This is a genomic window from Duganella callida, assembly GCF_004614165.1.
GTDB lineage: Bacteria > Pseudomonadota > Gammaproteobacteria > Burkholderiales > Burkholderiaceae_D > Rugamonas > Rugamonas callida.
In genome coordinates this window covers 1-57,638 of the sequence record NZ_SPVG01000117.1, presented here as the reverse complement: position 1 = coordinate 57,638, position 57,638 = coordinate 1, and the positions used below count along the sequence as shown (strand labels likewise).

46 protein-coding genes and 1 pseudogene are annotated in these 57,638 nt (G+C 63.8%); 14 read left to right on the top strand and 33 right to left on the bottom strand.

The features are described 5' to 3' along the window. Both E4L98_RS11875 and E4L98_RS11870 read right to left on the bottom strand, forming a co-directional pair. Nucleotides 1-392: penicillin acylase family protein (locus tag E4L98_RS11875; protein ID WP_167761320.1), on the bottom strand; the 392-nt coding region annotated here is incomplete at its 3' end. Nucleotides 393-469: 77 nt separating this feature from the next. Continuing rightward, nucleotides 470-1,414, bottom strand: coding sequence for a bifunctional helix-turn-helix transcriptional regulator/GNAT family N-acetyltransferase (locus E4L98_RS11870; protein ID WP_229257363.1), 945 nt, complete (start codon nucleotides 1,412-1,414; stop codon nucleotides 470-472). 153 nt (nucleotides 1,415-1,567) lie between these two features. Between E4L98_RS11870 and E4L98_RS11865 the strand changes: the two genes are divergently transcribed. From E4L98_RS11865 to E4L98_RS11855, 3 genes are all read left to right on the top strand, one after another. Further along, entirely contained in the window at nucleotides 1,568-2,071 is a 504-nt protein-coding gene (locus E4L98_RS11865) for a GAF domain-containing protein (RefSeq protein WP_135201766.1), read from the top strand. After that, nucleotides 2,064-2,456: a DNA-binding transcriptional response regulator gene (locus tag E4L98_RS11860; RefSeq protein ID WP_135201765.1), complete on the top strand. Its 393-nt coding sequence runs from the start codon at nucleotides 2,064-2,066 to the stop codon at nucleotides 2,454-2,456. Before E4L98_RS11865 ends, E4L98_RS11860 begins: the two co-directional genes overlap by 8 nt. 61 nt (nucleotides 2,457-2,517) lie before the next feature. Next, a complete protein-coding gene (locus tag E4L98_RS11855; protein ID WP_135201764.1) occupies nucleotides 2,518-2,847 on the top strand; it encodes a four-helix bundle copper-binding protein in 330 nt (109 codons plus the stop codon). On the opposite strand, the gene E4L98_RS11850 is transcribed toward E4L98_RS11855, so the two are convergent. The 24 genes from E4L98_RS11850 to E4L98_RS11735 form a co-directional block, all read right to left on the bottom strand. After that, nucleotides 2,844-3,782 (bottom strand): LysR family transcriptional regulator, encoded by a 939-nt coding sequence (locus E4L98_RS11850; RefSeq protein WP_135201763.1) that lies wholly within the window; start codon nucleotides 3,780-3,782, stop codon nucleotides 2,844-2,846. The two genes, E4L98_RS11855 and E4L98_RS11850, sit on opposite strands and share 4 nt — an antisense overlap. Nucleotides 3,783-3,838: 56 nt before the next feature. After that, nucleotides 3,839-4,795: a glycoside hydrolase family 43 protein gene (locus E4L98_RS11845; RefSeq protein WP_135201762.1), complete on the bottom strand. Its 957-nt coding sequence runs from the start codon at nucleotides 4,793-4,795 to the stop codon at nucleotides 3,839-3,841. Nucleotides 4,796-4,818: 23 nt separating this feature from the next. Next, nucleotides 4,819-5,817, bottom strand: a complete 999-nt coding sequence (gene yjfF / locus E4L98_RS11840; protein ID WP_135201761.1) for a galactofuranose ABC transporter, permease protein YjfF — start codon at nucleotides 5,815-5,817, stop codon at nucleotides 4,819-4,821. Further along, entirely contained in the window at nucleotides 5,814-6,848 is a 1,035-nt protein-coding gene (locus E4L98_RS11835) for an ABC transporter permease (RefSeq protein WP_205746709.1), read from the bottom strand. The genes yjfF and E4L98_RS11835 overlap by 4 nt, the downstream gene beginning before the upstream one ends. Nucleotides 6,849-6,891: 43 nt before the next feature. Next, on the bottom strand, nucleotides 6,892-8,502 hold the full coding sequence (locus E4L98_RS11830) for a sugar ABC transporter ATP-binding protein (RefSeq protein ID WP_205746708.1): 1,611 nt from the start codon (nucleotides 8,500-8,502) through the stop codon (nucleotides 6,892-6,894). A gap of 5 nt (nucleotides 8,503-8,507) precedes the next feature. Continuing rightward, nucleotides 8,508-9,470: an ABC transporter substrate-binding protein gene (locus tag E4L98_RS11825; RefSeq protein ID WP_135201758.1), complete on the bottom strand. Its 963-nt coding sequence runs from the start codon at nucleotides 9,468-9,470 to the stop codon at nucleotides 8,508-8,510. 107 nt (nucleotides 9,471-9,577) lie between these two features. After that, a complete protein-coding gene (locus E4L98_RS11820) occupies nucleotides 9,578-11,962 on the bottom strand; it encodes a glycoside hydrolase family 127 protein (RefSeq protein ID WP_307722111.1) in 2,385 nt (794 codons plus the stop codon). A gap of 29 nt (nucleotides 11,963-11,991) precedes the next feature. Beyond that, nucleotides 11,992-13,005, bottom strand: coding sequence for an arabinan endo-1,5-alpha-L-arabinosidase (locus tag E4L98_RS11815; protein ID WP_135201756.1), 1,014 nt, complete (start codon nucleotides 13,003-13,005; stop codon nucleotides 11,992-11,994). An 11-nt stretch (nucleotides 13,006-13,016) separates the two neighbouring features. Next, complete coding sequence (locus E4L98_RS11810) at nucleotides 13,017-14,582, bottom strand: glycoside hydrolase family 43 protein (RefSeq protein ID WP_135201755.1); 1,566 nt, start codon at nucleotides 14,580-14,582, stop codon at nucleotides 13,017-13,019. Between the two features lie 14 nt (nucleotides 14,583-14,596). Continuing rightward, nucleotides 14,597-16,147, bottom strand: coding sequence for an alpha-N-arabinofuranosidase (locus E4L98_RS11805; protein ID WP_135201754.1), 1,551 nt, complete (start codon nucleotides 16,145-16,147; stop codon nucleotides 14,597-14,599). A gap of 16 nt (nucleotides 16,148-16,163) precedes the next feature. After that, nucleotides 16,164-18,152, bottom strand: a complete 1,989-nt coding sequence (locus E4L98_RS11800; protein ID WP_135201753.1) for a glycoside hydrolase family 97 protein — start codon at nucleotides 18,150-18,152, stop codon at nucleotides 16,164-16,166. Between the two features lie 85 nt (nucleotides 18,153-18,237). Further along, the gene (locus tag E4L98_RS11795) at nucleotides 18,238-19,005 is read right to left on the bottom strand and encodes an SDR family NAD(P)-dependent oxidoreductase (RefSeq protein WP_135201752.1); all 768 of its coding nucleotides are present in this window, start codon (nucleotides 19,003-19,005) and stop codon (nucleotides 18,238-18,240) included. A gap of 61 nt (nucleotides 19,006-19,066) precedes the next feature. Beyond that, nucleotides 19,067-20,638 carry an aldehyde dehydrogenase (NADP(+)) gene (locus E4L98_RS11790; protein ID WP_135201751.1) on the bottom strand — a complete coding sequence of 524 codons (1,572 nt, stop codon included), beginning with the start codon at nucleotides 20,636-20,638 and terminating at the stop codon, nucleotides 19,067-19,069. Then, complete coding sequence (gene araD1, locus E4L98_RS11785; RefSeq protein WP_135201750.1) at nucleotides 20,635-21,627, bottom strand: AraD1 family protein; 993 nt, start codon at nucleotides 21,625-21,627, stop codon at nucleotides 20,635-20,637. The genes E4L98_RS11790 and araD1 overlap by 4 nt, the downstream gene beginning before the upstream one ends. 16 nt (nucleotides 21,628-21,643) lie before the next feature. After that, nucleotides 21,644-23,386, bottom strand: coding sequence for an IlvD/Edd family dehydratase (locus E4L98_RS11780; RefSeq protein ID WP_135201749.1), 1,743 nt, complete (start codon nucleotides 23,384-23,386; stop codon nucleotides 21,644-21,646). A 131-nt stretch (nucleotides 23,387-23,517) separates the two neighbouring features. Next, nucleotides 23,518-24,582 carry an aldose epimerase family protein gene (locus tag E4L98_RS11775; protein WP_135201748.1) on the bottom strand — a complete coding sequence of 355 codons (1,065 nt, stop codon included), beginning with the start codon at nucleotides 24,580-24,582 and terminating at the stop codon, nucleotides 23,518-23,520. A 77-nt stretch (nucleotides 24,583-24,659) separates the two neighbouring features. Continuing rightward, the gene (locus E4L98_RS11770; protein ID WP_135201747.1) at nucleotides 24,660-25,607 is read right to left on the bottom strand and encodes a glycoside hydrolase family 43 protein; all 948 of its coding nucleotides are present in this window, start codon (nucleotides 25,605-25,607) and stop codon (nucleotides 24,660-24,662) included. 16 nt (nucleotides 25,608-25,623) lie between these two features. After that, nucleotides 25,624-26,976: an MFS transporter gene (locus tag E4L98_RS11765; protein WP_135201746.1), complete on the bottom strand. Its 1,353-nt coding sequence runs from the start codon at nucleotides 26,974-26,976 to the stop codon at nucleotides 25,624-25,626. A gap of 71 nt (nucleotides 26,977-27,047) precedes the next feature. Beyond that, nucleotides 27,048-29,678, bottom strand: coding sequence for a TonB-dependent receptor (locus tag E4L98_RS11760; RefSeq protein WP_135201745.1), 2,631 nt, complete (start codon nucleotides 29,676-29,678; stop codon nucleotides 27,048-27,050). 311 nt (nucleotides 29,679-29,989) lie between these two features. Further along, a complete protein-coding gene (locus E4L98_RS11755; protein ID WP_135201744.1) occupies nucleotides 29,990-30,298 on the bottom strand; it encodes a hypothetical protein in 309 nt (102 codons plus the stop codon). Between the two features lie 149 nt (nucleotides 30,299-30,447). After that, nucleotides 30,448-31,485 carry a T6SS immunity protein Tli4 family protein gene (locus E4L98_RS11750; RefSeq protein WP_135201743.1) on the bottom strand — a complete coding sequence of 346 codons (1,038 nt, stop codon included), beginning with the start codon at nucleotides 31,483-31,485 and terminating at the stop codon, nucleotides 30,448-30,450. After that, nucleotides 31,482-33,122: an esterase/lipase family protein gene (locus E4L98_RS11745; RefSeq protein ID WP_135201742.1), complete on the bottom strand. Its 1,641-nt coding sequence runs from the start codon at nucleotides 33,120-33,122 to the stop codon at nucleotides 31,482-31,484. The genes E4L98_RS11750 and E4L98_RS11745 overlap by 4 nt, the downstream gene beginning before the upstream one ends. 15 nt (nucleotides 33,123-33,137) lie before the next feature. Next, nucleotides 33,138-35,876: a type VI secretion system Vgr family protein gene (locus E4L98_RS11740; protein ID WP_307722110.1), complete on the bottom strand. Its 2,739-nt coding sequence runs from the start codon at nucleotides 35,874-35,876 to the stop codon at nucleotides 33,138-33,140. Between the two features lie 97 nt (nucleotides 35,877-35,973). Continuing rightward, complete coding sequence (locus tag E4L98_RS11735; RefSeq protein ID WP_135201741.1) at nucleotides 35,974-37,476, bottom strand: AMP nucleosidase; 1,503 nt, start codon at nucleotides 37,474-37,476, stop codon at nucleotides 35,974-35,976. A 125-nt stretch (nucleotides 37,477-37,601) separates the two neighbouring features. Between E4L98_RS11735 and E4L98_RS11730 the strand changes: the two genes are divergently transcribed. The 4 genes from E4L98_RS11730 to E4L98_RS11715 are packed head-to-tail and all read left to right on the top strand — an operon-like array spanning nucleotide 37,602 to nucleotide 43,730. Next, nucleotides 37,602-41,735 carry a Pls/PosA family non-ribosomal peptide synthetase gene (locus E4L98_RS11730; protein ID WP_135201740.1) on the top strand — a complete coding sequence of 1,378 codons (4,134 nt, stop codon included), beginning with the start codon at nucleotides 37,602-37,604 and terminating at the stop codon, nucleotides 41,733-41,735. After that, entirely contained in the window at nucleotides 41,732-42,421 is a 690-nt protein-coding gene (locus tag E4L98_RS11725) for a 4'-phosphopantetheinyl transferase family protein (RefSeq protein WP_135201739.1), read from the top strand. The genes E4L98_RS11730 and E4L98_RS11725 overlap by 4 nt, the downstream gene beginning before the upstream one ends. Beyond that, nucleotides 42,418-43,155 carry a polysaccharide deacetylase family protein gene (locus E4L98_RS11720; protein ID WP_167761319.1) on the top strand — a complete coding sequence of 246 codons (738 nt, stop codon included), beginning with the start codon at nucleotides 42,418-42,420 and terminating at the stop codon, nucleotides 43,153-43,155. Before E4L98_RS11725 ends, E4L98_RS11720 begins: the two co-directional genes overlap by 4 nt. Then, nucleotides 43,152-43,730 carry a YdeI/OmpD-associated family protein gene (locus E4L98_RS11715; protein WP_229257362.1) on the top strand — a complete coding sequence of 193 codons (579 nt, stop codon included), beginning with the start codon at nucleotides 43,152-43,154 and terminating at the stop codon, nucleotides 43,728-43,730. Before E4L98_RS11720 ends, E4L98_RS11715 begins: the two co-directional genes overlap by 4 nt. A gap of 27 nt (nucleotides 43,731-43,757) precedes the next feature. On the opposite strand, the gene E4L98_RS11710 is transcribed toward E4L98_RS11715, so the two are convergent. Together E4L98_RS11710 and bla are read right to left on the bottom strand one after the other, a co-directional pair. Next, on the bottom strand, nucleotides 43,758-44,276 hold the full coding sequence (locus E4L98_RS11710) for a GNAT family N-acetyltransferase (protein WP_229257361.1): 519 nt from the start codon (nucleotides 44,274-44,276) through the stop codon (nucleotides 43,758-43,760). Beyond that, complete coding sequence (gene bla / locus E4L98_RS11705; protein WP_135201736.1) at nucleotides 44,273-45,154, bottom strand: class A beta-lactamase; 882 nt, start codon at nucleotides 45,152-45,154, stop codon at nucleotides 44,273-44,275. The genes E4L98_RS11710 and bla overlap by 4 nt, the downstream gene beginning before the upstream one ends. 116 nt (nucleotides 45,155-45,270) lie before the next feature. Between bla and E4L98_RS11700 the strand changes: the two genes are divergently transcribed. From E4L98_RS11700 to E4L98_RS11685, 4 genes are all read left to right on the top strand, one after another. Then, nucleotides 45,271-46,785: an FAD-dependent oxidoreductase gene (locus tag E4L98_RS11700; protein ID WP_135201735.1), complete on the top strand. Its 1,515-nt coding sequence runs from the start codon at nucleotides 45,271-45,273 to the stop codon at nucleotides 46,783-46,785. An 80-nt stretch (nucleotides 46,786-46,865) separates the two neighbouring features. After that, entirely contained in the window at nucleotides 46,866-48,716 is a 1,851-nt protein-coding gene (locus E4L98_RS11695; protein WP_135201734.1) for a DUF885 domain-containing protein, read from the top strand. 46 nt (nucleotides 48,717-48,762) lie between these two features. Continuing rightward, nucleotides 48,763-50,022, top strand: a complete 1,260-nt coding sequence (locus E4L98_RS11690) for a D-amino acid dehydrogenase (RefSeq protein WP_135201733.1) — start codon at nucleotides 48,763-48,765, stop codon at nucleotides 50,020-50,022. A gap of 41 nt (nucleotides 50,023-50,063) precedes the next feature. Then, a complete protein-coding gene (locus E4L98_RS11685; RefSeq protein ID WP_135201732.1) occupies nucleotides 50,064-50,990 on the top strand; it encodes a tetratricopeptide repeat protein in 927 nt (308 codons plus the stop codon). Nucleotides 50,991-51,012: 22 nt separating this feature from the next. Here E4L98_RS11685 and E4L98_RS11680 read toward each other — a convergent pair whose 3' ends face one another. After that, nucleotides 51,013-51,984: a LysR family transcriptional regulator gene (locus E4L98_RS11680; protein WP_135201731.1), complete on the bottom strand. Its 972-nt coding sequence runs from the start codon at nucleotides 51,982-51,984 to the stop codon at nucleotides 51,013-51,015. A gap of 123 nt (nucleotides 51,985-52,107) precedes the next feature. Between E4L98_RS11680 and E4L98_RS11675 the strand changes: the two genes are divergently transcribed. Next, a complete protein-coding gene (locus E4L98_RS11675) occupies nucleotides 52,108-53,049 on the top strand; it encodes an MBL fold metallo-hydrolase (protein ID WP_135201730.1) in 942 nt (313 codons plus the stop codon). A gap of 75 nt (nucleotides 53,050-53,124) precedes the next feature. Then, nucleotides 53,125-53,757: a response regulator gene (locus E4L98_RS11670; protein ID WP_307722109.1), complete on the top strand. Its 633-nt coding sequence runs from the start codon at nucleotides 53,125-53,127 to the stop codon at nucleotides 53,755-53,757. A 12-nt stretch (nucleotides 53,758-53,769) separates the two neighbouring features. On the opposite strand, the gene E4L98_RS11665 is transcribed toward E4L98_RS11670, so the two are convergent. Genes E4L98_RS11665 through E4L98_RS11650 form a run of 4 tightly spaced genes read right to left on the bottom strand, consistent with a single transcriptional unit; the run spans nucleotide 53,770 to nucleotide 57,038 of the window. Continuing rightward, complete coding sequence (locus tag E4L98_RS11665) at nucleotides 53,770-54,426, bottom strand: YoaK family protein (RefSeq protein WP_135201728.1); 657 nt, start codon at nucleotides 54,424-54,426, stop codon at nucleotides 53,770-53,772. Next, complete coding sequence (locus tag E4L98_RS11660; RefSeq protein ID WP_205746707.1) at nucleotides 54,413-54,841, bottom strand: DoxX family protein; 429 nt, start codon at nucleotides 54,839-54,841, stop codon at nucleotides 54,413-54,415. The genes E4L98_RS11665 and E4L98_RS11660 overlap by 14 nt, the downstream gene beginning before the upstream one ends. Then, nucleotides 54,841-56,769, bottom strand: a complete 1,929-nt coding sequence (locus E4L98_RS11655) for an amidohydrolase (RefSeq protein WP_205746706.1) — start codon at nucleotides 56,767-56,769, stop codon at nucleotides 54,841-54,843. The genes E4L98_RS11660 and E4L98_RS11655 overlap by 1 nt, the downstream gene beginning before the upstream one ends. Then, on the bottom strand, nucleotides 56,769-57,038 hold the full coding sequence (locus tag E4L98_RS11650; protein WP_135201727.1) for a DUF1427 family protein: 270 nt from the start codon (nucleotides 57,036-57,038) through the stop codon (nucleotides 56,769-56,771). The genes E4L98_RS11655 and E4L98_RS11650 overlap by 1 nt, the downstream gene beginning before the upstream one ends. 162 nt (nucleotides 57,039-57,200) lie before the next feature. On the opposite strand from E4L98_RS11650, the pseudogene E4L98_RS11645 reads away from it, so the two are divergent. Further along, nucleotides 57,201-57,638, top strand: a pseudogene (locus E4L98_RS11645) (hypothetical protein); the annotation flags it as partial.

Here is a 57,638-nt window from a genome sequence, read left to right as displayed (position 1 = left end):
AGCGCGCTCAGCGCCAGTTCGGCGCGGGCGCGCAGGCGGTGCAGCCGGTGCGACTTATCCAGCGGCAGCGCGCGCTCGCCGAACATCTCGGCCAGCTCGCCGGCCGCCACGCGGCGCAGCAGGTCCATCTGGAAGAAGCGCTCCTGCGCGTGCACGAAGCCGGTGGCGTAGGCGACGTCGTTGCGGCTGCCGCCGCTGATCACCGGCACGCCATGGGCGTCGCGCGCGATACTGGCGGACGTTTCCAGTCCGGCGGCGCGGCGCGTCCCCTCCAGCTGCGCCAGACTGCCGCGCAAATACAGCCAGGCGCCGGCAACCGCCAGCACCAGCAAAACCAGTACGATCAACAGCAGTCGTTTGGACCAAACCAGCAGCCGGTTGTTCTTTTGCATACCATCCCCGTGGTGTCGACATTGTCAGGATGGCATAGTGCCAGAGAGCCCGCCGCGCGGCAATCGGCCAGCTGCCGTCAGAGCGTCAGCTCCCAGGTTTCGTTGACCATGTCCTGGCCGAAGGCGTGCACCGGCTCCTCGGCCACCAGCACATAGCCCTTGCCGCGGTAGATGTGGCGCGCCTGGCGCTGCTGGTCGGTGGTCCATAGCCGCACCTTGCGGTAACCGGCGGCGTGGGCGAAACGGTGGCACTCGTCGACCAGCCGCGAACCGAGGCCGTAACCGCGCGCCTGCTGCTCCACCAGCAGCAGGCGCAGTTTGGCCACGCCCTCCTCGCCGCTGCGCGCCAGCGCGACCGAGCCGACGCGCCGGCCCTTCATCTCGGCGATCCAGCAGTGCTCGCGGCGCGGATCGAAATCGCGTTCGAAGTCGGCGCAGATGCGCGCCACCAGCGCCTCGAAACTGCGATCCCAGCCCTGCTGGCGCTGATACAGCTCGCCGTGGCGGCGCGCGATCCAGGCCATGTCGCCGGCGCGGTGCGCGCGCAGCACGAAGGGCTGGGCGTACTTCATGCCTTCCTGCCGTTCCAGCAGCGTGCGGATGGTGTCCATCGCCGCCAGCATGCGCAGCTGGTCCGGCTCGTCCAGGCGCGCCAGCAGCTCGCCCACCTCCTCGCGCGAGCGGCGGTCCAGCGGTTCGTACACGGCGCGGCCGTGCCCGGTCAGCCGCAGCAGCTTGGCCCGGCCGTCGGTGGCCGACGGCACCTTGCCGACCAGGCCGGCCCGCTCGAATTTGCTGATGATGCGGCTCAGATAACCGCGGTCCAGCCCGAGGTCGCGGCACAGCGCCGCCGACGGCTGGTCGCCGTGGTTGGCCAGCTCGTACAGCACGCGCATTTCGGTCAGGGTGAAGTCGCTGTGCAGCAGGCTTTCGCGCAGCACGCCGATCTGGCGCGTGAAAAAACGGTTGAACGAACGGACCGCGGCAACGCGGTCGCGTTCGGGCATGGCGGCAACGGGCATGGCGGCTCCGGGCATTCAGATGGCCGGATTGTGCGACAGATCGCTGACTGCGTCAACATTCTGTGGCGCCCCCGCCGCGCAGTGCGCCGCTGGCCGCGGGTTGGTGTTAAAGTCGTAGCAACACGACTCCGCGGCCGCCGCGCCGTCCCCGCCATGCTAGCAGCGCCGATTCCCGACTACGACAGCGAGCGCCTGACCATCTTGCGCGAGATGCTGATCCTGGACACGCCGCCGGAACAGCGTTTCGACCGCATCGTCCAGTTCGCGTCGCGCGAGTTCCTGATGCCGACCGTGCTGATTTCGCTGGTCGACCAGAACCGCCAGTGGTTCAAGGCGCGCGTCGGCCTGGACGTGTGCGAGACCGCGCGCGACATCTCGTTCTGCGGCCATGCGATCGTCCAGCCGGACATCTTCGTGGTCGAGGACGCGCGCGCCGATGCGCGCTTCGCCGACAACCCGCTGGTGACGCAACCGCCCTACATCGTGTTCTATGCCGGCGCGCCGCTGGCCATGCCGTCCGGCTTCGTCATCGGCACGCTGTGCCTGATCGATTACAAGCCGCGCACGCTGGACGCCACCGAGCTGGCGATCCTGGTTTCGCTGCGCGACCTGCTGGTGGAGGAGCTGCTGGCGCCGCCGGAGGGCGCGGATGCCTGAGTCGTTGCACATGCTGCTGGTCGAACCACAACCGCTGCTGCGCAAGACCGTGTCGATGACGGCGCGCTCGCTGGGCCTGGGCACGGTGCACGAGGCGGCCAGCGTGCAGGCGGCCGAGCGCCTGCTGCGCGAACGCGGCTTCGACGGCGCGGTCATCTCGATCGACTGCGCCGACGGCGTCGACCTGGCCCTGCTGGACCGGGTGCGCGCCGGCCAGTCGGCCAGCGACGCCGCCATGCCGATCGCCGTCATGGTCGAGCAGGCGACCACGGAGCTGATGCACGCGCTGCGCGAGCGCAAGGTCAGCCGCGTGATCCTCAAGCCGTTCCGCGCCAAAATCCTGCTGGAAGCGTTCGCGGCCTTGGGCGCCGGCCCGCAAAGATAGTCAACGCACAGTCCCGGCGCCGGCGCCGGCCTAGCATGGGGTTTTCTGAAAGGAGGCCGCCATGGATGCCTTACCCGACATGCAGGACTGTATCGACGCCTGCACCAACTGCCACCAGGCCTGTCTGCAAACCGCCCTCACCCACTGCCTGCGCGTGGGCGGCCGCCACGTCGAACCCGACCATTTCCGGCTGATGATGGATTGCGCCGCCATCTGCGAACTGTCGGCCAATCTGCAGCTGAGCGGCTCGCCGTACGCGCCGCGCCTGTGCGCGCTGTGCGCCGACATCTGCCACGATTGCGCCGTCAGCTGCGCCGAGCTGGACGGCATGGAGGAATGCGCGCGCGCCTGCGAGGCGTGCGAGCACAGCTGCCGCAGGATGGCGGCCTAGCGCATCGCGCGCGCCACTTCGCGCACCGCCTGCAGCAGCAGGCTGGCGCCGGGCGACAGGATGTGGCCGTCCACGGTGATGATGCCGTAGGCGTCCATGCGACACGGCAGTTCGATCGGCAGGATGTTCAGTACCCCCTGCGATTGGTAGTATTGCGCCACCGCGATCGGCATGACGTTCAGCGCGTCGGTCTGTTGCAGCAGCGGCTTGATCAGCAGCACCGCGGTGGTGTCGACCACGTTGACCGGCACCTCCAGGCCGGCGCGGCGGAACATCAGCTCGCAGCGCGCGCGCAGGATGCTGCCCTGGGGCGGCAGGATCCACGGCTGGCTGGCGATGTCACGCAGCTGCAGATTCCTGGCCTGCAGCAGTGGATGGCCGGGCCGCACCACCGCGCACGCCGGCTCGTCGCCTAGTTCCTCGTAGCTCAGCCCCGCGGCGCTTTCGCGCTCGGGGATGCGGCCGATCATGAAATCCAGGCGGCCGCGCTGCAGCTGCTCCAGCAGCACGTTGGACTGCTCCATCTCGACGCCGATGCGCAGCTTGGGCGCCTGCTGCTTGGTACGCGTGATCGCCTGCGGCAGCAGCGCGATCCCCGGCGTCATGATGGTGCCGATGTCGACCTGTCCGGTCAGCCCGGCCTTGATGGCGACGATGTCCTCGTGCGCCAGCGACAGGCTGGTCAGCGCCATGCGCGCGTGCCGTATCATGGTCTCGCCGTAGATGGTCGGCTCCATGCCGCGCGGCAGCCGCTCGAACAGCTGCACGCCCAGCATCTCCTCCAGGTCCTTGAGCTGCTTGGACGCGGCCGGCTGCGTCATGTGCAGTTCCTCGGAGGCGCGGTGGATGTTGCGTTGCTCGTCCAGCGCGATCAGCAGCAGCAGCTGGCGCGTTTTCAGGCGCGCGCGCAGGAACCAATTGGGATTAGTGTCCATGGTCGAATGATATCACGTTCGATATTAATAATTGCACATTACCGGAAAATCGGATATCACTTGCATGCCGCGCCAGGGTTGGCCGCCGGCCCTTCCCTGGTCTGCTGGATGAACGGGATGGTGCCGTCGGCGTTGTACGCGAACTCCTCCACCGCCACCGAGCGCCGGTACTCGCCGCCGCCGGGCAACCTGGCGTTGTGGTAAAAGATGTAGTTCTTGCCGTTGAAGGCGATGATGGCCTGGTGGATGGTCTTCACCTTGGCGTTCTTCGCCATGATCACGCCCTGGTACTTCCACGGGCCGGTGGCGCTGGGACCGGTCATGTACGCGGTCTCCTCGGGGAATTCGCGCGAGTAGGACAGGTAATAGGTGCCGTTATGCTTGTGCAGGTAGGGCGCCTCGGTGTAGCGCTCGACGCCCACCGTGTGGATGGGGCCATCCAGTTCGGTCATGTCGGGTTTCAGCCTGGCCCATTTCAGCACCGAGTTGCCCCAGTAGAGATAGGCCTGGCCGTCGTCGTCCTGGAAGACGGCGGGATCGATGTCGTCCCAGGCGATATTGCTCTCCAGCGTCATGTCGTTGGTGATCAGCGCCGAGCCGCGCGCGTCGACGAACGGGCCTTCCGGCTTGTCCGCCACCGCCACGCCGATGGCGCGGCCGGGAATGCTGGCGTGATCGACGGTGGCGTAGAAGTAGTATTTGCCGTCACGCTTGGCGATGTCGGCGGCCCAGGCGTCCACCTTGCCCTTGGCCCACTTGAAGGCGGACGGCGCGATCGGCACGCCGCGGTCGGTCCAGTGCTGCATGTCGCAGCTGCTGTACAACCGCCATTCCTTCATCACGTAATCCTTGTCCTGCGGCGTGGCCTGGTCGTGGCCGACGTACAGGTAGACCGTGCCGTTGTCGACGAAGGCCGCCGGGTCGGCCGTGAACCTGTTGGGGAACAGCGGGTTGGCCGCTTGCGCGGCGCAAGCCAGCAGGCCGGCCGCGGCGGCGATCAGACGCGTTTTCAAGATACTCTCCAGTGTTTATCGATTTATTTTTTATTACCGCGCATGGTCATCACGCGCTGGACCACGCAGAAGATGAACAGCAGCGCGCCGATGACGATCTTGGTCCACCAGGAGCTCAGGGTGCCGTCGAAGGCGATCAGCGTCTGGATCGCGCCCAGCACCAGCACGCCGGTCAGCGCGCCCGCGACGTAGCCGTAGCCGCCGCTCAGCAGCGTGCCGCCGATGACCACCGCGGCGATCGCATCGAGCTCGGTGCCCTGCGCGTGCAGGCCGTAACCGGACAGCATGTAAAACGAGAACAGCACGCCGGCCAGCGCGGCGCAGAAGCCGCTGAAGGCGTAGATCAGCACCTTGGTGCGCGCCACCCGCAGGCCCATCATCAGCGCCGACTGCTCGTTGCCGCCGATGGCGTAGATGGCGCGGCCGAAGGGCGTGCAGTGCGCCACGTAAATGGCGATGACCAGCGTGACCAGCGCGATCAGCGCGCCGGGCGAGATGAAGCAATCGCCGATCGGCAGCTGCGTCTGCGACAGGGCGACGAAGAACGGATCTTCGATGGTGATCGAGTTGATGCTGATCAGGTAGCACAGGCCGCGCGCCAGGAACATGCCGGCCAGCGTGACGATGAAGGGCTGCAGCTTGAAGTAGTGGATCATCGCGCCCATGGCGGCGCCGAACAGCGCGCCCACTGCCAGCGCGATGCCGATCACCAGCAGCGGGGGCAGATGCCAGGTCTGCAGCATGTAGGCGCAGATCATGGTGGTCAGCGCCAGCACCGAACCGACCGACAGGTCGATGCCGCCGGACAGGATCACGAAACTCATGCCGACCGCGATCACCAGCAGGAAGGCGTTGTCGATCAACAGGTTGAACATCACCTGCAGCGACAGGAAACCGGGATAGGCCGCGCCGCCCGCGCCCAGCAGCATCGCCAGCAGCAGCACGGTGATCAGCGGAGTAAAGTATGGCGACGAGGTGATCGGACGCGCCGGCAGGCCGCTGGTGTTCACTACGGTACTCATGATGCGTTTCCCTTGGGGCGGGCCGGGAAGGCGCGGCGCCACATGTTCTTGAACTCCGGCGACTGCGACACACAGACCAGGAAGACGACCACCGATTTCACCACCATGTTCACTTCCGGCGGCAGGCCGATGGAATAGATGGTGTAGGTCAGGGTCTGGATGATCAGCGCGCCGACCACGCTCCCGGCCAGGCTGAATTTGCCGCCGGCCAGCGAGGTGCCGCCCAGCGTCACGGCGAGGATGGCGTCCAGTTCCAGCAGCAAACCGGCGTTGTTGGCGTCGGCGCTCTTGATATTGGAGGTGATCATCAGGCCGGCCACACCGGCGCAGGCGCTGCAGAACACGTAGACCAGGAAGATCAGCACCGCCGTCCTGATGCCGGCCAGCCGCGCCGCCACCGGGTTGATGCCGACCGACTGGATGAACAGGCCCAGCGCGGTCCTGCGCAGCATCAGCGCGGTGACGATGAACACTGCGGCCACAATGAACAGCGAGAACGGCAGGCCAAGCAGGTAGCCGCTGCCGATGAAGAAGAACGGCTGATAGTAGACGGTGATGATCTGGCCGTCGGTCAGCAGCTGCGCCAGGCCGCGTCCCGCCACCATCAGGATCAGGGTGGCGACGATCGGTTGCAGGCCCAGGCCCGCCACCAGCGCGCCGTTCCAGGCGCCGCACACCAGCGCCGCGCCCATGGCGGCGGCCAGCGCGAGCCACATCGGCGTATTGGCGACGTATGCGGGTGTCCCGTTCTGCATCACCATGGTGCCGCCGATCAGCATCGCCGCGACGGTGCCGCTGATGGCCACCGTGGCGCCGACCGAAATGTCGATGCCGCGCGTGGCGATCACCAGCGTCATGCCGATGGCCGCCAGGATCAGTGGAGCGGCGCGGTTGGCGATGTCGATCAGGGCGCCGTACAGATGGCCGTCCTTGAGTTCGAGGTGGAAGAAACCGGGAATCATGAACAGGTCGATCAGCAGCAGGATCGCCAGCGCCGCCAGTGGACGGAATAAGGAATGTTGCACAAGCATGGGCAGATTGGTTCCGGTTGGCGCCGCGACGCGCGCGGACGGGCTATGCATGCTGGTCTCCCGCCGCGATCACGTGCAGCACGGTGGTGTCGTCCAGCGCGCCGCGCGGGTATTCGCCGCAGGCCTTGCGGTCGCGCATGACGACGATGCGGTCGCTCACGCGCAGCACTTCCGGCAGCTCCGACGAGATAAACAGGATGGACATCCCCTTGCGGCACAACGCCGCCACGTAATCCATGATCTCCTGCTTGGCGCGCACGTCGATGCCGCGCGTCGGTTCGTCGAGGATCAGCAGCTTGGGATCGGTCACCAGCCAGCGCGCCAGCAGCACCTTCTGCTGGTTGCCGCCGGAGAGCGAGCCGATGGGCGTCTCGATGCTGGCGGTCTTGATGCCCAGCGCCTTGACGTATTCCTGCGCCAGTTGCTGCTGGCGTTTCATGGGGATGGCCTGCATGATGCCGCCGCGGGCCTGCAAGGCCAGGATCAGGTTTTCGCGCACCGAAAGGTCGAGAATCGCGCCTTCGTGCTTGCGGTCTTCCGAGCAGAAGCCGATGCCGGCGGCGATGGCGTCGCGCGGCGAGGTGAAGGAGCGCTCCTTGCCGTCCACCGTGATCTTGCCGCCATCCGCCTTGTCCGCGCCGAACAGCAGGCGCGCCGCCTCGGTGCGGCCGGAGCCCAGCAGGCCGGCAAGGCCCAGCAGCTCGCCCTGGCGGATCTCCAGATCCAGCGGCTGCAAGGCGCCCTTGCGGCTCAGACCCACGGCGCGCAGGAAGGTCTGGAAGCGCGATGGCGCGGCCGATGCCTCCGCAGTGCCATCGCCGGCGGAAACCGCAGTCGCCGGTTCGGTGGCAGCCGTCGCCTCCTGGGCCGCGACGGCGTCCGGCGCTGCGCCCGTGGCCGCACCGGCGCCACTGATGGCCGGCGCGCCGACCATCTTGTTGACGAGGTCAACGCGCGACAGTTCGCTGGCCAGGTACTCGCCTTCGCGCTCGCCGTTGCGCATCACGGTGATGCGGTCCGAGATCGCGTACGTCTGATCCAGGAAGTGGGTCACAAACAGGATCGCCATGCCCTGCTCGCGCAGACCGCGCAGGACGCTGAACAGCAGATCGACTTCCTTCTCATCCAACGACGACGTCGGCTCGTCGAGGATCAGGACCTTGGCCGACACCAGCAGCGAGCGCGAAATCGCCACCATCTGCTGGATCGCCAGCGGATACTGCGCCAGCGGCGCGCCGACGTCGATGCGGACCTGCATGCGCTCCAGCAGCCCGGCCGCCTGCCGCCGCATGGCACTCCAGTCGATGCGGCCGAACTTGCGCGGATAGCGACCGATGAAGATATTCTCCGCCACCGACAGGTTCGGGCACAGGTTCACTTCCTGATACACCGTGCTGATCCCGTGATGCTGCGCCTCCAGCGTCGATTGCGGCTGGATCGGCTGACCGGCCAGCAGAATCTGGCCGCTGTCCGGCATATGGACGCCGGTCAGCACCTTGATCAGCGTCGACTTGCCGGCGCCGTTCTGGCCCATCAGCGTATGCACCTCGCCCGGGTACAGATCGAGCGACACGCTGTTCAAGGCCTGGACCCCGGTGAACGCCTTGCTGATCCCGCGCAGCTCCAGCACAGGACTGGAAGAAGTCGTCGTCATCGTGATCAGTATTTACGGTTCGGGAATTCCTTGGCCGCGACTTCGGCCGGGAACACGCTTTCCTGCGTCACCACGCGCTTGGGCACGGGCTTGCCGGCGGCGACATCCCTGGCGATCTGCATCAGCTGGGGACCGAGCAGCGGATTGCACTCCACGGTCACGTTCAGCTTCCCGGCGATCATGGCTTCAAACGCGCCCTTCACACCGTCGATCGAAATCACCAGGATATCCTTGCCCGGTTTCAGGCCGGCTTCCTCGATGGCCTGGATCGCGCCGATGGCCATGTCGTCATTGTGCGCGTACAGCACGTTGATCTTCTTGCCTTCCGCTTTGAGGAAAGCCTCCATCACTTCCTTGCCCTTGGCGCGGGTGAAGTCGCCGGTCTGCGAGCGCAGCATCTTCAGCTTCGAATTGCCGGCGATGACTTCCTCGAAGCCCTTCTTGCGGTCCAGCGCCGGGGCCGAGCCGACCGTCCCTTGCAACTCAACGATATTCAAAACGGCATCGGGGGTTTTCTTCTGGCGCTCCACCAGCCAGCGGCCGGCGCGGCGGCCCTCTTCCACGAAGTCCGAGCCGAGGAAGCTGACGTACAGCGACGGATCGCTGACATTGACGGCGCGGTCGGTCAGGATCACCGGAATGTTGGCGCGCTTGGCTTCGCGCAGCACGGTGTCCCAGCCCGATTCCACCACCGGCGAAAACGCGATCACGTCTACACGCTGGGCGATGAAGGAGCGGATCGCCTTGACCTGGCTTTCCTGCTTCTGCTGGGCGTCGGCGAATTTCAGCGTGATGCCTTCCTTTTTGGCCGCGTCCTTGATCGACACGGTGTTCGCGGTGCGCCACTCGCTCTCGGCGCCGACCTGCGAAAAGCCGATCACCAGCGGCTTGGCGGCGAAGGCGGGAAGATTCAGGGTGAAAGCGGCGGCGAATGCGGCCGCCAGGAAGGTTCTGCGATTGCAATTCATAGCAAGTCTCCGTGGAATTTTGTAGTATTTGCTATCGCCCAGTCTATGAGAAATAGAAATATCTAACCAATGATATTTTTGATTAATGCGATATCGTTTTTAGTATGTCATCGTAGCAGACGCAGGCCGTACAGGCCGCCCGCCACCGAGCCATCGCGCGCGATAAACTTGACCACCAGCTTGCCATCCGGGGCGGCGCCCGCGGGAATCGGGTAATCGCGGGTGTACAGCTCCGACGGCGCGCCGGCGTCCAGACGCACTTCGGCCAGCAGCCGGCCATTGATCAGGATATCGAAACGCCGTCCGGCATCGCGTTTCGAATATGTCAGGCGCAGGGCTCGTCCTTCGCCATTCTTGTCGGTCAGGTCGTAGCTGAACCACCCGGTGGCATGGCGCCAACGCTTGCCCTTGTTGATGCCGGCGTCCGCGCCCTCCGCCTTGAAGAAGTGGTCGGACTCGGGCTGCTGCTCGCCCGGCGCGACCTGGTCGATGGTGCGGGCGTCCAGTGCCAGGCGCTCGGCTTCCTCGTGCGCGGCGCGGGCGCGGCGCTCGGCCAAGCCCTGCGGCGTCGCATACGGCCAGTAGACCACATAGCGTGCGTCGTGGACGCGGAAGAACGGCACAAAAGTCGTAGGCCCGGCACTTGGCGCCTGCACCAGTCCCGGCGCGGTGAACGTCAGCGGCATGCCGGGCACCGGCCGGAAACGGTCGGCAAAGGCGGTGCTCGCGCTGACCAGCACCGGCGCCTGCTCCAGTGGACATACCGGGCCGCTGGCGATATGGCCCATGCGCGAGTCGTCGGCAAAGTAGTTGAGCTTTTCGCCTGCGAAAGGATTGGTCTTTGCCGCCAGCACGACAGGGCCATGCAGGACAGCGTAATAGTCCGATTTGTCGGGCATCTGCTCCAGACGGGTGGTCATCGGCAAACGGATTTCCACCTGGTCGCCGTCGCGCCACTGACGACGCACGCTGACGTAGCGATCGGCGCCGATGGCCGCCGAAACCCGTCTGCCGTTGACGGCGATGCGCAGAGCGCCCTGCTTCACCCATTCCGGATAGCGGATTTTCAGCGTGAAGGTCTTGTTGCCCTTGATGGTCAGCGTGCTGCGGTCTTCGTCAGGGAAGCGGTTGGACTGGCGTATCTGCACGCCCTGCTCGCGCCACTCCAGGGTGGACGGGATGAACAGATTGACATACAGCTGGTCGCCGCGATGGGCATAGATGAATTCCCCGTACCTGGCGTGGTTCTCCAGGCCGGAGCCGACGCAGCACCACATCGCCTGCTGCGGCTGCGAATAGACGCGGTAGTGATTCGGCCGCATCGGCGTGAAGTAGACGAAGCCGCCGCTGCCCGGCCGCTGCGAGGACAGTATGTGGTTGTACAGCGCGCGCTCGTAGTAGTCGGCGTAGCTGCCCTTCGCCTCGCCTAGGAACAGCAGCGCGGTGAGCTTGAGCATGTTGTAGGTGTTGCAGGTCTCCGGGCCTTCCACCTCCTCGATCATGGACGAAAAATCCTTATCGTCATGGAAGTGCTCCTTGACGCTGTTGCCGCCGATGGCCACGGTGCGGTGGTCGTGGACGGTCTGCCAGAAGAACTGCGCCGCCCTCTGCCAGTCGGCGCGCGCGGTCAGGTCGCCGATGCGCCTGAAGCCGATCACCTTGGGAATCTGGGTATTGGCGTGCAGGCCGGTGAGCTGGTCCTTGCCGTCCTCCAGCGGGCGCAGCAGGGCCTGGTGCGAGAAGCGTATCGCCAGGTCCATGTATTTCCGCTGCCCCGTCATTTGCGAGACGTCGGCCAGAACTTCGTTCATGCCGCCCTGCTCGCAGCGCAGCATGGATTGCATCTGTTCTTCGCTCAGGTGCGAGGTCAGTTGCAGGGTCCAGTCGCACAGCGCGATCAGCATGGTGCGGGCATCCTGGCTGCCGGCATGGACGTAGGCGTCGCGCAGGCCGGCGAAGGTCTTGTGCAGGTTGTACCACGGCACCCATTTGCCGTTGACCGAGAAGTTATCGGCTTGCAGTCTGCCCTGGGCGATGTCGCGCCAGGCGGCAGCGCCGCCGGGAACGCCGCCGATGTAGCCGTCGCCGTTGGCCTGCTGGCAGCGCTTCAATTCCGCCACGTAGTAATTCAGGCGCTGGAAGACTTCCGCGTCGCCGGTGGCGGCATGCATCAGGGCCAGCGCCGACAGGTAGTGGCCGCCCATGTGGCCATCGAGGCCGGTCGATTCCCAGTTGCCGTAACCGGGCTGCTTCGGTGGCAGGCCGGCTTCGCGCAGGAATGGCGACAACAGCCGGTCGGCGTCCAGCGACAGGATGTAGCGCAGGTCGGTCTGCTGGGCTTCCAGAAAGGGGCTCGGGCCGAGACGAACCGCGTTTAATGGGAACAGCGCAAGCGCGCCCCCGGCGGCCGGGGCGGTGCCCGCGTCGGCAGCGGCACGCGCTGTGCCAGGCAGAGCCGTTGCCGCCGCCGCGCCGGCCGCCAGTTTCAGCACCCGTCTCCTTGCTACCGCCGGCGCGGCCATTATTTCGCCGGCAGCTGATAGCTGCGGTATTTGTTCAGGTCTGCCTGCTCCACCGTCGGCCAGCCGGCGGCGTCGAATTTCATGTCCATGATCTTCAGCTTCTGCAAATAATTGTCGGCCGTCTCATAAGCGTGCAGCACCAGGTAGTCCTTGCCATCGATGGTGTAGGCGCTGTTATGGCCCAGGCCTTTCCAGTCCATGTCGCCGGCGATCACTAGCGAGCCACCGCCCTTCATCATGTCGACGCCATTCTTGTCGAGATACGGCCCGGTCACCCCCTTCGCGCGGCCGACTACCACGTGATAGGTGCTGTCGCCCTTGCGGCAGCACAGCCCGAACGACGCGAACAGGTAATAATAGTCGCCTTTTTTGAAGATGAAAGGCGCTTCGATCTCGCCAGGCCCCGCCTTCTCGCCCGCGCCGGAGGCGCCGTTGGTGCGGCTGGCGATCGCATGCCACTCCTGCGGCTCGGCCAGGCCGGTCCAGTCTTTATTCAGCTTGACCAGTTTCAGCCCGCTCCAGAAGGAGCCAAAGGCCATCCATGCGTTGCCCTTGCCGTCTTCGATCACATTCGGATCGATGGCATTCCAGTCGTCGCGGTTGGGCACCGACTGCAGCACCATGCCCTGGTCTTCCCACTTGTAGTCGGGCGAATGCGGATTCAGGGTCTTATTGACGGTGACGCCGATGCCGGAGGTGTTCTTGCCGAAGTCCGACACGGAATAATACAAATAGTATTTACCGTTATGGAACTGCACGTCCGGCGCCCATATATGGTCGTCGAAGGTGGGCGCCGCCTTCCTCGCCCACACCGGCTGGCCCGCGAACACGCGGCCTTCCGGCGTCCAGTTCCGCATGTCCTTCGAACTGTAGAAGGTGATGCCCGGCCCCGTGCTGAACACGTACCAGGTATCGCCTTCCTTGGCCATCACAGGATCGTGCACACTGACTTCCCTGGCCGACGCACCGGCAACCGCCAGCGCCAGCATCACCGCCGATAAAACATGCTTCATTTGAACCTCGCTTAATTACCTGTCCGTGCGCCCCAGATGGACACGCCGTCCACCGACTGCGCCGTCCATGTCACCACGAATGCGCTGGCGTTGGTATTCCATTGGCGCGACAGCACGCCGCTGAAGGTGCCGGTACTGCCCAGCGTCAGCGTGATCCTGTTGTTGCCGTCGTGCTTCCAGACGCCGCTGGCCGCGCCCGACACCGTGCCATCGGCCGCAAGCACCACATTGGCGGACGCCTTGATGGTGGTCGAAATATCCTTGCCATGGTTGATCATCTTGTACGTACCCGCCGCATCGGCCGCCGTCACCTCGGCCGCCAAGGCGGTCGCGTTCCTGCTGAGCGGCGCGTAACGGAACGGCGACACCACCGGCCAGCCATCGGCATTGATGAAGAATTCATGCACGCGGAGCTGATGCAGCTCGCCCTGATTCGGGAAACGGGTATGGAAGATCAGGAAGTGCTGCCCCGTCGCCGCGTCGTAGTACGCCGAATTGTGGCCCGGCGAAACGTAGCCAAGCGGCGTGCCGCTCTCGCCGGCAGCCAGCGCGAACTGGTGATTCCCCATCAGCTTCTGCCCATATGGCGCGATCGAGGCATCGTCGAATAGCGGCAGCGCCGGATTGGCCTTCACGTTCGCCATCTCGTTGCCCTTGGCGTCCAGGTACGGACCATCCGGATTCAGCGAACGCGAAACGCGGATGTTGTAGCCGCCGGTCGAATCCAGCCCGCCGAACGAGACGAACATGTAGTAGTACCTGGACACTGGGCTGTACAGCACATACGAGCCTTCGATGCGCGCGTGATTGCCGCCCATCAGATGCTTGCCGTAACCCTGACCCGGCTTCTGCACGCCCGTGGACGGGTCCATCTCCAGGATGAAGACGCCGCCCGAATAAGAGCCATAAATCATCCACAGCTTGCCGCTCTGGTCGAAAAACGTGTTCGGATCGACCACGTTCGGCATGGTCAGCGCATCGTAGACGTGCACGCCGTCTTCGCTGGTCTGGCCCCACATGCCGGACTTGAGCAGGATCTGCTTGTTGACGTAAGGGCCTTCCACCTTGTCCGCCACCGCCACGCCCAGCGCCGATACCGGCGAGTCGCCCTTGCAGGCGCAATAGTAATGATAGAACTTGCCGTCCGCGAGCTTGACCACGTCCGGCGCCCACAAGTCCGTTACCTGCGCCCAGGCGAAGGTATCGGCCAACGCGGTGACGACGTTGTTGAACAGCGGGTTGGACGGGTTGACGCCATCGGCAATCCTGGTCCAGTTCATCAGGTCCGTCGACTTGGCGGCGGCCAGGTGCGAGCCGAACACGTAGAACGTGCCGTCCACCTTGATCACCGACGGATCGTGTACCGACGCATCGGTGAAGGTGATGCTGGTCGGCGCCGGCGTCGGCGTCGGGGCTGGCGTTGGGGTTGGAGTCGGCGCGGGCGTCGGGGTCGGTGTCGGCGACGGCGTCGGCGTGGTGCTGACGACGGCCGTGCCGCCGCCACCACCACCACCACCACCGCAGCCGGCGAACAGCAAAGCGACGCCACCCGCAATGGCCTTGCGGCGTGAAGTCATGACGTCGTCCACGCTTACTCCACTGCGACCACGATCACGGCCTTGGCCGGCACCTTGACGCTCAACTTGCCATCCGCACCGGCGGCTGCGGTGAATGGCGCCGGTTTGATCGCATTCGGCGCCTGGAACGTGTTATGCGTATCCATCGCCGCCGCGGTCAGCACATTCCCCTTCAGCGACCTGACGGTCTGGCCCGGGATATTCAGCGCCACATCGGCTTCCTTGTTCGGGTTGGTGTTGACCAGCGCCAAATACAGCTTGCCATCGGCGCCGCGTGCGGCCGACGCGCTGATCTCCGGGATCTTGAATTCTCCCGCGGTGTAGTCCGGGTTGTTCTGCAGCGTCACCGGCAGCGAGGTGGCGTTCTGGAATGGCACATACATCTGGTAAGCATAATAGGTCGGCGTCAGCACCATCTTGTCCTTGTCGGTAATGATCATGGACTGCAGCACGTTGACCATTTGCGCGATGTTCGTCATGCGCACGCGGTCCGCATGAGCGTGGAAGATATTGAAGTTAAGTGCCGCCACCACCGCGTCGCGCAGGGTATTCTGCTGGAACAGGAAGCCCGGATTGGTACCCTTCTCGACGTCGTACCAGGTGCCCCACTCGTCAACCAGCAGGCCCAGTTTTTTCTCCGGGTCGTTCTTGTCCATGGCTGCGCTGTTACGCCTGATGTGGTCCTCCATGCGCAGCGTACGGGCCATGGTCGAAATCCACTCGTTTTCAGCAAAACCGGTCGAGGCGCCCTTGCCCTCCCATTTGCCGGTCGGGATGGTGTAATAGTGGAAGCTGATACCGTAAGTCTGCTTCTTCAGTTCCTTGCTCAGCACCTCGGACCAGGCGACATCGTTGTCGTTGCCGCCGCTGGCGATGATCTTGGGGCGATACTGTTTGGGCGCGCGCAGGAAGGTTTCGACCTGGCGATACAGGTCCGAGTAGTACTGCGGACTCATATTGCCGCCACAGCCCCAGGCCTCGTTACCGACCGCGAAGTAAGCCACCTTGAACGGCTTGTCGCGGCCATTCTTGCGGCGCAGGTTGGCCAGCGTCGATTTGCTGTCGGATGTCATGTACTCGATCCACTCCGACATCTCCTGCGCGCTGCCGGTGCCCAGATTGCCGTTGACGTAGGCGTCGGCGCCCAGCTGCTCGACCAGGTCGAAAAATTCATGCGTGCCGACGGCGTTCGGCTCATCGACGCCGCCCCAGTTGGTGTTGACCTTGACGGGACGCTTCTCGCGCGGGCCGACGCCGTCCTTCCAGTGGTATTCATCGGCGAAGCAGCCGCCTGGCCAGCGCACCAACGGCACGTGGATATCCTTCAGCGCGCCGACCACGTCGTTGCGCCAGCCGCGCGTATTCGGAATCTTCGACTTCGGCCCGACCCACATGCCTTCGTAGATGCCGGTGCCCAGGTGTTCGGCGAACTGGCCGTAGATATCCTTGTTGATCACCGCGCCGGGTTTGGCGGTATCGATGGTCAGGCTGATCGCGTCAGCGGCAAAGGCGCCGCCGGAAGCCAGCAGGCACAGTGCGAGTACGCCGCGTTTGATTGGGTTCATATCTTCAGTCTCCTTTTTATAGTTGGATTACAAAGCCGCCGTGCGGCTTGACGGTTACTGCGGTTTTTTTGCCTGCGGCGACGCCGCGCTGGATGAAGCTGCGCGCGCTGTCGCCATCGGTGATGATCACGCCCTGCTTGTTGCCGGCGAAGGACAGGTCCAGCATCAGCGTCTTGTCGCTTTCGGTGGCGTTGATGCCGGCGATGTACCAGGTGTCGCCGGCGCGGCGGGCGATGACGGCGTACCGTCCCGGATAGCCATCGACGTAGCGGCTGTCATCCCAGCTGCGCGGCAGCTCTTGCAGGAAGTGTTTGACGTAGTCCGGCGCGGTGGCCATGCCTTGCGGCGTTTCGGCGAAGTGCTGGATGCCGGACAGGTACAGCACCGAGGTCGCCAGTTCGAAACCATTGGTGCTGGCGCGCTTGATATTGGGGATGTCGCCGAACACCATCGGCGTGAAGTCCATCGGGTCGAACAGGTTGCGCGTGAACGGCAGCATGGCGGCGTGGGTCGGCATCGCGTCCTGGTCCTTCTGCTCGAAGGTGGTGAACTCGAAGCCGCGTATCGCTTCCATCGTCATCAGGTTGGGCCAGGTGCGTGCCCAGCCGCGCGGCAGCGTGGCGCCGTGGAAGTTGATCAGCAGGCCGGCATCGGCGGCATCGCGCAGAATGTCGTTGTAGTAGGCGATGAACGACTGGCCGTCGCCGCCGAAAAAGTCGATCTTCAGGCCCTTGACGCCGATGTCGCTCAGGCGTTTGAATTCCTGTGCGCGCTGCTCATGCGTCAGCAGTTTGCTCTTCGGCGTGTACTCGGTCTTGTTCCAGTCGCCGGATGAGTTGTACCAGAGGATAAGGCCGACGTTTTTCTTCGCCGCGTAGTCGGCCAGCTCCCTGATCTTGTCGTAGCCGATGTTGCGGTCCCAGTTGACGTCGATCAGGGTGTAATCCCAGTGCATGTCGGCCGCGTAGTCGATGAACCGCTTCTGCACATCGTAGACGATGGAATCGTCTTTCAGGATGGCCCAGCTCCAGGATGCGTGACCGGGCTTGATCTTGTCCTGATCGAAGGCGATGGCCGGCGCGGCCAGGTCGGTGCCCAGCGTCGAGTTGGTGACGGTGGCCAGCGAGCCCAACGCGATCAGGCGCCACGGCGTGGTCAGGGTGCCGTCGGTCTCGGCCAGCAGTTTGCCGTTGGTGTAGACCTCGGCCGGCATCGGATTGCCGATGCGGTATCTGCCGCCGCTGGAGTCCGGCGCCAGGCGCGACGCCTGGTAGCTGCCGTTCATGTCCGCTTCCGAGATGGCCAGCCAGTCGGCGCCGGTCTTGAACAGGGCCGGGAATACCCATCCGGCTTCGGTCGGCGACTTGGTGCCGACCGGGATGGCCATCCGGTAGTGTTCTTCATAGGATGGGTTGGTGTTGGACCAGCCGGTCTGCGCGACTGACATCGGCTGCAACCACGCCAGCGCGCCGGACGGCATGGCGAAGCTGGTGGTTTCCTGTATCAGCTTCTTGTGCGGCAGCGAGGGGTCGGCGATGATGTAGCGGAAGGCGACACCGTCGTCCGATACGCGGAACACGATATCCATCTTTTGCCGGCGCGGGTTCTGCACGGTCCAGCTTTGCTCGTTGGCGCGGTAAGTGATGTCGCGGCGTTTGCCGACCGCCATCCGGTAGTGGTCCTCGATGGCGCGCGGCGCACTGGATGTCAGCACGGACAAACCGCTGCTGAGGTCCGCGCCTTCCAGCCGCATGCCCAGATCGGAGGCCTGCAGCACCGGCTTGCCATCACGGGCGATCGCATAAGTCAGCTTGCCGCCAGCGGCGCGCAGCGTGACCGAGATGTGCCGATCGGGGCTGCGCAGCGTCTGCGAGGCAGGAGCCGATCCAGCGGAGGATGCGGCGGCGCCCGATCCGACGGCGGTCGCTGGCGCGACCGCGCCAAGCAGGCCCGCCACGAACGCGGCGGCGCTGGCCGCCGCCGGGACGATGATTGTCTTCACCATGTTCTACACCATTTAAGATGGTTGATCTACCCCGCCGCATCGTAGTGCGGTGTCTCCGGGGGCGAACGGTGCTACTGCGGACGGCTTATACCCAGCCCGCGTCGACGATAAATTCCTGCGCGGTGCACATGGCGCCGTCGTCGGCGGCCAGGAACAGCACCATGGACGCCACATGCTGTGGCATCAGCTTGTTTTGCAAGCACTGATTGCGCTTGATGTCCTCTTCACCCGCGTCATCCAGCCACAGGTCGATCTGGCGCTGGGTCATCACCCAACCCGGCGTCACGGTGTTGACGCGGATGCCATGGGCGCCGAACTCGCGCGCCAGGCCACGGGTCAGGCCATGCGTCGCGGCCTTGGTGGTGGCATAGGCCGGATAGCCGGCGTTCTTGACGTGCCAGGAGATGGAGCCGACATTGATGATGGCGCCGGCGCCCTTCTTTTTCATGCCCTCCAGGACCGCCTGACAGGTGAAGAACATCGGGCGCTGGTTGACGGCGATGCACTTGTCCCAGTATTCGGGCGTGACTTCGGCGGTGTCGTGGCGCTGGTCGTTGGCGGCGTTGTTGACCAAAATGTCGAAGTCGCCGATCAGGCCGGACAGTTCGGCCATGGTGGACTTCAGGGCCGGGATGTCGGTAATGTCGCATGGTCGGAACAGCGGCTCCGGCCAGCCGGCTTCCTTCACACGCCGGACCAGGGCCACGCTGGCGTCGCGGGCGATATCGACGAAGGCGACTTGCGCGCCCTGCTCAGCGAAGGAGATCACCATCGCTTCGCCGATGCCGGTGCCGCCACCCGTGATGAAAACGCGCTTGCCCCGCAAGCTGCCGAACTTGGCCAGTTGTGTCATGTAGTCTCCGTTTATTATTGTGAGCCCCGCATGTCATTCCCGCTTGCGCGGGAATGACACATCAGGCGTTGCGTGTCAGTTCGCCGTCGCGGCGCAGCCACCTGGCCGAGCCGCCATCGCGCAGAACTTCAGGCAGCAGGGCCTGCGACAGGTTCTGATAGCACACCGGACGCAGGAAGCGCGTGATCGCGCCCGTGCCCACCGACGTGCTGCGGCCATCCGAGGTGGCCGGGAACGGCCCGCCATGCACCATGGCGCTGCACACTTCCACACCGGTCGGATAACCGTTGGCCAGAATGCGGCCCACCTTGCGCTCCAACACCGGCAGCAGCGCCTGCGCCGCTTCCAGATCGCCCTCGTCCATCTGCAGCGTGGCGGTCAGCTGGCCTTCCAGCGTCTCCGTGACCTGGCGCAGTTCCGCAACGTCCTTGCACACCACCACCAGCGACGCCGGGCCGAAAACCTCTTCCTGCAATGCGTGCTGCGACAGGAAGGACGCCGCGCTGGCCACGAACAGCGCCGGTGCGCCCTTGCCTTCCGCCTGCGGCGCCAGCGCCAGCGTCTTCACCTCCGCATGTTCGGCCAGCTGATTCACGCCGCGCGCAAAATTGCCGGCGATCCCCGGCGACAGCATGGCGTGCGCCGCGCCGCCCACCAGCGCCTGCGAGGCGGCGGCGGTAAAACGCTGCAGATCCGGGCTGTCGAGCGCCACGATCAGACCAGGATTGGTGCACAACTGGCCCACGCCCATGGTCAGCGAGGCGGCGAAACCGGCGGCGATATCCTCGGCGCGGTTCTTCAACGCCTGCGGCATCAGGAACACGGGATTGATCGAGCTCATTTCCGCATACACGGGAATCGGCACCGGGCGCGCCGCGGCCGCGGCCACCAGCGCCATGCCGCCGCCGCGCGAGCCGGTGAAACCGACCGCCTTGATGGCCGGATGGCGCACCAGCGCGATACCGAGATCATTGCCAATACCGGTCAGCAGCGAGAACACGCCGGCCGGCAGTCCGCAGATCTCCACCGCCTTGGCCACGGCGCGGCCCACCAGCTCCGAGGTGCCCGGATGGGCGAAGTGCGCCTTCAACACCACCGGGCAGCCCGCGGCAAGCGCCGACGCGGTGTCGCCACCGGCGACAGAAAAAGCCAACGGGAAGTTACTGGCCGCGAAAACAGCCACAGGGCCAAGGCCGATCATGCGCATGCGCAGGTCGGGGCGCGGCGGCGTCCGTTCCGGCAGCGCCTTGTCGAAGCGCACGTCGTGCCACGAGCCTTCGCGCAGCAGGTTGGCAAACATTTTCAGCTGGCCGACGGTGCGCGCGCGCTCACCCTCGATGCGTGGACGCGGCAGGGCCGTTTCCGCCATCACGCGCTCCACCAGCACATCGCCGAGCGCCATGATCTGGTCGCCGATGGTTTCCAGGAAGACGGCGCGCCGCTCGTCGCTCAGCTCACGGAAGGTATCGAAGGCTTCTTCGGCCAGACGGCAGGCCTGGTCGATCTGTGCCGCGTCCACCGTGCGGAATTCCGGCTCGATCACGGCCTGCAGCGCCGGATTGTAGGCACGCACGCCGGCGCCCGTACCCTTGACGGCCTGGCCGCCGATCAGTGCATCACCCGTAATCATCATAATGTTTTCACCTTGGCGACTTCAGTCTTGAACACGGACAGCCTGTTGCGCAGCGCCGGACCGAATTGCGGCGCGTCGATCTCGAAAGTCTCGCCCGGCTGCACCACGATGTTGTCGGCCACGCTCAGGGTGGCGGTGCCGAAGAAGTGGATGTGCACGTCGCCCGGACGCTTGAACAGCGGGTACTTGAAGTGGTGGTGCTCCAGGTTGGCGATGGTGTGCGACATATTCTGTTCGCCGCTGAAGAACGGCTTCTCCCAGCGCACCTTGCCTTCCTGGTCGTAGATGCGCGAGGTGCCTTCGATGCTGACCGGCGCCTCGCCGATCAGCAGCGCCGGTCCCAGACCGCAGGCGCGCAGCTTGGAGTGGGCCAGGTACAGGTAGTTCTGGCGCTCGGTCACGTGGTCGGAGAACTCGTTGCCGATGGCGTAGCCGACGCGGTAAGGCTGGCCGTCATCGCCGATCACGTACAGGCCGGCCACCTCCGGCTCTTCGCCGCCGTCGAGCGCGAAGTCCGGCATGCTCAGCGCCTGACCGCTGGCGGCGACGATGGAGCCGTCGCCCTTGTAGAACCACTCCGGCTGCACGCCGGCCTGGCCGGCGGCCGGTTTGCCGCCTTCCACGCCCATGCGGAACATCTTCATCGAGTCGCTCAGCGATTCGACGTCGCCGCCGATTTTCTTGTGCATGGCGTCGCGGGTGTCGGCCGAACCCAGGTGGGTCAGGCCGGTGCCGGTGACATAGGTGTGGGCGTCATCCGGATGGTCGATCGGCGACAGCAGGCGGCCGGCGGCGGCCACCGCGTCGAACGAGACGGTGGCGGCGCCGACCGATTTCTTGGCCAGCGCCGCCAGGCCCACCGATTTGCGGATCGCATCCTGGGCCAGCGCATAGGTGCTGCCGTAGCCCTCGATGATGTGGATGGTGTCCTGTTCCAGCACGCCGACCTGGCGCGCGCCTTGTTCGTTCTTGAATTGTACGAGCAGCATGAGGATGTCTCCGGAATTAGTGGGAATGACGTGGCACGGCCGAACCGCGCTTACCGACCAGGAAGTCGAAGTCGCAACCTTGGTCCGCCTGCAGCACGTGTTCGATGTACAGTTGCTGGTAACCGGTCTTCGGTCCCGGCGCGCTGCCCGGCACGCGGGCGGCCTGTCGCGCCGCCATCTCCTCGTCGGAAATCTCCAGATTCAGCAGACCGCCGGCGCAATCCAGCGTGATCCAGTCGCCATCCTGCACGATGCCCAGCGGACCGCCGGCCATCGCTTCCGGCGCCACGTGCAGCACCACGGTGCCGTAGGCGGTGCCGCTCATGCGCGCGTCCGAAATGCGCACCATGTCCTTGATGCCTGCTGCCAGCAGCTTGGGCGGCAGGCCCATGTTGCCCACTTCCGCCATGCCCGGATATCCTTTCGGGCCGCAGTTCTTCATCACCAGCACCGAATCCTTGTCCACGTCCAGGTCCGGATCCATGATGCGCGATTTGTAATGCTCGAAGTCCTCGAACACCACCGCCTTGCCGCGATGCTGCATCAGTTCCGGCGTCGCGGCCGACGGCTTCAGCACCGCGCCGCGCGGCGCCAGATTGCCGCGCAGGATACAGATGCCGCCGTCCTTGCGGATCGGGTTGTCCAGCGTGCGGATCACTTCCTCGTCGTAGATCGGCGCATCCTGGCAGTTTTCCCACAGGGTCTTGCCGTTGACGGTCAGCGCGTTCGGGTGCGGCAGGATGCTGCCGTCGCCCATGCGGCGGATCACGCCCGGCAGGCCGCCGGCGTAATAGAACTCTTCCATCAGGAAGCGGCCCGACGGCAGCAGGTCGACGATGGTCGGCGTGCCGCGGCCGACGCGGGTCCAGTCTTCCAGCTCCAGATCGACGCCGATGCGGCCGGCGATGGCCTTCAGGTGGATCACGGCATTGGTCGAACCGCCGATGGCGGCGTTGACGCGGATGGCGTTTTCAAAATTCTCTTTGGTCAGGATCTTCGACAGCTTCAGGTCTTCCTTGACCATCTCGACGATGCGGATGCCCGACATGTGGGCCAGCACGTAGCGGCGCGCGTCCACCGCCGGAATCGCGGCATTGTGCGGCAGCGAGGTGCCCAGCGACTCGGCCATGCAGGCCATGGTCGATGCGGTGCCCATGGTGTTGCAGGTGCCGGCCGAGCGCGAATGGCCCGCTTCCGCGGCGATGAAGTCGTGCATGGAGATTTCGCCGGCCTTGACCTGCTCGTGCAGCTGCCAGACAGCGGTGCCGGAGCCGATGTTCTTGCCGTTCAATTTACCGTTCAGCATCGGGCCGCCGGTAACGACGATGGTCGGGATATCGACCGAGGCGGCGCCCATCAACAGCGCCGGGGTGGTCTTGTCGCAGCCGACCAGCAGCACCACGCCGTCCATCGGGTTGCCGCGGATCGATTCTTCCACGTCCATCGAGGCCAGGTTACGGGTCAGCATGGCGGTCGGACGCAGGTTGGATTCACCGTTGGAGAAGACCGGGAATTCGACCGGGAAGCCGCCGGCTTCCAGAATGCCGCGCTTGACGTGCTCCGCCAGCTTGCGGAAGTGAGCGTTGCATGGGGTCAGTTCAGACCAGGTATTGCAGATGCCGATGATGGGCTTGCCCTGGAATTCGTGATCGGGAATGCCCTGATTCTTCATCCAGCTGCGGTACATGAAGCCGTTCTTGTCCTGGGTACCGAACCACTCGGCCGAACGCAGCTTCACCTTCTTGTCATTCTCAGACATGCAATTCTCCTCAGTATTTTCCTGTGCGGGGACGTGGGTGTCATGCCCCCGCATCGATAAGGCATACTAAGTTGTACCGAGATAACTTTCCAATAAATTATTGTTCGACTTCGATACCAAAAACGATATGGCTAGGCCGTGGTGAAACGGTAAGCCATCACCGTCGAGTATTCCTCGTTGGGGCGCAGGATCGTCGAAGGGAAGTCGGGCCGGTTGGGCGAGTCGGGGAAATGCTGTGGTTCCAGGCAGAAGCCGCTGCGATAACCGTAAATGCGTCCTTTTCCACTAATCGAGTCGTTCAGGAAATTGCCGCTGTAGAACTGGATGCCGGGCTCCTGCGACCACACCTCCAGCACCCGGCCGGAGACCGGTTCCATCACGCGGGCCGACAACTCGAACGCCCCCGTCGCGCCTTTATTCAGCACGAAATTGTGGTCGTAGCCCGAGCCATGGCCCAATTGCTCATCTTTTTGATCGATACGCGCGCCGATCGCGTGCGGCGCGCGGAAATCGAACGGCGTACCGGCGACCGGAGCGATCGGCCCGGTCGGAATCAGACCGGCGCCGACCGGCGTGTACCCGTCTGCGGGGATGGTCAGCTGGTGGCCCAGAATATCGCCCTGCCCCGCCAGGTTGAAATACGCATGGTTGGTCAGGTTGATCGGCGTGGCTTTGTCGCTGATGGCGTGGAAAGCGATACGCAATTCGTTATCGGCCCGCAGCTCGTAGATCGCCGTCACTTCGGCGCGGCCGGGGTAGCCCTGGTCGCCGTCGCGGCTGACGTGGGTCAGGATCAGGCCCGCAGATTGCGGCGTGTAGAAGGTTTCAGCTTCCCACAGCTGGCGGTGGAAACCGTCCGTGCCGCCGTGCAGGTGGTTGGCGCCGTCGTTCAGGTCCAGCTGATGGATCACGCCGTCCAGCTCGAAGCGGCCATTGGCGATGCGGTTGCCATAGCGGCCGATCAGTGCACCGAAGTATTCCGACGCGCCGCCGGCATAGCGCTCGACCGTGTCGTAGCCGTGGCAGACGTCGGCCAGCACGCCGTTGCGGTCCGGGACATGGATTTCCTTGATCACGCCGCCCAGGTCACTGATCTTCGCCACCATGCCGTTGGCATTGGTCAGCGTGTACAGCGTGGCTTCGCGGCCGTCCGGCAGCGTGCCGAACGGGGTTCCAGTGATAGTGTGTTGCGACATTCGTTTTGGCTCTCTGATAGCAAGACGGCCGAGAGGTTACCCTGCTCGGCCGCCGAATTAGCTGGAAGCTGTCGCGCTTACGCGATAGACGGCTTTCCGAAAACGGGCATGCCCTGCGCGTCCCACTTCAGCGGTTTGACGAAAGTGTGACGGTCCGGATTCCACAGCGGGTCGCCGATAATCTCGGTGTAGGTGCGTGCATGATAAACCAACATGACAGTTTCGCCATCGTCCGCCACGGTGAAACTGTTGTGGCCCGGTCCGTAAATCTTGTGCTCGAAGCAGGTTTGCAGCACCGGCTGCGGCGATTTGGTCCACGACGCCGGGTCCAGCAGGTCGGCGTTTTCGTCCGCCCACAACAGGCCCATGGCGTAGTTCTCATCGGTGGCGCTGGCCGAATAGCTGATGAAGATCTTGCCGTTCTTCTTCAGCACCGACGGGCCTTCATTCACCCAGAAGCCGCGGATTTCCCAGTCAAATTCCGGTTTGCTCAGCATCACCGGCTTGCCGCCCAGCTGCCACGGGGTCTTCATCGGCGCGATGTAGAGGTTGGAATTGCCTTCGATGTCGACATCCTTCTGCGCCCAGACGTAGTACAGCTGCCCCTTGTGGGTGAAAGTGGTGGCATCCAGGCAGAAGGTATCGATGCCGGTGTCGACCTGGCCCATGAACTCCCACTCGCCTTCCAGCGGATTGGCATTCTGGTTGCGGATCGCGTACATGCGGTGCTGGAACAGCTTGTACTTGATCTCGCGGCTCGGCGCGGCGGCGAAGTAGACGTACCAGGCGCCGTCGTTGTAGTGCAGCTCGGGCGCCCACACCAGTTCACTGCAGGCGCCGGTATCCGGCTTGCGCCAGACGTCGACCTTTTCGGCATCCACCAGGCCGGCGATGGTTTTCGCGCGACGCAGCTCGATGCGGTCATACTGCGGCACCGAGGCAGTGAAGTAGTAATAGCCGTCCGTGTGGCGGTAGATATGGGGATCGGCGCGCTGCTCGATCAGCGGGGTGAGGATGTTTTCCATTTCAAGTTCCAAAAAATTAGACTGCCACATAGCCTTTGACGCCCATCGCCTGCTTGACCTGCGCGTAGTAGTCGTCGTTCAGACGGTACTTGAACATCAGCAGACCCATGATGGTATGGAAGAAGCCGGGGATCAGGGTCAGCATCAGCACGATGCCGTGCAGCGCGAACGGCGTCTGCTCGACGTTGGGCTGGTACTGGAAATACGACAGCAGGAAGCCGACCAGCGCGCCGGCGATGCCCATGCCCGCCTTCTGGCAAACAGAGATGCCGCCGAAGGCAAAGCCGGACACGCGCTTGCCGGTCTTGACCACGCCGTAATCGATGGTCTCGGCGATGGCCGACCAGAACACCGGCGCATGCAGGTCCACCACGAAGGACAGCAGGAAATACAGCACGAACGCCAGCGCCGTATCGCCGGGCTTGACGACGAAGTAGATTGCCGCGCTGATCACGCCGACGCCAATCTGGGTCCAGCGGAACAGCTTGATCTTGCAATAGAATTTGGTGATCCAGGTCGAAGCGACCATGGACAGGATGGCCGCCGCCACGCCGGTGGACAGGAAGGCCGAGATGGTGGCCGCGTCGGCGTGCAGATAGTATTTGGCGTAGTAGATCGCGACCGAGCCGCGCACCACGTAGCCGATGGTGCCGGTGACGCAGACGGCGCACAGGATCAGCCACTGGTCGTTCTTCATCAGCACCTTGACCTGCTCCAGCAGCGGCTGACGCTTGATGTCATGCTTGACGCGCTCGTTGGTGGTGGCGAACGAGAACAGGAACAGCAGCACGCCCATGGCCGCCATCAGCGCCATCGCGGCCTGATAGCCGGCGGCCGGATTGCCGGCGCCCCAGCGCTCGGACAGCAGCGGCACCACGACGGTCACCATGAAGGCGCCAACCTTGGCCAGGAACAGACGATAGCCGTTGGCCGACAGGACTTCCTGCGGATCCTTCGACAACACGCTGGGCAGCGAGATGTACGACACGCCGACACCCGACGTCATCAGGGTCATGATGATGTAGGTCGAATACGCCCATAGCAGCTTGGCGCTGTAGCCCCAGTCGGGGGTGGTGAAGACGAAGAACACGCTGACGCCATACGGCACGGCCAGCAGCAGCAGCCACGGACGATAACGTCCCCAGCGCATGGTGACGCGGTCGGTGATCTGCCCCATGATCAGGTCGGCGATGGCGCCGACGATCTTCACCAGGCCGAACAGCAGCGCCAGGTCGGTGGTCTTCAGCCCGTAGATATCGGTGTAGAAGAAGGTAATCATCAACATCATCGACGAGATGACCACATTCAGCGCCATGTCGCCGGCGCCGAAACCGATTTTTTCAAACACCGACATTTTTTGATTCGACATCTTGATTACCTCAAAGTGCGAGGCCGCGCCCTCGCTCAGGCGGGGGACGCGGCCGGGTTGCTGCTACAGGCTCAGATCTTCCAGTTCACGAACAGGCCAACCGAACGATCATAGCGGCGCGTATCGCGAGGGTACAGGCCCTTGTTGGTCCAGTAGTCGGTGTACTTGAAGTTCAACAGATTGGTGCCGGTCAGCGTGACGGTCGTATTCTCGTTGATCTTGTAGCCCAGCGAGCCATCCAGGGAAGACATCGGCGAAGCCCACAGATCCTTGCCGTCGCCGGTGTCATTGTAGACCTGCACAAACTTCGAACGCCAGTTGTACGCCAGGCGGCCCGAGATACCATACTTTTCATACAGCGCGACCACGTTGTACGACCATTTCGACATGCCGGCGAATGCCTTGCCGTTGGCCGCGTTGCCGTCCACCGAGGACGAAGTGGTCTGGCCTTCGGTGTAGGTCGCATTCGCCTCCAGACCGAAGCCGCTCATCCAGCCCGGCAGCTTGTCGAAGAAGGTGCGGTAGGCGATCTCGCCGCCCTGCAGATAGCCGTCGTCGGTGTTGAACGGACGGGTGGTGTCGTAGCTCACGCCGTTGAAGGTCTCCTTCACCACCTTGTTCATGATGTAGCCCTTGAACTCGTGGCGGAACAGCGCCAGGCTGGCCATGCCGGTCGACGAGAAGTAGTACTCGAGCGACGCATCGTAGTTACGCGCGGTGAACGGCTTCAGGTCCGGATTGCCGCCCGAGGCCGTGGCCTGGGTGGTGGTGCCGTTGGCGTTGACGTAGGCCGTGCCGGGATTCAGCTGGGCGAAATCCGGACGGGTCAGGGTCTTCGACAGCGACAGGCGGGCAATCACGTCATCACGCAGCGACGCCTTGAAGTTGGCGCTCGGCAGATAGGTCTTGTCGCTGGAGCTTTTCACGGTCGGCACATAAGTGGTGCCCACCAGCGAATTGCCCAGCAGGTCCGAATCGGTCTTGGTCACGCGCATGCCCAGCACACCGTCGATCGGGATGCCGGCGGTTTCCCAGCCCACGTGCGCCTTGCCGTACAGGGCGTAGTTCTTTTCCTGGTCTTCGAAGAACGATCCCGGATCCAGCGCCTTGGCCACACTGCTGCCGGTGACGGCCTTGCGCACATCGGCGGTGTTCGAGATCAGATAGCTGGCGCAAGGCGTGTACCACGAGGTCGTGCCCCAGTCGTTCTGCATCTGCGAATTGCAGGTCATGCCCGGCAGCGTGCTCACGCCCACGCCGGTCGGCGCCAGCACCGAGCCTTCGAACGATTTGATCGAAGCCGCGGTACGCTTGTTGGCGCGCACACCGAAACCGAAGTCCTTGAAGAAGCCGTCGTCCTGCAGCGTGTAGGTGCCGTCGGCGTGCCAGTCGGTCGAGGAACCGTGGTCACGGCCGTAGCGGTCGAACAGCTGGTCCAGCGTGTAGTTCTTCGGATCGTTCAGATCCTCGCCGCCATACACCAGGTGCGCGGTGCCGCCGACGTTGGTGTTGACCGTGGCGTTGGGCACATTGGTGATGGTGTCCAGGATCGGGTTCTGCCAGTCGTAATCCGACAGCGTGCGCGCCAGTTCGGTGCTCAGGCGCAGGCCAGGCGCGGCGTTCCAGCGGCCGCCGATGGCGTGCTGCTGGGTGACATTGCTGGCGCGGTTGGCCTGGGTCGACATGATGGTGTTGACGTTGTGCGAGGTCAGCGTCTGCAACTGGTTCGAGCCCGGGATCTTGGTGCCGCTCATCAGCTCACCGGGACCCCACCAGGGCAGGCCGACGAAGAAGTCGGTTTCGAAGTTGTTCAGGTAGTGGGTGCCCAGACCTTCGGCGTACAGCTCGACGTCCTTGTTCGGCTTCCACTGCAGCGCATAGTTGGTGGCGATGCGGCGGCGGTCGCCCTTGATGTTCTCCAGGCCCATCAGGTCAGGACCGGTGAGGTTAGGCAGCAGCCAGCTCTTGTCGATCGGCTTGGTGTTGAACACGCGCTCTTCCGAGTAGTGGTTGCGCACATACGACACGCCGAACAGCGCGCCGACTTCGCCGAAGTCGGTCTTCCAGCGATTGGAAATCATGCCGCTGACGTTGGGGTCAGTGCGCTCGGCCTGCGAGTTGTTGGTGGCGCCACCATTCACCACAGCGGTGAAGCCCTTGAAGTCGAACGGACGGTTGGTGCGCACGTCGATCACGCCGGCGATACCGCCCTCGTTCAAATCGGCGCTCTGCGATTTGTACACGTCCACGCGCTGCAGCATGGTGGACGGGAGGTCGGCCAGCTGGATATAGCGGCCGGTGGTGGTGAACAGTTCGCGACCGTTCAGCAGCGTGGCGATACCGGGCAAGCCGCGGATCAGCACCGTGTTGGCTTCGCCGCCATCGCGACGCACCTGCACGCCGGTGACGCGCGCCAGCGTTTCGGCCACGTTGGTGTCCGGGAATTTGCCGATATCGTCAGCGACGATGGAGTCGATGACGTTATCGGCGTCTTTCTTGATCTTTTGGGCAGTCTCCGCGGCGCGCCGCACGCCGGTCACGGTCACGGTGTTTTCTGGATTGTCCTGCGCTGCGGGAGCTTCCTGCGCCAGCACCGGGAAAGCGCTCAGCAGGCCGGCGGCGGCCATCACGGCGACACCGGATTTCAGGACGAGACGATGCTTAACCTGGGACGCAGGCGTCCCGGAAATGATGTGTTTCATAAGTCTCCAGTATGATCTAATTGTTCTAGAGAAAGCCTTGGGGCAGCTGTCTGAGGCAAATGTTAGGTGCTGGAGAACAAACAAACCAATCAATTTTTCGGGGTTTTCGATACCGAAAAAAGTATCGAAGCGAACGAGCGTTCGGCTGCCCAGGATGAAAAAGCCCGCAATCTTGCGGACTTGGTGGAGGTAAGCGTTTACCGTGGCTTTACACAGTTTTACGGTCGGATCGAGGCTCGATGGCGATTTATGCTACCGAAATGTCGTTTAATCTCCACTGGCAGTTGCGCAAAACTTGCAACACCTTGCCGTCAATCTTCCCAGCCCCGCAGAATTTCCAGCACGTCCAGTCTGGATAATTGCCGTGCCTTTAAGATGCTCACCAATTCGCTGCGGCTGACCGGATAACTATGGAGCAGCTTGGGTAGCTCTTCCGCTTCAACGGTCCGCAGCCAGATTGGATCGATGCCGGTGGCGGCCACCTCCGTCGCCTTGAGCTCGCCTTTGAAATGGAAGTACACATGATAAGTGCCATGGCCTTCATCCCAGTTCCGGTCGTAGTAAAGAACAGTCCCCTGCGGCAGTATGGAATAGCTGCCTTGTGCTTGTCCTTCGATCAAAAGAGGCTCGTCCAGACGGAATGCTCTCTTGAACCTGGAGTGCGCGATTCCCGTTTCTGAGAGGACTATACCTAAAAAAGTCGATATCACAGCTGTCAGCACCAGCAGCGAAAAGAGTGTGCGTTGCCTCATAAATATGTTTTGTTCCGCTAAAGTTCCGGCCGACGACGCAAGCTGGATGAAATCTTGTCCCACAGCGCCAACGCCTCGGAGTCAGTCAAACTTGAGTTCACCGGAGCGCCCGGCTTGCCTAAACCAGTACTGAGCTCTAAAGTTAATGATGGTAGGAAAATATCCTCGGTACTACCAGAGGATTCCCACATGAAGTTATGTCCTTTCACCCCGTTTAACTCATCTACCCGCTGAAGAACTTCCTCCCCCGGAACGCCATTTATTGCCCTTGCGCCTATCCGTAAGTCATGAAAATGTGATGCATATTCCCGCTGGATTACACTAGCTTCATTCCGCTGAAGTAACGATGAAGATGGGCGAACTCCGGCAGTAGTACTCAATGAAATTGCCAGATCAGGATTGCTTTTGATCCCCAAAAAAATCGACACGTGCTCATGATAATTGATTGGGACTGGATCACGAAGCATGCCATGATCGAAACAAAACCCGCCATGTCGACTACTTTCGGAATCCTGAAGGATTTCCAATTGATTCAAAATCTCTTTTAGACGATCGAAATCGTCAGCACTTCGCAACTCAGAGGTAAAATCATAACTTAACTCTTTCGACCTAACTGATGCGTCGATCGATACAGATTCCGTCACTGTTTTATTACCGTTTTTATAATAATCAAGCCGTTGTCGATTGTACAAAAATATCTTGCCCGTTAGTTCATTTGTTTTAATATCGTACGAAATCTCAAGTGACTTTCCGTTATGTTCATTTTTTTCGGATAGAAGCCTATCTTCTTTGTTTTTAATGCGTATATAGAAAGCTTCATTCGTTTCCTCGATAGTAGAAATATCCCATCCGTTTACAGTAGCTTGACGATAGGTCACAACATAATTTTTTGGCACATCAATAGTAAATCGACCAACACAAACTCGCTTCATAAGTAAAGCTTTACTTTGCTCATCCACTTTTAATCTCCAGATAATATATTTTTCTTTAAATTCAAATAATGTCAAGATTGAAAGCAGCAAAAAGAATAATACTCTAAACGTATTTTTTTTCATGCGAAACCTTGAAGGAGCTTTACGATGAGGTGCTGTGTCAACTTTAGCATTCCCTCATTGTTATATGAGCCTTGGTGATCGTAGCCTTTGGTCTTGAATATATGGGAAATTTTTCCCGAAGGACCTTCTCCAGATTGTAATGGCACGGTACCATCACCAGCCTGATCTTGATCACTCGGCTCAAAAAATAATCTCGGCCCTTTGGTAATAACTACATTCCGTGCTCCACTAAATGTATTGCTTTCGACCACACCATTCTGCAATACAGTAGGTGACACTGCAGTGGAAGTTGTACTTAACCATCGAAAACTCCCAAAAGCGCGTTGTTGAGTATCTGCACAATAGAAAGCTGCACTATTAGGATGGTAATATGTATCAAGTAACTCTCTATGAAATTTCTCTGCCTGATTTAAAGCTCTAACCACCTTCTTATGTGTATTTCCAGCCATTTTTTTTGCCGGATCAACCAAGCTAAGATCGATGGCGCGGTACCAACACTCAAAATCTTTGTAAAATTGATAGGGATTATTCTCGTGAAAATTCAATCCAACAGAATATGGATGCTGAGGAATATTGATTTGGGCGAATAGCCAGCTTGGATAAAGATGGTTAGGCAATAGTTCCAACGGTCCAGGAGCCACTGCTAGAACGGGCGTAGTTTCTTCCGCGGTCCTTCCGGCGATTTCGGCAAATTTTCCCATTGCTATGGTATCGATCGTTCCTTTGCCAGGACTGGTAGCTTCGGTACCACAGCTTAGCCTTCGATAACAAGCCGGGGCGCCCCAGGCAGGCATGACGCCATGCACAACCGCTGCAATCTTATCGGCCATTTGTTTTGCACACGCCCGCGCGACGAGACCGCCCATGGAATGGGTTACCAAAACGACGTGATGACACTGATGTTGCGCCGTCACCCACGACGTGATGATCGATTCGATTCTACGTTGTAACGAAGCTGCGGACTCCTCATTGGATTGAAGCCAGTTGTAGCCGAAGCCATATACTGGGTAATAATAAGATCCAAATTTTTTTAATTCACCCTCAGTTATTATCGATCCAATCCCGTCCGGAGACGTACCCCATTCTTCTCGATCAAATTTGTTTATCTCAACCCAGACCGGATGCATTTCGGTTTTTTCAGAAGATACTTTGAATGTGCTATTCAGGTTTTTCTGGAGTGTGGCTAATAAGCCACCGTAGCTATCTGCATGGATTTCTCCCCATCCGCGAGCCCTACAAATTTCCACGTCAAGATGATCTGGAATATCAGTGATTTCACCTGTGGGATCGACTTCCAGCATATCCCCGTTCAAAATCCTCTGGCGGATTTCTGGTGTTCGCAGAGTCCATTTTTTGGCTTCGGCTAACCCTGCCTTCTTTCCATTCGGAGGGCGCCATGCCGCCTCGCCAGGGTTCAGTGTCGTGTCATTTTTCGAAGCCGATATGCGAGTTCTCAGATTGCTGCCCATAATTCCGGCTATCACGATGACCGGCATGATTTTTCTTGGCGGGACTGCGATGCTCGCCCTTGTTGTATTTGCTTTCGGAGAAAGAGACGTATTGGCTTTCAGATTGCCCACGGCATCCGTTACTGCAGACACTGGGCGAGTCGGTTCGTTAAGACGTGCGGTAGTCATTGTCAACTCCAAGCGTCATGAATCTTCTGGAAAAATGGTCACTTCGATATCACCTATTTCCTTACCTGTCGCGAGCTCGGTCTGCCCTTTTTGATTAGTCACACCTTCGATGATGCTACCATCCGGCAAAATCATGCGATATCGACGCGCGACTACCGGTTCTCCGGTTTGCGCATGATGGAGTACAACACGCTCGTCGGTTTGGATTTCAGTGGCAGGAAATTTGATATCGCCTACTTCGCCATCGCCTCCTGACGTGTGGACAAACTTCGAAGACTTAACGAAGTGTCCACCTTTACTTTGCTGGGTAATCTCGCTATTTCCTATGTTGATTTGTGAGCCCGTCCCAATAATTTTTACCTCAGGAGCAATGATCTCAACGGCCTTGCCGGCGTTAATTCTTATGCAGCCGGTCGCTGTCATTTCGATATCACCGTTATGAGCCTGCATCATTACGTTGCCTTTCGCGGCTACCAGTTTAAGACCAAGTTCATGCGCAAATAGGCTTACGCTCTGCAATGCACGAATGAATATGTTTTTCCCGCTAGATATCAGTGCATCTTTTGCCGCGATCAAATCAATATCTGTCTCTGCCCCTATCGCTATATTCTTATCACTACCGAGGAACATGCCGTCAGGTGCACTACCGGCAATAACCCCCAGCTTTTTCCCGGCATTCCAATTTTTTACGCGGTTGACTAAATCGGCTAGTTGAAGACCTGTATCTGGATCGGCCGTATGAATCTTTGCCAGATATGCCAGCTGATCCGCAATACTGCTCAGAAGTTCAGCCGTGCCCAACAACTCGGTTCTCTCCAACTGCGATGATGAATCGTGTGGAGTTGCGGATAGCAATATCCCGTTTTGTGCTCTGATCGCAATTGACTCTGTGGTAACTAGCTCGCCCCCCTCCCCTCTCGCGGTGGCTACCTCGCCCGTTCCGGATTCAGTTAGAAAACCTAAGTTCAGCTGAGTATTGGCGTGATCGCTAGACAGTTGCGCGCTGATTTCTCCGTTTGTGTCATCGAATCGCAACTTGTTTGCACGACGGCCCTTGATTTCGCGGCTCTTGATGCCGGAGAGGTAGCGGTTGTCGGGCAAAATACCAGCGCTACTCAAAGCAGCAGGTCGAGCCTGTTCGTTGTAGAGCTGGCCGACGATCACCGGTTTGTCGGGGTCGCCGCCAAGAAAATTGACCAGGACTTCCGTGCCTATCCGCGGAAGGCCAATGGCGCCGCATTGCTGGTGCGAGCCCGGGCCATTGCCGGCCCAATTGGAGGCGACGCGCACCCAGGCGGAATCAGCCTCCGTGTCGGATGCGCCGGCACCGGCCGCATGATCCTCCGGTCGTGTGCCGGGAAAACGTATCTTTACACGGCCCAGCTCGTCGCAATACACTTCCTCCCCTTCCGGGCCAACGACAACCGCGCTTTGCATCTGCGCCTGCGGCACGTCGATGCGAGGATCGAACGCCGGCACGATCGGCACTGTGCGACGTACCGCCGTGAACTGTATGTGCATCCGCAACGGCCCATCCGCCACCTTGCCGCCCAGCTCGCGCTGCATTTGCATTTCGTGGCCTTCTTGCGCCCAACGGCTGCGGGTGAACAGCCCCTCCACGCGTGCCGCCAGCGCTTTCGGCAAATTGTTTTGTGCCGCTACCCGCAACGCCGTGACCACGAAATCGCGCTCTTCCGCCGGATGCTTGTCGATTTCAGGATGCTCGGCCAGCCGGAAGTATTCACCGGCGCACAGATCGCGCACACTGCCTTCGCCATGGAAGCATTTCGACTCGTAGTCGTGCCGCTTCAAGCGCAGCTGGCCCATGCGGAACAGATCTTCGTTGTCGTTGCCAGCGTGCGGCGGCAGGATCTGGTAGTCGTCCAGGCTGGCGGCCATTTCATTGCCGTTCGGTCCCTGGTTATTGCTGCCGTCGGTCTGCGCCGACATGAAATCACGCCCTTCGGGATTGCGGTAATCCCAGCTGTGCCGCGTCACCACGCCCGGTTGCAGGCTGCGCACCGCGCTCCAGCGCGTGATGGTGTCGCGTTGCTCGGTGGCGCTGTCGCGGTGGTAGCGCACGGTGCCAGCGGCGTTCTGGCGCAGGGTGTCGCTGCGGTTGAACAGGACCAGCGTGTGGCTGTCGCCGTTCGCCCGCACATACCAGCCGATGCCACGCCGCTTCAGCAACCTACGGATGAAGTGTGCATCCGACTCGTTGTGCTGCATGGTGAATTCACGCTTGGGGTAGGTGCGCAGTTCGAACGCTTCGCACAGCTCGTGCTTGAAGCAGACGCCAAGCACGGAATTCTTGTGCCGCCATTCGTTCAGGATGCGCTGGACGATTTCCACTTCGTCCATGTTGCGGAACACGCGGGTGTTGGTGCGTTTTTCCAGGATGGCCAGGGCGTCGCGCAGCACCAGTTGGTAGCTGGCCAGGCCGCCGTCGCTATCGCCGGAGCTGGCTTCGGTGACGATGCCGCACACGCTGCGCAGCGCGCCGCGGTCGGTGACGATTTCCAGCGTGGCCGGCACGGCGATCATTTGCTTCAGCGGCAGTTGCACCTCGCCGGAGAAGCACAGTATGCGGTATTCGATGCCGCCGCAGATGTGCTCGGTGCCGTACACGCGCTGCGGCAGCAACAGGTCGTCGTTGAAGCCGCCGGGCAGTTCGAGCCGCAGCCGCAGCGGCCGGTTGCTGGTGACCAGTTCCCTGGCCGCCGTCATAAAGCTGAAAAAGTCGCCGCTTTCCACGATCGCTCCTTAGGGATACCTAAGTCGCCGATCATGTCACCATCAGCAAAATTCCTTTTGAGAAAGCACAATTCAGGCCGCTTTAGCCCGAGCGCCTTTACTGGAACGCCACCTCCGTAAAACTGCGCAGCTTGCGCGAATGTAGCTTGTCCACGCCCAGCGCCCTCAGCAGTTCCATCGCGCGCATGCCGATCCGCAGGTGCTGGTCGACGCGGTCGCGGTAAAACTGGTTGGCCATGCCGGGCAGCTTGATCTCGCCGTGCATCGGCTTGTCGCTGACGCACAGCAGCGTACCGTACGGGACGCGGAAGCGGAAGCCGTTGGCGGCGATGGTGGCGCTTTCCATGTCCAGCGCAATCGCCCTGCTCTGGCTGAAACGACGTTCCGGCGTCCGCTGCGGCAGCAGTTCCCAGTTACGGTTGTCGGTGCTGGCCACGGTCCCGGTGCGCATCACGCGCTTGAGGTCGTGCCCGGTCAGTTGCGTCACTTCGGCCACCGCCGCCTCGATCGCCACCTGCACCTCGGCCAGCGGCGGGATCGGCACCCACAGCGGCAGATCCTCATCCAGCACGTGGTCTTCGCGCACGTAGCCGTGGGCCAGCACGTAGTCGCCCAATTCCTGGGTGTTGCGCAGCCCCGCGCAGTGGCCCAGCATCAGCCAGACATGCGGACGCAGCACGGCGATGTGGTCGGTGATGGTCTTGGCGTTGGCCGGGCCGACGCCGATGTTAACCATGGAAATGCCGGTGCCGTCGGCGCGGATCAGGTGATAGCCCGGCATCTGCGGCAGGCGCGGCGGCGGCGCGCCGTGTGCGTCGCCTGGCACCGACGCCTGGCCGACACGGCGCATCACCAGATTGCCCGGTTCGACAAAAGCGATGTAGTCATCCCCCGGCGACGCCGACGGACTGGCCATCAATTCATGCCCGAGCTTGATGAATTCATCGATATAGAACTGGTAGTTGGTGAACAACACGAATTTCTGGAAGTGTTCGCACGAGGTGCCGGTATAGTGTCGCAGCCGCTGTAGCGAGTAATCCACGCGCGGCGCGGTGAACAGCGACAGCGGCTGGGCCTCGCCCGGCATAGGCTCGTGGGTGCCGTTGGCGATGCCGTCGTCCATCGCCGCCAGATTGGGCAGGTCGAACACGTCGCGCATCAGCAGGCGGCGCTCGGCCGACAGGGTGCCTTCGATGTGCTCATGCTCGGCGAACGAAAAGTGAATCGGTATCGGCTGGCCGCTGACGCCCACTTCCAGCTTGACGTGGCGATTGCTGTGATTCTTCAGCAGCAGCTTAAATTGCTGCAAATAGTAGCGGGCGAACAGGTCGGGCCGGGTCAGCGTGGTTTCATAGGTGCCGGGACCGGCCACAAAGCCGAACGCCAGCCGCGAATCGGCGCGCGCCACGGTGTCGGTATGCACGCGGACATACGGATAGCAGGCGCGCACATGCTCGCCGACGTCCTCGCCGGCGACGAAGCGCTTCATGGCATCACGCAGATAGCCGATGTTGGCGTCGTAAATCGCCACCACCTGCGCATAGGCCGCCTGGGCGTCGTCAAACTGTTGAGGGGCGATGGATGGGCGTTTCGTAATCATGCTGCTCCTTCAGTTTTAGCTCGTATTTCCTATTGTAAAGGCTGTAAGCAGAACTTGCATTTACACTCTATGGCAACCACTTGGCGTACCGTACAATGACGCCTGAATCCGAATAAAGTTTCCGCATGAACGAACCACTCAGCCAGCATCTTTCGCAACCGCATCCGGACATCCTGTACGGACCGCCGCAAGAGGCCCTGCTGCGCGACGAGATCCTTGCCGATCTGCTGGAAGCCACCGCCGCGCGCAGTCCCGACCAGACTGCGCTCATGTTCGGCGAGCGCGCGCTGACTTACCGCGAATTGAACGCCCAGGCCGACCTGGTGGCGTCGCGGCTGATCGCGGCCGGCGTGCAGCCGGGCCAGATGGTCGGCCTGTGGCTGCCGCGCGGGATCGAGCTGCTGATACTGCAGGCCGGCATCGCCAAGGCTGGCGCCGCCTGGCTGCCGGTGGACGAGGATACGCCGGTCGAACGGTTGCAGATCTGCCTCGATGACGCCGCCGGCGTCGGCGTGCTGACCGCCGCCGCGCTGGCGCCGCGCCTGGCCGCGCTGGACGGTTTCGACCGTCCGGTCTGGACCGCCGAGGCCCTGCTGGCCGCGCCGGCCGCCGGCGAAACGCTGCTGCGCCGCGGCGCCGTCTCGCCGGACGTGCCGGCCTATGTGATCTACACCTCCGGCTCGACCGGCAAGCCGAAGGGCATCCTGATCACCCAGCGCAGCATCTGCCACTTCCTGCGCAGTGAAAACCAGGTGCTGGGGGTGCAGGCCTCGGACAAGGTATACCAGGGCTTCTCGGTCGCCTTTGACATGTCGTTCGAAGAAATCTGGATCGCCTATCTGGTCGGCGCCACGCTGTGGATAGGCCCGAAAGAGATCAGCGGCGACCCGGAAACCCTGCCGCGCATGCTCGAGCAGAACCACGTCACCGTGCTGCACGCGGTGCCTACCCTGCTGGCCCTGTTCAACCAGGAAGTCCCCAGCCTGCGCCTGATCAACCTGGGCGGCGAGGCCTGCCCGGAATCGCTGGTGCAGCGCTGGTCGCGCCCCGGCCGGCAGATGTTCAACACTTACGGCCCGACCGAGGCGACGGTGTCGGCCAGCCTGGCGCGCCTGCAGCCGGGCCATCCCGTCACCATCGGCACGCCGCTGCCCAACTACGGCCTGCTGGTGATCGACACCAATACCGAACCCGCCATCGCCGCGGCCGCGGTGGCGGAAGGCCCGACCGCGCCGGCCGGCGCCGATCCGGACAACCCGCTGGCGCAAGCGTCGGCGGTGCCGCACGAACCGGCGCTGCGCCTGCTCAAGCGCGGCGAAGTCGGCGAATTGTGCATCACCGGTCCCGGTCTGGCCGCCGGCTACCTGGGACGCCCCGACCTGACCGCCGAAAAATTCCTGATCAATCCCTGGTCCAGCGGCCCGCATGACGCCCGCCTGTACCGCACCGGCGACCTGGCGCGCATCGGCGCCGACGGCGAGGTGGTGTGCCTGGGCCGCGCCGACGACCAGGTGAAAATCCGCGGCTTCCGCGTCGAACTGGGCGAGATCGAAGCGCTGCTGGCGCAGCAGCCCGGCATCGGCACGGTGGCGGTCCTGCTGCGCAAGGACGACGGCATCGACCAGCTGGTGGCGTATCTGGTGGCCGAAGGCGGCGCCGCACCCGATCCGCGCGAACTGCGCGCCGCGCTGGCGGCCAAGCTGCCGCCCTACATGGTCCCCGGCCGCTACGAGATGCTGGATGCCATGCCGCGCCTCACCTCCGGCAAGATCGATCGCAAGACACTGAAAGCCCGACCGCTCGGCGCCGCGCCGGCCGGCAGCGCCGAGGATTCCGACCTGCCCGAAACACCGGCCGAGCAAGCGCTGTTCGCCGCGCTGGCCGCGCTGTTCCCCGGCCAGCCGATCTTGCGCCACGCCGATTTCTTCAGCGACCTGGGCGGACACTCGTTCTTCGCCGCGCGCCTCGCCTCCTCCCTGCGCACCGATCCGCGTTTCGCCCATGTCACCGTGCGCGACATCTACCAGCAGCGCCAGATCGGCAAGATCGCCCAGGCCATGGCCGAAGGCGCCGACACCGGCGTGCAGGAACAGGACTGGACGCCGCCCTCGCGCCTCAAGCGCTGGGTGTGCGGCATCGCCCAGGCGGCCGCGATGCCGCCGCTGGTCACGTTGCGCATGGCGCAGTGGCTGGCGCCGTTCTTCACCTACCACTTCTTCACCGGCGATCCGGGCGACTCGGTGCCGCGCGCGGTTGCCGCCTCGGTGGGCGTGTTCCTGCTGGCGACCATCATGGAGTTCGTCATCGCCGTCGCCGGCAAGTGGCTGATCGCCGGCCGTCTGCAGGCCGGCACGTATCCGCTGTGGGGTCTCACCTATTACCGCTGGTGGCTGGCCGACCGGCTGGTCGAAGCGGCGCCGGCCTACCTGCTCAGCGGCTCGTCGCTCAACGCCTGGTGGCTGCGCGCGCTGGGCGCGAAAGTCGGCAAGGAAGTGACCATCGGTTCGATGACCCTGCGTTCGCCCGACCTGCTGGAGATCGGCGATCAGGTCAGCATCGGCAACGCCGTCAACTTCGAAAACGCCCGCGTCGAGCGCGGCCGGCTGCACCTCGGCCGCATCGTGCTGGAACGAGACGCTTACGTCAGCTCCTTCGCCATTCTGGAAGGGAATACCCGTGTGGAGGCGCTGGGCCACCTGGAAGGCCAGTCGGCGCTGGCCGATGGCGGCGTGGTGCCGGCCGGCCGCGTCTGGGCCGGTTCGCCGGCGCGCGACGTCGGCGCCTTCGATACCGGCAAACTGCCGCCGCGCCCTCCGGTGACGGCGGCACGCCGCGGCGCCGAAGCGCTGTTCTTCATTCTCGGCATTCTGGGTGTGGTCACGCTGTTCTTCATGCCGGTGTTCCCCAGCTTCGTGCTGATCGACTGGTTCGACGAGGCCAACTGGCTGCCTTGGATACAGGGCGACGACATGCGCATCCGCCTGCTGCGCTACTTCCTGCTGGCCTTCCCGGCCAGCGCGGTGCTGATTATCCTGACCGCGCTGGTGTCGGCCGGCATCCGCTGGAGCGCCCTGCCGCGCCTCAAGCCCGGCCGCTTCGCGGTGCACAGCGACACCTACTGCGCCAAGTGGCTGGTCAGCCAGATCCAGGAATCGAGCCTGAACGTCCTGCACGGCATTTACGCCACCGTCTACGCGCCCTACTGGTATCGCCTGCTCGGCGCCAAAGTCGGCAAGGACGCCGAAATCTCCACCGCGCTCGGCGTGGTGCCGGACATGCTGACGCTGGGCGACGAAACCTTCATCGCCGACGCGGTGATGCTGGGCGACGAGGAAATCGACGGCGGCTGGATGGTGATGGAGCCCACCGTGATCTCGCACCGCAGCTTCGTCGGCAATGGCGCATACATCCCGGACGGCACGGTGCTGCCGGAGCATGTGCTGATCGGCGTGCATTCGCGCGCGCCGGACAATGCACACGTGAAGCAGGGCGACACCTGGCTGGGTTCTCCGCCGATCAACCTGCCGGCGCGCGAGCAGACCAGTGGTTATCCCGAACATCTGACCTTCCATCCGTCGCCGCTGCGCCGGATGGGTCGGGGCCTGATCGAAGCCTTCCGCATCGTCGCGCCGCATGCGCTGGTGATCGCGGTCGGCTACACGCTGGTGCTGGCGGTGATGCCAGCCGCCGGCGCCGGCCGCTGGGGCGAGGTGATCTGGGATCTGACGCTGGCGGGCCTGGTCTACGGCATCGGCAACTACGTGTTCGTGGTGCTGTTGAAATGGTTGCTGATCGGGCGCTATCGCAAGCAATCGGAGCCGATGTGGACGCCGTTCGTGTGGCTGTCCGAAGGCGTGACCAACCTGTATGAAGGCATCGCGGTACCGAACTTCATGCGCTATCTGCGCGGCACGCCGTGGCTGCCGCTGGCCTTCAACCTGCTCGGCTGCCGCATCGGCAAGAACGTCTACATGGACACCACCGATATCACCGAATTCGATTGCGTGCAGATCGGCGACAACAGCGAGCTGAATGCGTTGAGCTGCCCGCAGACCCATTTGTTCGAGGACCGCGTGATGAAGATCGACCACGTGGTGATCGGCGAACGGGTCTACATGGGACCGCGCGCGGCGGTGCTGTACAGCGCCGCCGTCGGCGACAACGCCCGTCTCGGCCCGCTGACGCTGGTGATGAAGGGCGAGCATATTCCGGCCAACGGCAACTGGGCCGGCTGCCCCGCCGCGCCAGCGCGCAAATGACCCCACTGGCCGTCCACACGTGGCCCGACCCCGCGCCGGCGCGCGCGGACGGCCACGACGGACTCCTCGCAGTCCTGATCAAGACTGGCGATGCGTCTGCCGCGAATGCCGCCGCCATGGCGGATGCCGACGTCACCACGTCGGGGAAGGCGCGTGGCGGTGCCACGCAGCCCGGCGGCGCCAGCCAGGCCGCAGGGCCGCAACGCGACGCCGCGCGTCACCTCATACGCGCGGCCGCGCGCCAAGCATTGGCAGCCATGCTTGCCGTCGCGCCCGAGACGATCTCCATCACTTCGACGCCCGGCTCGCCGCCGCGCGTCCTGCTGGCAGGCCGCCCGCAAACCATCGGCATCTCCATCTCCCACGAAGGCGACTACGCACTGGCGGCCATCAACCTGCATGGTCCCGTCGGCGCCGACATCATGCATATCCAGGACATTCCCGACTGGCAGAGGGTCGCCCGCGATTATCTCGGCCCCGCTGCTGCTGCCGCGCTGGCGGCCATACCGGCCGAACGACGCGCCTCCTCCTTCACATCGGCATGGACACAGCGCGAAGCCGCGCTAAAATGTCACGGATTAGAACTAGGCGAATGGCAAACCGAGCTTCCCGGCCGGTCCATATCGCTGGCCCTGCCGGTCGCCGGCCTGCTGGGCCACATCCACATAGGAGACAACACCGCATGAGACTGACCGTCACCAGCGCCTTCGTCCTGGCCGCCCTGAGCGCCGCAACCGCCACCGCGGCCGAATGCGGCCCCGAAAAATTGGGCACCGCCCGCACATTGATGCTGAAGCGTGAAGGCGCCGCCTACGGCACCAACCAGCATTCCGCGCTGCCGCTGGCCAAAGGCGAAGTGGTGCTGACTTTCGATGACGGTCCCTCTCCCGACAACACCCCGCTGGTCCTGAAAGCGTTGGCCGATCAATGCGCCAAGGCCACCTTCTTCATGGAAGGCCAGCAATTGCGCGCCTATCCTGACCTGGCCCGCCGCGCCATCGCCGAAGGCCACTCAGCCGGCATCCACAGCGACACCCATCCGCACATGCAGGCGCTGAGCGCGCAGCAGCAACTGGACGACCTGAAACTCAGCCGCGCCGCCTACCACGCCGCCTTCGGCCAGGAGCCGCCGGCCTACCGTTTCCCGTTCCTCGAGGAGACGCCTACCCTGCTGGAAGCGCTGAAACAAGCCAACATCACCGTCGCCTCCATCGATCTGGCTATCAACGACTGGATACCCGAAGACACCACCGCCGTGCTGGCCGACCGCCTGCGCGCGAGCCTCGACAAGGCCGGCGGCGGCATCATCCTGATGCACGACGCGAACGGCCCCACCGCCAAGGCCCTGCCCACCCTGCTGCAAGTCCTGAAAGACAAAGGCTACAAAGTCGTTCATCTCGAATGGGAGCGCGCAAAATGAGCGACAAGGTGGATGCTTTCCTGAGCCGCGCGAAAAACTGGCAGGAGGAATTCCGCGCGCTGCGCGAGATTCTCCAATCCTGCGATCTGAGCGAAGACTTCAAATGGGGCCAGCCCTGCTATACCCTGGATGGCCGCAATGTCGTGCTGATGCACGGCTTCAAGGAATATTGCGCGCTGCTGTTCTTCAAGGGCGCGCTGATGAAAGACCCTAAAAACATCCTGGTTCAGCAGACCGAAAACGTGCAGGCCGCGCGCCAGATCCGCTTCACTGCCCTGGAGCAGATTACGAAACAGGCGAAGACGCTGAAAAGCTACATCCAGCAGGCCATCGACCTGGAAAAGTCGGGCGCCAAAGTCGGATTCAAAAAGACCGTCGAATTCGACTTTCCGGAAGAACTGGAACGCAAGATGGACGACGTGCCGGCGCTGCGCGCCGCCTTCGAGGAACTGACGCCAGGCCGCCAGCGCGCCTACCTGTTGCACTTCTCGTCCGCCAAGCAAGCCAAAACCCGCGAAGCGCGCATCGACAAGAACGTGCAGCGCATCCTGGATGGCAAAGGCCTGGACGACTGAAGCGACGCTCAGCCGGCGCAAGCGCAATCAGGCTGTCCGCCACTCCATTTTCTGCACCCGAATCTCGGGATGGCTTTCCAATGCTTCCCATTCGGGCAGGAAGACGAAGCCCTGTTTTCGGTAGAACGTCGATGCCGGCAGATTTTCCGGCGAGACGTCCAGCAGCAGCCGTCGGCGATGTTGGGCGATGGCGCAGGCCTTCACGGCATCGACCAGTTGCGCGGCGATGGAGGTGCCGCGCCAGTCCGGCGCGACCCACATGGCGATCAGGTTGAGGTCCGTCTCGGCCGCCGGCACATGGGCGACGATGCCGACCGCTTCTGCCCCGGGAAACGCCAGAATGTAGCGCGCCGGACCGCGTCCGGCGGCGCGATCCCGCCATTGCGCGTCCGTATATGCGGCCGCCGATGCATGGCTGACGCCGAACGCCGTCGGCGCGTCCAGCAGCGCGGCGAGACGCACCTGCTTCAGCGCCGCCCAATCCGCCTCCGTTGTCTGGCGGATGACCACTCCGCCACCTTCGTGCTCGACGCGCTCGTCCATCATCGGAATGCCTCGATCACGATTTTGGCGACTTCGCCGTGCACCTCCGGGTGCGCCTTGTCGTCCTTGCCGGGCTGGGTGACATACACCGCCAGCACGATCGGCGCCTTCCCCGGCGGCCACAGGATGGCGATGTCGTTGACCGTGCCGTAATCGCCGGCGCCGGTCTTGTCGGCCACCGGCCAGCCGGACGGCACACCGGCGCGGATGCGCGCGGCGCCGGTGGTGTTCCCCAGCATCCAGTCCTTGAGCTGCTTGCGCGCCGGCGGCGGCAACGCGTCGCCCAGCACCAGCTTGTGCAGCGACTTCGCCATCGCCAGCGGCGTGGTGGTGTCGCGCGGATCGCCGGGGATGGCGGAGTTCAGTTCCGTCTCCCAGCGCTCGAGCCGGAAATCCGTGTCGCCGATGCCGCGCGCGAAGGCGGTGACGGCGGCTGGCCCGCCCAGTTCCTTCATCAGCAGATTGGCGGCGGGATTGTCGCTGTACTGCAGCGTCGCTTCGCACAGCTCCGCCACCGTCATGCCTTCGCCCACATGCTTGCCGGTCACCGGCGCGTGCGGCACCAGATCGGCCTTGTCGTAGCGGATGCGTTTTTTCAGCAGCGCCGGATCGCGCGCCAGCACGGCGGCCGACGCCATCATCTTGAAGGTGCTGCACATCGGGAAGCGCTCGTCGGCGCGGTGCAGCAGCTGGCGGCCGTCGCCCGTGTTCAGCGCCGCCACGCCCAGCCGCCCGCCGCACTCCTGCTCCAGCCGCGCCAACAGGGCGGTCGGCGACAACGGCGTGGACGTCGGCGACTGGTCCAGGTAATCGGCCGCGCGTGCCAACGGCGCGGCGGCCAGCGCCAGCATCAGCGTGCGGCGGGTAGCGAGATGTTTCATCGACAGTAGCAACGTTAAACAAAAATAAACATATCATATCAGCGCCGGCGCTCGACGGGGGACTTCGTTGTACTCAATTGCGCGCTACGCATTCCACCGCGGTTGTAGACTGCATCATGGCCACCCAGGTACTCATCGTCGGCGCCGGCCCCACCGGCCTAGTGCTCGCCATTGCGCTGGCGAGACGCGGTGTCGCGGTCCGCATCATCGACAAGAACAGCGGTCCGGGCCAGGCCTCGCGCGCGATGGCGGTGCATGCGCGCACGCTGGAGTTCTACCATCAGTTGGGTTTCGCCGGGCCGGTGATCAATCTCGGCATCAGGATCGATGCCATTCATCTGCGCGAAAACGGCGAGGACATTGCCGAGCTGCCGCTCAGGGATATCGGCAGCGGCCTCAGTCCCTATCCCTTCGTGCTGGCCTTCCCGCAGGACGACCATGAGCGCTTTCTGGTGGCGCAGTTGCAGGCCGAGGGCGTGGCGGTCGAGTGGAACACCGAGCTGGAATCCTTCACCCAGGACGAGTGGGGCGTGCGCGCCGTGCTGGAACAGGATGGCGACCGCATCACCGCCAGCTGCACCTACCTGTGCGGCTGCGACGGCGCCCGCAGCCGCGTGCGCGAATCGCTGAAGCTCGATTTCAGCGGCGGCACCTACGACCATCTGTATTACGTGGCCGACGTCCATCCGGAAGGCCCGCCCAATCAGGACCTGGTCGCCCACCTCGGCGCAAACACGTTTGCGCTGATGCTGCCGGTGCGCTCGCGCGGCATGCAGCGGCTGATCGGCATCATGCCCGACGGCGCGCCCGAACACGCGACTTTCGAACACGTGCGTCCCGTGCTGGAACCGCTGCTGGGCATCCGGGTGGAGCAGGTCAACTGGTTCTCGACCTACCGCGTGCACCACCGCGTGGCCGCTCACTTCCGCATCGGGCGCTGCTTCCTGGCCGGCGATGCGGCCCATATCCACAGCCCGGCCGGCGGCCAGGGCATGAACACCGGCATCGGCGACGCCATCAACCTGGCCTGGAAGCTGGCCCACGTGCTGCAGGGCCGCGCCAGCCTGGCGCTGCTCGACACCTATGAGGCGGAGCGCATCGTCTTCGCGCGCAAGCTGGTGATCACCACCGACCGCGCCTTCCAGCTGATCGTCTCCCAGGGCACCGGCGGCCAACTGCTGCGCAGCTGGCTGCTGCCGCACGTGTTCCCGGTGCTGAGCGGCTTCGCGGCGGCGCGGCGCACCCTGTTCAAGACGCTGTCGCAGGTGCTGATCCACTATCCCGACAGTCCGCTCAGCGGCGGCCGCGCCGGCGACATCATCGGCGGCGACCGGCTGCCGTGGCTGCAAGTGCGCGAGGACGCGTTGGATAACTTTCAAGCGCTGCAATCCATGGACTGGCAGTTGCACGTCTACGGCAACACCGGCCCGCAGCTGGCCGCCGCCGCGCAGGCGCTGCACCTGCCGCTGCACGCCTTTCCGTGGAGCGAAGCCGCAGCCGAAGCGGGCCTGCTCGAAGACGCGGCCTACCTGGTGCGCCCCGACATGCACGTGGCGCTGGCCATGCCGCGCCAGGAAACCGACGTGCTGCACGATCTGGCCGCGCGCCTGCATCTGCGCTTCGCCGCCTGAAAAGGCATTGACACCGGTTCACGGTAGGCGCTAAGGTCAGCGTCGCGCTGATTCTTTCCCTTATCTGAAACAAGGATGCCATGAACAATACCCGCCGCGAGCTGCTGCTGGCCGCCCTCTCCGCCACTGCCGTCAACGCCATTCCCGGCCTGTCGCTTGCCGCCGCAAGCACCTCGCCGGCCGATGCCCGCTTCGCCAGACTGCTGGACGACATCGCCGAAGAAGTCCTGCGCCTGTCGCCGACCGGCGCCACCGGCCTGGGCCTGGACAAGGACAAGCGCGCCGCGCTGAAATCGCAGCTGGAAGACGTCTCGCCGGCCGGCGACGCAGCCTGGGCGAACGAAGTCAAATCGATCCAGACGCGCCTGAAAGCCATCAAGCGCACAGACCTGAGCCCGACCGCGCAGACCCGCTACGACACCATCGCCTACGCCGCCGAATCGGGCGTGCAGGGCTTGCGCTTCCCGTTCGGCGGCGCCGCCAGCGGCTTCAATGGCGGCACCGCGCCCTTCCCCGTCACGCAGCAGGACGGCGCCCTGACGCGCATTCCGGAATTCCTCGATTCGCAGCACCAGATCGGCAATGCCGCCGACGCCGAAGCCTATCTGGCGCGTCTGGGAGGCATGGCGAAAATGCTGGATCAGGAAACCGCGCGCATCGCCGAGCAGGCGAGCAAGGGCATCATGCCGCCGGACTTCATCTGCCGCACCGCGCTGGGCCAGCTGCAGAACTTTCGCAAGACGCCGGCGGCCGAACAGAAACTGGTCACCTCGATCACCGACCGCACGCACAAGCAGAACATCGCCGGCGACTGGCATGCGCGGGCCATGAAACTGGTGGAGGGCTCGGTGTATCCGGCGCTGGAGCGCCAGATCGCCACCTTCGGCAAAGCCGCCGGGAAAGCCACCAATGTCGCCGGCGTGCACCGCCTGCCGGACGGCGCGGCCTACTATCAATGGGCGCTGCGCCTGGGCACCTCGACCACCCACAGCGCGAAAGAGATCCACGCCATCGGCCTGGAACAGAACAAGCAGCTGCAATCGCGCATCGACGCCATCCTGAAAGCGCAGGGCATCACCCAGGGCACGGTGGGCGAACGCCTGCTGGCGCTGTCGAAGGACCCGCAGCGCTTCTACGCCGACAACGACCAGGGCCGCGAACAACTGATCGCCTACTGCAACGAGCGGGTGGAGGCGGTACGCAAGCTGATGCCGCAGATCTCGCACCTGGGCCTGAAGGTGCCGCTGCAGATCAAGCGCGTGCCGACCGACATCGAGGCCGGCGCGCCGCTCGGCTACATGAACTTCGCCTCGCTGGACGGTTCGCGGCCGGCGATCTACTACATCAACCTGAAGTCGACCACGCTGTGGCCGAAATCGGAAATCGCCACCCTGACCGCGCACGAAGGCATCCCCGGCCACGCCTGGCAAGGCGCCTACCTGGCCGAGCACCACGACGAGCTGCCGCTAATTTCCTCGCTGATCGGCTTCAACGCCTTTATCGAAGGCTGGGCGCTGTATGCGGAACAGCTGGTCGATGAATTCGGCCTGTACGCCAACGATCCGTTCAGCCAGATCGGCTACCTGCAGGCGCAGCAGTTCCGCGCCTGCCGCCTGGTGGTGGACACCGGCATGCATGAGATGAAGTGGACGCGCGAGCAGGCGATCCGCTTCCTGGTCGAGAACACCGGCCGCGGCCAGCAGGCCATGACCAGCGAGATCGACCGCTACACGGTGTCGCCGGGGCAGGCCTGCGGCTACAAGATGGGTCACAACGAAATCCTGCGCCAGCGCGAACGCGCCAAGGCCGCGCTGGGCGCGAAGTTCGACCTGGCCGCTTACAACGACGCGCTGGTGCAGAGCTGCGGCGTACCGCTGACGGTGCTGCCGACCGTGATCGACCGCTATATCGCAAAACAACAGCGCGCATAAAGAAGTTTGAGCGGCCATGGTTTTCTTGTAAACTTTATCGTCCATCATGAAAACCATCGCCATCATCGGCGGCGGCGTTACCGGTGTAACGACCGCCTACGCGCTTGCCAAGCGCGGCTTCAATGTCACCCTGCTCGAGCGGCATCGCTACGCGGGGATGGAAACCTCGTACGCCAACGGTGGTCAGCTGTCGGCCTCCCATGCGGAAGTCTGGAACCACCGCGCCACCGTGTTCAAGGCGCTGCAATGGCTGACGCGGCGCGATGCGCCGCTGCTGGTGCATGCGCATCCGACCTGGCACAAGCTGTCCTGGTTCGCCGAGTTCATCTCGGCCATGCAGTACTACCACGACCACACCATCGCGCTGGCGCGCATGGCGGTGACGGCGCGCGAACACCTGTTCCGCTGGGCCGCCGATGAGCGGATCGAATTCGACCTGAAGCGCGCCGGCATCCTGCACATCCATCGCGACAAGGCCGAATTCGAGCACGCGGTCGCCGTCAGCAAGCTGCTCGAGCGCGGCGGCGTGCCGCGCCGCGCGGTCACGCCGGCCGAGATGCGCGCGATCGAACCAGCGCTGCGCGGCGAGTTCTACGCTGGCCATTACACCGACAGCGACAGCAGCGGCGACATCCACAAGTTCACCACCGGCCTGGCGCAGGCGGCGCAGCGGCTGGGCGCGGAACTGCGCTTCAACCAGCAGGTGGTCAGGCTGGAGCCGGCCATGGACGGCGTCGACGTCACCGTGCTGCAGGGCGACGGCGCCGACACCACGCGCTACGACGCGGTGGTGATCTGCGCCGGCGCCGCCAGCCGCGAACTGGCGATGCAGGTGGGCGACCACGTCAACGTCTACCCGGTCAAGGGCTATTCGATCACCGTGCAGCTCGACGATGCGGCCAGCCGCGCCGCCGCGCCGCAGGTCAGCGTGGTGGACGACGCCGTCAAGCTGGTCAGCAGCCGGCTGGGCGAGCAGCGCCTGCGCGTGGCCGGCACCGCCGAGTTCCACGGCTTCAACCGCGACATCCGCGCCGACCGCATCGCTCCGCTGATCAATTGGGTGCAGCGCCACTTCCCCGACGTCAGCACGCGCAGCGTGACGCCCTGGGCCGGGCTGCGGCCCATGATGCCGGACCTGATGCCGCGCGTCGGCCCCGGCAAGGCGCCGGGCGTTTTCTACAACACCGGCCACGGCCACCTGGGCTGGACGCTGGCGGCGGCCACGGCGGACATGGTGGCCGCCAATATCGCCTCTTCCTTCGGTTCAGTGCTGCAACGCACGACCAGCCCCTTGAAATTGGCGTAAACTGCCATTATCTAAGCGCTGTCTCAACCAGGAGGTAACCCATGACGGCTAAATCTATCGCACGTATCACCATGCTGGCCGGCGCTCTGGCGCTGGCGGCCCCTGTATTTGCCGCCGAACCCACCATCCACGACGTCTATGTGGCTGCGGAAGCGGGCAAATACGCCGAGGCTCAGGCCATGATGGACGAGGTGCTGAAAGCGCACCCCAACAGCGCCACCGCTTACTTCGTCGAAGCCGAGCTGCAGGCCAAGCAGGGTCAGTTCGATTCCGCCCGCGCATCGCTGGCCAAGGCCGAGCAACTGTCGCCCGGTCTGCCCAAGGTCAAGCCGGAAGCGGTGACCAAGCTGCGCGCGCTGCTTAACCAGGGCAGCAAGGCCAGCTATGCCCAGCAACCTGCGCGCAGTAACGGCAGCGGCTACGGCAGCGGCGGTTATGCCAGGGCGCCTGAAAGCAGCGGGTTTTCCTGGGGCGGCATCCTGATCATCGGCCTCGGTCTTGCCGGCTTCATCTGGCTGGCCACCCGTTTCATGCAGCGCCGCCAGCAACAGCAGGCGCCTGACGCTTACAACCCGTCCGGCTACAACCCGGGCGGGCAGCAGCCGGGCTACGCGCCGGGCGCTTATCCGCAGCAGGGCTACGGTCCGGGCTATGGCCAGCCGGGCTATCCGCAACCGCAGCAGCCTGGCATGGGTTCGCGCATCATGGGCGGCCTGGCGACCGGCGCCGCGGTGGGCGCCGGTATTGTCGCCGGCGAGGCGATCGCGCGCAGCTTCACCGGAGACCACGGCAGCTCGGCCGGCCATGACCAGCAGCGCAACGACATCGTCTACGACGACCCGTCCTCGCGCGACGAACTGCTGCGCCGCGACGACATGGGCGGCAACGACTTCGGCGTCAGCGGCGGCGGCTGGGTTGATGGCGGCGGAGGCGGCGGCGACAGCGGTGGCGGCGGCGACTGGGACTAATCCTTCACCGCCGGTCTGATCCTCACGGGGCGCGGCGTCCGCCCGCCCCGGCGGCCTCCATCGCCAGATCCCAATACGCGGGGTCGCCGAAATACTCCCTCAAATGCCGTATCAGCAGCTGTGCCCTGGTCTGGTTCGACCGGCCCGGCATGTAGACCGCATGGATCGCCGCATCGTCCGGTCCGCGCCGTGGCGCGATCGCGCCGCGCTCCAGCGGCGGCATCGGAAACACCGACACCAACTGTCCCGCCACGATGGCGTCGCTGACCAGCCAGTTGGCCAGGTGGACAATGCCGGCGCCGCTGATGGCCGCGTGCAGCAGCGTGTCGGTGTCGTCGCAGCGCAGGTTACCCTTCACCGGCAAGGGCTGGTTGCCGTTCACCCCCTCGAAGCGCCACCAGCCGCGCGGCGCGCCGCGGCCGCTGACGCTCAGGCACTGGTGCTTGAGCAAATCTTCCGGTCGGCGCGGCCAGCCATGCTTTTCCAGATAGGCCGGACTGGCGCTGACCACCCGGTGCATGCCGGCCAGCCGCGTCGCCACCAGATCGCTGGATGACAGCACGCCGGCGCGCACCGCCACATCCACGCGGCGCGCCGACAGATCCACCACGTCGTCGCTGACGTGCAGATCGACTTCGATCAGCGGATGGCGTTGCAGGAACGCCGCCACCGCCGGCGCCACGTGCAGGCGGCCAAAGGCCGCCGGCGCCGTCACCGTCAACAGGCCGCGCGGCTCGCTGTCCGCTTCCCGCAGCTCGCTTTTACCTTCCGCCAATTCGGCCAGGATGCTGCGCGCGCGCGGCAGAAAGCGCTCGCCGGCGTCGGTCAGTAACAGTTGCCGCGAACCGCGCAGCAGCAGCCGGGCGCCCAGGTCGGCCTCCAGCGCGTCCAGCTTGCGCGATACCGACGACACCGCGACCTCCAGCTGCCGCGCCGCCCTCGACAGGCTGTTCGCTTCCACTACAGCAACGAAGCATTCCAAAGCGTCAATCATCATCTTCCCCATGCCGGCCAGTTTTGCGCAAACGGCAAAGATCATTTGCCTTTATGCATATTGTGCCATTTTTTGCAAAGCCGCATACTTCGTCCTACCGTTGAATTATTAAGGACAACAATAATGAAGTTCACATCTTTGGCGGCCGCACTGGCCCTTGCCCTCAGCACCTGCGCCATGGCCGCCGCGCCGCTGGCCCACACCAATGCCCCCGGCTTCCATCGCATCATGCTGGGCGACATCGAAGTAACCGCGCTCAGCGACGGCACCGTCGACCTGCCGATGGACAAGCTGCTGCACCAGCCGGCCGATGTCACCATCAAGGCCCTGGCGCGCAACTACCAGAGCGCGCCGACCGAGACCTCGGTCAACGCTTTCCTGCTCAACACTGGCGGCAAGCTGATCCTGATCGACACCGGCGCCGGCAGCCTGTTCGGCCCGACCCTGGGCAAGCTGCTGGCCAACCTGAAAGCTTCCGGCTATCAGCCCGAGCAGATCGATGAAATTTACATCACCCACTTGCACCCCGACCACGTCGGCGGCTTGAGCGCCAACAGCCAGAGCGTGTTCCCCAACGCTGTGGTGCGCGCCGACCAGCGCGATACCGACTTCTGGCTAAGCCAGGCCAACCTGGACAAGGCGCCGGCCGACAGCAAGGGCTTCTTCCAGGGCGCCATGGCGTCGCTGGCACCCTACGGCGGCGGCCAGCACCTGAAACCGTTCAGCGGCGACACCGAACTGGCGCCCGGCATCCGTGCCACCAGCGCCTATGGCCACACGCCCGGCCATACCGTCTATACTGTTGAAAGCAAGGGACAAAAACTGGTGCTGATCGGCGACCTGATCCACGTTGCCGCGGTCCAGTTCAGCCATCCGGAAGTGACCATCGGCTTCGACAGCGACAGCAAGACGGCGCAGGCCGCGCGTGCCAAGGTGTTCCAGGCCGTGGCCAAAGATGGCGCGCTGATCGGCGCCAGCCATCTGTCGTTCCCGGGCCTGGGCCACGTGCGCGCCGTCGGCAAGAGCTACGAGTGGGTGCCGGTCAGCTATACGCAGTTGCGCTGAGCCGGTCAGCCTGATGTCAGCATTCTTCGCAAGAATAGTGGTATTCCACGCTTTAGAGAGTCTTCTAACATGGATATGAGCAGCACTCCGCGCCCCATCACCGTGCTCGTTGTCGACGACCACCCGCTGCTGCGCGCCGGCCTGGGCGAGGCCATCTCCAGTCAGACCGACATGCGCCTGGTCGGCGAAGCCTGCAACGGCATCGAAGCGATACAACGCTACAAGGAGCTGCGGCCGGACGTCACCATCATGGACATTGCCATGCCCGAGATGGACGGCGTCACGGCGCTGCTCGAAATCCGCCGCGAATGCAACAACGCGCGCGTGGTCATGCTCACCACCTACAAGGGCGATGCGCAGATCCTGCGCGCGGTGCAGGGCGGCGCGGTCGGCTTCATGTTGAAAAGCACGCTGCGCAAGGAACTGCTGGACACCGTGCGCGGTGTGCACACCGGCCAGCGCCGCATCCCGCCGGAGATCGCGATGGAACTGGCCCAGCACATGGGTCAGGGGCCGTTAAGCAGCCGCGAGATGGAAGTACTGAATTATGCGGCCAGCGGACACTCCAACCGCCGCATCGCGGAGCGCCTGACGATTTCCGAGGAAACCGTCAAGGCGCATATGAAGAACGTGCTGGCCAAGCTGGCCGCGAACGATCGTACCCACGCGGTGACGATCGCCCTCAGGCGCGGCATCATCACCATCTGATCGCGCGCCGATCTAGTCGCGCGCCGTGGCGGCCAGCCAGGCCAGGATCGCGGCCGGCAGCAGCAGGCCGTGGAAACCGACATTGACGAAGGCCACGGCGCCGCCCATGCAGCCGACGCCGAACGCCACCACCGGCCAGGCCAGCTTGCGGCAGCGGCCCAGCGCCTCCCGGTCGCCGCGCATGGCATCGACCGCCTCGATCACCAGCGTGGTGACGTTGCCGGTCATGACCGTGGTGGCCGCGGTTTTCCCCAGCAGCAGCTTGCCGTAGCAGTTCTGCACCGCCATGGCGCCGGCGCACAGCATGCCGGTCAACAGCGTCAGCGGCGCGGACGCCTCCACCACCGGCGCCGCCTGCCAGGCGCAGGCCACCGTCGCCAGCAGCAGCGCCAGCTGGAACAGGAAACTGTTGCGCAGGGTCCTGGCGCCGCCGCGGTCCCAGTGCAGGATCGCCAGCCGCGCCAGCGCGACGAACAGGATAAACACCGGGAACACCAGCAGCTTGATGGCCACCGCCTGCGTCGGTTCGATCAGCGCGCGGCCGATCAGCACGAAGTTGCCGGTCACGTGGGCCGTGAACAGGCCGAACAGCCCGACAAAACCCAGCGTGTCCACATACCCAGCCAGAAAACCCAGGGCCACGCCCTGCTTCAAATCACCGCGTTCCATCCTCGCCTTTCTGTAAATCGAGCCAGGCCACCAGCAGGAAGGCGCCGGTCAGGCCCAGGTGCTCATAAAAACTGTTGGCGGTCATGAAGCGCTCATGACCCGCCGCCATGTCCCAGTAGCGGTTGGCGACGAAGGTGGCCATCAGCGTGAACACGCCGAGGAAACCCGCGCCCAGCCAGCGGTACCAGCCGCTGACCACGGCCACCGAGGCGCCCAGCTCCAGCGCGATCACCAGCGCCGCCAGCGGCCCCGCCGGCGCCAGGCCGAAATGCTGCATCTCGGCGATGGCCGAACCGAAGTCGGTCAGCTTGTTGAAGCCGCCCTGCAGGTAGGCGGCGCACAACAGCAGCAGGCACAGACGGTGCATCCACGGCGTATGGCGCGCCGCCGTCGTGGCGATGGCAGGCGCCCGCATCACACCGCCCAGCAGGCGCAACCCAGCGCGCCCCAGAAGCTTTTCAGATCGGAGATCGGCAGCTTGCTGCCCCACGCATTGGCGTGCTGGTGGCCGTGCACATTGCAGTTGCTGGCGCAGCCGCAGGACGCCGCCTGTTGCTGGCGCAGCTTGTTCTGCTCCAGGCGCCGGCGTTCCAGCTCCTTCATGGCGGCGCGGCTGGTGCCGACGTTTTCGCCCCAGGCGGCATAACCGCCGTAACGGCGCACCGGCGACCAGTCGGGCATGGCCGGCGGCGGCGGCGTGTCGTGGCTGGCGAACGGGCCGGCGGCGTACACCACCTTGCCGCCGACCACGGTCAGCTGCGAGCTCAGATCCCAGATTTCGCTTTCGGCGCAGGCGAAGAAGTCCTTGTCCGGCACGATCAGGTCGGCCAGCTGGCCCTGCTGGATGCGGCCCTTCTTGCCTTCCTCGTTGGAGAACCAGGTGGTGTTCTCGGTCCACATGCGCAGCGCGCCCTCGCGGTCCAGGCAGTTGGCGCGCGGGTACAGCTGGGCGCCGCTGACGGTTTTACCGGTGATCAGCCAGGCCAGCGAGACCCACGGGTTGTACGAGGCGACGCGGGTGGCGTCGGTGCCGGCCGAGGTTTTCACCCCCGCTTCGATGATTTTCTTCACCGGCGGTGTGGCTTCGGCGGCGCCGTGGCCATAGCGTTCGATGAAGTATTCGCCCTGGTAGGCCATGCGGTGCTGCACGGCGACGCCGCCGCCCAGCGCGGCGATGCGGTCGATCGAACGGTCCGAAATCGTCTCGGCGTGGTCGAAGAACCAGTTCAGGCCTTCCAGCGGGATGTCCTGGTTGACGCGCTCGAACACGTCCAGCGCGCGGCTGATGGTCTCGTCGTAGGTGGCGTGCATGCGCCACGGCCAGCGGTTCTGCGCCAGCACGCGCACCACGCCTTCCAGGTCGTCCTCCATGTTGGCCGGCATGTCGGGACGCGGCTGGCGGAAGTCCTCGAAGTCGGCGGCCGAGAAGGTCAGCATCTCGCCCGCGCCGTTGTGGCGGAAGTAATCGTCGCCCTGCTGGTACTTGACGCTCTGCGTCCAGTTGAGGAAGTCTTCCTTCTCCTGCTTGGGCTTCTGGGTGAACAGGTTATAGGCCATGCGGATGGTCAGCTGCTTGGCGTCGGCCAGCTGCTGCACCACTTCATAGTCGTCCGGGTAGTTCTGGAAGCCGCCGCCGGCGTCGATCACGCCGGTCACGCCCAGGCGGTTCAGTTCACGCATGAAGTGGCGGGTCGAGTTGACCTGGTATTCGAGCGGCAGCTTCGGGCCCTTGGCCAGGGTGGCGTACAGGATGGCCGCATTCGGCTTGGCCAGCAGCAGGCCGGTCGGATTGCCGGCGCCGTCGCGCAGGATTTCGCCGCCCGGCGGTTCCGGCGTGTCCTTGGTGTAGCCGACGGCGCGCAGCGCGGCGCCGTTCAGCAGCGCGCGGTCGTACAGGTGCAGGATGAACACCGGCGTGTCCGGCGCCACCGCGTTCAGTTCCTCGATGGTCGGCAGGCGCTTTTCCGCGAACTGGTGCTCGGTGAAGCCGCCCACCACGCGCACCCACTGCGGCGCCGGGGTGATCGCCACCTGCGCCTTCAGCATCGCCATGGCGTCGGCCAGGCTGCGCACGCCGTCCCAGCGCAGTTCGAGGTTGAAATTCAGGCCGCCGCGGATGATGTGGCAGTGGTTGTCGATCAGGCCGGGCAGCACGCGCTTGCCCTGCAGGTCGATGATTTGGGTTTCCGGGCCGGCCAGCGGCATGATCTCGTCGGCGCGGCCGACGCGCAGGAAACGGCCATCCTTGATGGCCACCGCTTCGGCGTGCGGATTGCTGCGGTCCAGGGTGGTGAACAGGCCGCGGTGCAGGATCAGGTCAGGGGTCGGGGTCATAGAGGTCATCAGGTGCTCCTGGTTTCATCGGTCTTCTGCGCGCCGGGCAGTTGGCCGAAACAATGGGGTTTGACGTGGTCTTCGAGCCACGACACTTTGGCTTCGGTCTGCGACGGCTGCCACAGCTGGCGCAGCAGCGGCGGCAGTTGTTCGCCCAGCAGGATACCGAGCAGGCCGACCAGCGCGATCACCGGCGGCGCCGGCGAGCGCACATTGAGAAAGCCGTATATGAGGCCGACCAGCAGGCCGACAGCCAGGGATACGATATACATTTTCATGATGGGACAATGCTCCGGTTGTAGTCGTGCGCATAGTGTAGGGAGACGCGTGTGGTTTGCCATCACTGGTATTGATCGTTTTGCGCCCTCTCTTTTGGCGGAGGCGCCGACTTCGGTTTCAATAGGTGCTAAAATGAGCTTGCTCCCTCCACCGCCAAGACCATGACGACTGCACGCGCTCCACTGCTCCTGCACGCCGCGGCCGCCGCATTGTGCGGCATGCTGTGGTGCGCCCCGGCGCCGCGGGCTGCGGCCCAGCAGCCGCCGGCGCGCCTGCTGGAACAATACACCCATACCGCCTGGGGTGCGCTGGACGGCGCGCCGGTCGATGTGCTGAGCATCGCCCAGACCCGCGACGGCTGGCTGTGGCTTGCCGCCGGCACCGGTTTGTATCGCTTCGACGGCCGCCGCTATGAGCGCGTCGACAGCATCGAGGGGCAGCCGCTGCTGTCCTCCAATGTCCGCACCCTGTACGCGCCGCCCGAAGGCGGGCTGTGGGTCGGCTACCGCATGGGCGGCGGCGTCAGCTACTTCGGCAACGGCCGCGCGCGCGCCCAGCTGGAGAAGGAAGAGGTGAATATCCTGCGCGGCATCGCCCGC

Bases quoted from the DNA above. Each gene is read 5' to 3' on its own strand.
- E4L98_RS11870 (WP_229257363.1), bottom strand. From the start codon at position 1,414: ATGCCCGTTGCCGCCATGCCCGAACGCGACCGCGTTGCCGCGGTCCGT.
- E4L98_RS11865 (WP_135201766.1), top strand. From the start codon at position 1,568: ATGCTAGCAGCGCCGATTCCCGACTACGACAGCGAGCGCCTGACCATC.
- E4L98_RS11860 (WP_135201765.1), top strand. From the start codon at position 2,064: ATGCCTGAGTCGTTGCACATGCTGCTGGTCGAACCACAACCGCTGCTG.
- E4L98_RS11855 (WP_135201764.1), top strand. From the start codon at position 2,518: ATGGATGCCTTACCCGACATGCAGGACTGTATCGACGCCTGCACCAAC.
- E4L98_RS11850 (WP_135201763.1), bottom strand. From the start codon at position 3,782: ATGGACACTAATCCCAATTGGTTCCTGCGCGCGCGCCTGAAAACGCGC.
- yjfF (WP_135201761.1), bottom strand. From the start codon at position 5,817: ATGAGTACCGTAGTGAACACCAGCGGCCTGCCGGCGCGTCCGATCACC.
- E4L98_RS11835 (WP_205746709.1), bottom strand. From the start codon at position 6,848: ATGCTTGTGCAACATTCCTTATTCCGTCCACTGGCGGCGCTGGCGATC.
- E4L98_RS11830 (WP_205746708.1), bottom strand. From the start codon at position 8,502: ATGACGACGACTTCTTCCAGTCCTGTGCTGGAGCTGCGCGGGATCAGC.
- E4L98_RS11825 (WP_135201758.1), bottom strand. From the start codon at position 9,470: ATGAATTGCAATCGCAGAACCTTCCTGGCGGCCGCATTCGCCGCCGCT.
- E4L98_RS11815 (WP_135201756.1), bottom strand. From the start codon at position 13,005: ATGAAGCATGTTTTATCGGCGGTGATGCTGGCGCTGGCGGTTGCCGGT.
- E4L98_RS11810 (WP_135201755.1), bottom strand. From the start codon at position 14,582: ATGACTTCACGCCGCAAGGCCATTGCGGGTGGCGTCGCTTTGCTGTTC.
- E4L98_RS11805 (WP_135201754.1), bottom strand. From the start codon at position 16,147: ATGAACCCAATCAAACGCGGCGTACTCGCACTGTGCCTGCTGGCTTCC.
- E4L98_RS11800 (WP_135201753.1), bottom strand. From the start codon at position 18,152: ATGGTGAAGACAATCATCGTCCCGGCGGCGGCCAGCGCCGCCGCGTTC.
- E4L98_RS11795 (WP_135201752.1), bottom strand. From the start codon at position 19,005: ATGACACAACTGGCCAAGTTCGGCAGCTTGCGGGGCAAGCGCGTTTTC.
- E4L98_RS11790 (WP_135201751.1), bottom strand. From the start codon at position 20,638: ATGATGATTACGGGTGATGCACTGATCGGCGGCCAGGCCGTCAAGGGT.
- araD1 (WP_135201750.1), bottom strand. From the start codon at position 21,627: ATGCTGCTCGTACAATTCAAGAACGAACAAGGCGCGCGCCAGGTCGGC.
- E4L98_RS11780 (WP_135201749.1), bottom strand. From the start codon at position 23,386: ATGTCTGAGAATGACAAGAAGGTGAAGCTGCGTTCGGCCGAGTGGTTC.
- E4L98_RS11775 (WP_135201748.1), bottom strand. From the start codon at position 24,582: ATGTCGCAACACACTATCACTGGAACCCCGTTCGGCACGCTGCCGGAC.
- E4L98_RS11770 (WP_135201747.1), bottom strand. From the start codon at position 25,607: ATGGAAAACATCCTCACCCCGCTGATCGAGCAGCGCGCCGATCCCCAT.
- E4L98_RS11765 (WP_135201746.1), bottom strand. From the start codon at position 26,976: ATGTCGAATCAAAAAATGTCGGTGTTTGAAAAAATCGGTTTCGGCGCC.
- E4L98_RS11760 (WP_135201745.1), bottom strand. From the start codon at position 29,678: ATGAAACACATCATTTCCGGGACGCCTGCGTCCCAGGTTAAGCATCGT.
- E4L98_RS11750 (WP_135201743.1), bottom strand. From the start codon at position 31,485: ATGAAAAAAAATACGTTTAGAGTATTATTCTTTTTGCTGCTTTCAATC.
- E4L98_RS11745 (WP_135201742.1), bottom strand. From the start codon at position 33,122: ATGACTACCGCACGTCTTAACGAACCGACTCGCCCAGTGTCTGCAGTA.
- E4L98_RS11735 (WP_135201741.1), bottom strand. From the start codon at position 37,476: ATGATTACGAAACGCCCATCCATCGCCCCTCAACAGTTTGACGACGCC.
- E4L98_RS11730 (WP_135201740.1), top strand. From the start codon at position 37,602: ATGAACGAACCACTCAGCCAGCATCTTTCGCAACCGCATCCGGACATC.
- E4L98_RS11725 (WP_135201739.1), top strand. From the start codon at position 41,732: ATGACCCCACTGGCCGTCCACACGTGGCCCGACCCCGCGCCGGCGCGC.
- E4L98_RS11720 (WP_167761319.1), top strand. From the start codon at position 42,418: ATGAGACTGACCGTCACCAGCGCCTTCGTCCTGGCCGCCCTGAGCGCC.
- E4L98_RS11715 (WP_229257362.1), top strand. From the start codon at position 43,152: ATGAGCGACAAGGTGGATGCTTTCCTGAGCCGCGCGAAAAACTGGCAG.
- E4L98_RS11710 (WP_229257361.1), bottom strand. From the start codon at position 44,276: ATGATGGACGAGCGCGTCGAGCACGAAGGTGGCGGAGTGGTCATCCGC.
- bla (WP_135201736.1), bottom strand. From the start codon at position 45,154: ATGAAACATCTCGCTACCCGCCGCACGCTGATGCTGGCGCTGGCCGCC.
- E4L98_RS11700 (WP_135201735.1), top strand. From the start codon at position 45,271: ATGGCCACCCAGGTACTCATCGTCGGCGCCGGCCCCACCGGCCTAGTG.
- E4L98_RS11695 (WP_135201734.1), top strand. From the start codon at position 46,866: ATGAACAATACCCGCCGCGAGCTGCTGCTGGCCGCCCTCTCCGCCACT.
- E4L98_RS11690 (WP_135201733.1), top strand. From the start codon at position 48,763: ATGAAAACCATCGCCATCATCGGCGGCGGCGTTACCGGTGTAACGACC.
- E4L98_RS11685 (WP_135201732.1), top strand. From the start codon at position 50,064: ATGACGGCTAAATCTATCGCACGTATCACCATGCTGGCCGGCGCTCTG.
- E4L98_RS11680 (WP_135201731.1), bottom strand. From the start codon at position 51,984: ATGATTGACGCTTTGGAATGCTTCGTTGCTGTAGTGGAAGCGAACAGC.
- E4L98_RS11675 (WP_135201730.1), top strand. From the start codon at position 52,108: ATGAAGTTCACATCTTTGGCGGCCGCACTGGCCCTTGCCCTCAGCACC.
- E4L98_RS11670 (WP_307722109.1), top strand. From the start codon at position 53,125: ATGAGCAGCACTCCGCGCCCCATCACCGTGCTCGTTGTCGACGACCAC.
- E4L98_RS11665 (WP_135201728.1), bottom strand. From the start codon at position 54,426: ATGGAACGCGGTGATTTGAAGCAGGGCGTGGCCCTGGGTTTTCTGGCT.
- E4L98_RS11660 (WP_205746707.1), bottom strand. From the start codon at position 54,841: ATGCGGGCGCCTGCCATCGCCACGACGGCGGCGCGCCATACGCCGTGG.
- E4L98_RS11655 (WP_205746706.1), bottom strand. From the start codon at position 56,769: ATGACCTCTATGACCCCGACCCCTGACCTGATCCTGCACCGCGGCCTG.
- E4L98_RS11650 (WP_135201727.1), bottom strand. From the start codon at position 57,038: ATGAAAATGTATATCGTATCCCTGGCTGTCGGCCTGCTGGTCGGCCTC.